General features: G+C 44.6%; 47 protein-coding genes, 1 tRNA gene and 1 pseudogene (2 of these 49 running past the window's edge). 15 read left to right on the forward strand and 34 right to left on the reverse strand.

The features are described from left to right. The 8 genes and pseudogenes from ACZ5QV_RS14335 to ACZ5QV_RS14370 form a co-directional block, all read right to left on the reverse strand. Positions 1–98: the 5' portion of a PaaI family thioesterase gene (locus ACZ5QV_RS14335; protein WP_464600448.1), read on the reverse strand. Its footprint begins 301 nt before the window's first position; only the first 98 of its 399 coding nucleotides appear in the window; its start codon is at positions 96–98; its stop codon lies off the left edge, out of view. A 565-nt stretch (positions 99–663) separates the two neighbouring features. After that, the gene (locus ACZ5QV_RS14340) at positions 664–1,995 is read right to left on the reverse strand and encodes an ATP-binding protein (protein WP_464600449.1); all 1,332 of its coding nucleotides are present in this window, start codon (positions 1,993–1,995) and stop codon (positions 664–666) included. A gap of 290 nt (positions 1,996–2,285) precedes the next feature. After that, positions 2,286–2,519, reverse strand: coding sequence for a DUF2795 domain-containing protein (locus ACZ5QV_RS14345; RefSeq protein WP_464600450.1), 234 nt, complete (start codon positions 2,517–2,519; stop codon positions 2,286–2,288). Positions 2,520–3,325: 806 nt separating this feature from the next. Further along, positions 3,326–3,598, reverse strand: coding sequence for a type II toxin-antitoxin system RelE family toxin (locus ACZ5QV_RS14350; RefSeq protein ID WP_464600451.1), 273 nt, complete (start codon positions 3,596–3,598; stop codon positions 3,326–3,328). Continuing rightward, positions 3,588–3,818 (reverse strand): hypothetical protein, encoded by a 231-nt coding sequence (locus ACZ5QV_RS14355; protein WP_464600452.1) that lies wholly within the window; start codon positions 3,816–3,818, stop codon positions 3,588–3,590. Before ACZ5QV_RS14355 ends, ACZ5QV_RS14350 begins: the two co-directional genes overlap by 11 nt. 460 nt (positions 3,819–4,278) lie before the next feature. Beyond that, positions 4,279–4,572, reverse strand: coding sequence for a hypothetical protein (locus tag ACZ5QV_RS14360; RefSeq protein ID WP_464600453.1), 294 nt, complete (start codon positions 4,570–4,572; stop codon positions 4,279–4,281). Between the two features lie 120 nt (positions 4,573–4,692). After that, a pseudogene (locus ACZ5QV_RS14365) lies at positions 4,693–4,845 on the reverse strand (IS5/IS1182 family transposase); the annotation flags it as partial. A gap of 791 nt (positions 4,846–5,636) precedes the next feature. Continuing rightward, a complete protein-coding gene (locus ACZ5QV_RS14370; RefSeq protein ID WP_464600454.1) occupies positions 5,637–5,765 on the reverse strand; it encodes a hypothetical protein in 129 nt (42 codons plus the stop codon). Between the two features lie 269 nt (positions 5,766–6,034). Between ACZ5QV_RS14370 and ACZ5QV_RS14375 the strand changes: the two genes are divergently transcribed. The 5 genes from ACZ5QV_RS14375 (at position 6,035) to tnpC (ACZ5QV_RS14395) (ending at position 12,315) form a co-directional block, all read left to right on the forward strand. Further along, positions 6,035–7,081, forward strand: coding sequence for a COG1361 S-layer family protein (locus ACZ5QV_RS14375; RefSeq protein WP_464600455.1), 1,047 nt, complete (start codon positions 6,035–6,037; stop codon positions 7,079–7,081). A gap of 113 nt (positions 7,082–7,194) precedes the next feature. Further along, positions 7,195–8,313, forward strand: a complete 1,119-nt coding sequence (locus ACZ5QV_RS14380) for a COG1361 S-layer family protein (protein WP_464600456.1) — start codon at positions 7,195–7,197, stop codon at positions 8,311–8,313. Then, complete coding sequence (locus tag ACZ5QV_RS14385) at positions 8,291–9,250, forward strand: ABC transporter ATP-binding protein (RefSeq protein ID WP_464600458.1); 960 nt, start codon at positions 8,291–8,293, stop codon at positions 9,248–9,250. The genes ACZ5QV_RS14380 and ACZ5QV_RS14385 overlap by 23 nt, the downstream gene beginning before the upstream one ends. 64 nt (positions 9,251–9,314) lie before the next feature. Then, positions 9,315–10,490, forward strand: coding sequence for an ABC transporter permease (locus ACZ5QV_RS14390; protein WP_464600459.1), 1,176 nt, complete (start codon positions 9,315–9,317; stop codon positions 10,488–10,490). Between the two features lie 262 nt (positions 10,491–10,752). Next, a complete protein-coding gene (gene tnpC, locus ACZ5QV_RS14395) occupies positions 10,753–12,315 on the forward strand; it encodes an IS66 family transposase (protein ID WP_464599444.1) in 1,563 nt (520 codons plus the stop codon). 76 nt (positions 12,316–12,391) lie between these two features. On the opposite strand, the gene ACZ5QV_RS14400 is transcribed toward tnpC (ACZ5QV_RS14395), so the two are convergent. From ACZ5QV_RS14400 to ACZ5QV_RS14415, 4 genes are all read right to left on the reverse strand, one after another. Beyond that, positions 12,392–13,063 carry a hypothetical protein gene (locus tag ACZ5QV_RS14400; RefSeq protein WP_464600460.1) on the reverse strand — a complete coding sequence of 224 codons (672 nt, stop codon included), beginning with the start codon at positions 13,061–13,063 and terminating at the stop codon, positions 12,392–12,394. A gap of 265 nt (positions 13,064–13,328) precedes the next feature. Further along, positions 13,329–14,480, reverse strand: coding sequence for an acyltransferase (locus tag ACZ5QV_RS14405; protein WP_464600461.1), 1,152 nt, complete (start codon positions 14,478–14,480; stop codon positions 13,329–13,331). 977 nt (positions 14,481–15,457) lie between these two features. Beyond that, positions 15,458–15,646 carry a hypothetical protein gene (locus ACZ5QV_RS14410; protein ID WP_464600462.1) on the reverse strand — a complete coding sequence of 63 codons (189 nt, stop codon included), beginning with the start codon at positions 15,644–15,646 and terminating at the stop codon, positions 15,458–15,460. Positions 15,647–15,814: 168 nt separating this feature from the next. Next, positions 15,815–15,973: a hypothetical protein gene (locus ACZ5QV_RS14415; RefSeq protein WP_464600463.1), complete on the reverse strand. Its 159-nt coding sequence runs from the start codon at positions 15,971–15,973 to the stop codon at positions 15,815–15,817. Positions 15,974–16,308: 335 nt separating this feature from the next. On the opposite strand from ACZ5QV_RS14415, the gene ACZ5QV_RS14420 reads away from it, so the two are divergent. After that, on the forward strand, positions 16,309–16,581 hold the full coding sequence (locus tag ACZ5QV_RS14420; protein WP_464600464.1) for a phage tail protein: 273 nt from the start codon (positions 16,309–16,311) through the stop codon (positions 16,579–16,581). Positions 16,582–16,645: 64 nt separating this feature from the next. Then, positions 16,646–17,461, forward strand: a complete 816-nt coding sequence (locus ACZ5QV_RS14425) for a S8 family serine peptidase (protein WP_464600465.1) — start codon at positions 16,646–16,648, stop codon at positions 17,459–17,461. A gap of 21 nt (positions 17,462–17,482) precedes the next feature. Here ACZ5QV_RS14425 and ACZ5QV_RS14430 read toward each other — a convergent pair whose 3' ends face one another. Beyond that, positions 17,483–19,147: an IS1634 family transposase gene (locus ACZ5QV_RS14430; protein ID WP_464599431.1), complete on the reverse strand. Its 1,665-nt coding sequence runs from the start codon at positions 19,145–19,147 to the stop codon at positions 17,483–17,485. A gap of 132 nt (positions 19,148–19,279) precedes the next feature. Between ACZ5QV_RS14430 and ACZ5QV_RS14435 the strand changes: the two genes are divergently transcribed. The 3 genes from ACZ5QV_RS14435 (at position 19,280) to ACZ5QV_RS14445 (ending at position 22,259) form a co-directional block, all read left to right on the forward strand. Beyond that, positions 19,280–19,678: a S8 family serine peptidase gene (locus tag ACZ5QV_RS14435; RefSeq protein WP_464600466.1), complete on the forward strand. Its 399-nt coding sequence runs from the start codon at positions 19,280–19,282 to the stop codon at positions 19,676–19,678. A gap of 85 nt (positions 19,679–19,763) precedes the next feature. After that, entirely contained in the window at positions 19,764–21,236 is a 1,473-nt protein-coding gene (gene tnpC, locus ACZ5QV_RS14440) for an IS66 family transposase (RefSeq protein WP_464599339.1), read from the forward strand. Between the two features lie 87 nt (positions 21,237–21,323). Continuing rightward, a complete protein-coding gene (locus ACZ5QV_RS14445; RefSeq protein ID WP_464600467.1) occupies positions 21,324–22,259 on the forward strand; it encodes a fibronectin type III domain-containing protein in 936 nt (311 codons plus the stop codon). A gap of 1,138 nt (positions 22,260–23,397) precedes the next feature. On the opposite strand, the gene ACZ5QV_RS14450 is transcribed toward ACZ5QV_RS14445, so the two are convergent. The 15 genes from ACZ5QV_RS14450 to ACZ5QV_RS14520 all read right to left on the reverse strand — a co-directional run bounded on the left by ACZ5QV_RS14450 (position 23,398) and on the right by ACZ5QV_RS14520 (position 41,640). After that, positions 23,398–24,903: a hypothetical protein gene (locus ACZ5QV_RS14450; protein ID WP_464600468.1), complete on the reverse strand. Its 1,506-nt coding sequence runs from the start codon at positions 24,901–24,903 to the stop codon at positions 23,398–23,400. 7 nt (positions 24,904–24,910) lie between these two features. Continuing rightward, positions 24,911–25,744 (reverse strand): hypothetical protein, encoded by an 834-nt coding sequence (locus tag ACZ5QV_RS14455; RefSeq protein ID WP_464600469.1) that lies wholly within the window; start codon positions 25,742–25,744, stop codon positions 24,911–24,913. Positions 25,745–26,676: 932 nt separating this feature from the next. Beyond that, complete coding sequence (locus tag ACZ5QV_RS14460; RefSeq protein WP_464600470.1) at positions 26,677–27,306, reverse strand: hypothetical protein; 630 nt, start codon at positions 27,304–27,306, stop codon at positions 26,677–26,679. A gap of 137 nt (positions 27,307–27,443) precedes the next feature. Further along, positions 27,444–27,887, reverse strand: a complete 444-nt coding sequence (locus ACZ5QV_RS14465; protein ID WP_464602116.1) for an NADH-quinone oxidoreductase subunit B family protein — start codon at positions 27,885–27,887, stop codon at positions 27,444–27,446. An 83-nt stretch (positions 27,888–27,970) separates the two neighbouring features. After that, entirely contained in the window at positions 27,971–29,101 is a 1,131-nt protein-coding gene (locus ACZ5QV_RS14470) for a hypothetical protein (protein WP_464600471.1), read from the reverse strand. Between the two features lie 653 nt (positions 29,102–29,754). Then, on the reverse strand, positions 29,755–30,267 hold the full coding sequence (locus ACZ5QV_RS14475; RefSeq protein WP_464600472.1) for an NADH-quinone oxidoreductase subunit B family protein: 513 nt from the start codon (positions 30,265–30,267) through the stop codon (positions 29,755–29,757). Positions 30,268–30,880: 613 nt separating this feature from the next. Beyond that, complete coding sequence (locus ACZ5QV_RS14480; protein ID WP_464600473.1) at positions 30,881–32,509, reverse strand: hydrogenase large subunit; 1,629 nt, start codon at positions 32,507–32,509, stop codon at positions 30,881–30,883. Between the two features lie 72 nt (positions 32,510–32,581). Beyond that, on the reverse strand, positions 32,582–34,057 hold the full coding sequence (locus ACZ5QV_RS14485) for a proton-conducting transporter transmembrane domain-containing protein (RefSeq protein WP_464600474.1): 1,476 nt from the start codon (positions 34,055–34,057) through the stop codon (positions 32,582–32,584). Beyond that, positions 34,054–34,746 carry a hydrogenase subunit gene (locus tag ACZ5QV_RS14490; protein WP_464600475.1) on the reverse strand — a complete coding sequence of 231 codons (693 nt, stop codon included), beginning with the start codon at positions 34,744–34,746 and terminating at the stop codon, positions 34,054–34,056. The genes ACZ5QV_RS14485 and ACZ5QV_RS14490 overlap by 4 nt, the downstream gene beginning before the upstream one ends. Next, positions 34,743–35,696 (reverse strand): respiratory chain complex I subunit 1 family protein, encoded by a 954-nt coding sequence (locus ACZ5QV_RS14495; RefSeq protein ID WP_464600476.1) that lies wholly within the window; start codon positions 35,694–35,696, stop codon positions 34,743–34,745. The genes ACZ5QV_RS14490 and ACZ5QV_RS14495 overlap by 4 nt, the downstream gene beginning before the upstream one ends. Beyond that, on the reverse strand, positions 35,693–37,663 hold the full coding sequence (locus ACZ5QV_RS14500) for a proton-conducting transporter transmembrane domain-containing protein (protein ID WP_464600477.1): 1,971 nt from the start codon (positions 37,661–37,663) through the stop codon (positions 35,693–35,695). Before ACZ5QV_RS14500 ends, ACZ5QV_RS14495 begins: the two co-directional genes overlap by 4 nt. 853 nt (positions 37,664–38,516) lie before the next feature. Next, positions 38,517–38,939: a type VII toxin-antitoxin system MntA family adenylyltransferase antitoxin gene (gene mntA, locus ACZ5QV_RS14505; protein ID WP_464600478.1), complete on the reverse strand. Its 423-nt coding sequence runs from the start codon at positions 38,937–38,939 to the stop codon at positions 38,517–38,519. Between the two features lie 334 nt (positions 38,940–39,273). Further along, positions 39,274–39,903: a FumA C-terminus/TtdB family hydratase beta subunit gene (locus tag ACZ5QV_RS14510; protein ID WP_464600479.1), complete on the reverse strand. Its 630-nt coding sequence runs from the start codon at positions 39,901–39,903 to the stop codon at positions 39,274–39,276. After that, entirely contained in the window at positions 39,904–40,746 is an 843-nt protein-coding gene (locus ACZ5QV_RS14515; protein ID WP_464600480.1) for a fumarate hydratase, read from the reverse strand. A gap of 174 nt (positions 40,747–40,920) precedes the next feature. Then, a complete protein-coding gene (locus ACZ5QV_RS14520) occupies positions 40,921–41,640 on the reverse strand; it encodes a flavodoxin family protein (RefSeq protein WP_464600481.1) in 720 nt (239 codons plus the stop codon). A gap of 284 nt (positions 41,641–41,924) precedes the next feature. On the opposite strand from ACZ5QV_RS14520, the gene ACZ5QV_RS14525 reads away from it, so the two are divergent. Next, positions 41,925–43,109: a hypothetical protein gene (locus ACZ5QV_RS14525; RefSeq protein ID WP_464600482.1), complete on the forward strand. Its 1,185-nt coding sequence runs from the start codon at positions 41,925–41,927 to the stop codon at positions 43,107–43,109. 72 nt (positions 43,110–43,181) lie between these two features. On the opposite strand, the gene ACZ5QV_RS14530 is transcribed toward ACZ5QV_RS14525, so the two are convergent. The 5 genes from ACZ5QV_RS14530 to ACZ5QV_RS14550 form a co-directional block, all read right to left on the reverse strand. Beyond that, positions 43,182–46,187, reverse strand: coding sequence for a type I restriction endonuclease subunit R (locus ACZ5QV_RS14530; protein WP_464600483.1), 3,006 nt, complete (start codon positions 46,185–46,187; stop codon positions 43,182–43,184). A gap of 189 nt (positions 46,188–46,376) precedes the next feature. Further along, a complete protein-coding gene (locus tag ACZ5QV_RS14535; RefSeq protein ID WP_464600484.1) occupies positions 46,377–47,717 on the reverse strand; it encodes a hypothetical protein in 1,341 nt (446 codons plus the stop codon). 13 nt (positions 47,718–47,730) lie between these two features. Further along, a complete protein-coding gene (locus tag ACZ5QV_RS14540; RefSeq protein ID WP_464600485.1) occupies positions 47,731–49,125 on the reverse strand; it encodes a restriction endonuclease subunit S in 1,395 nt (464 codons plus the stop codon). Beyond that, on the reverse strand, positions 49,122–49,391 hold the full coding sequence (locus ACZ5QV_RS14545) for a hypothetical protein (protein WP_464600486.1): 270 nt from the start codon (positions 49,389–49,391) through the stop codon (positions 49,122–49,124). Before ACZ5QV_RS14545 ends, ACZ5QV_RS14540 begins: the two co-directional genes overlap by 4 nt. After that, positions 49,388–51,532, reverse strand: coding sequence for a type I restriction-modification system subunit M (locus ACZ5QV_RS14550; protein ID WP_464600487.1), 2,145 nt, complete (start codon positions 51,530–51,532; stop codon positions 49,388–49,390). The genes ACZ5QV_RS14545 and ACZ5QV_RS14550 overlap by 4 nt, the downstream gene beginning before the upstream one ends. 174 nt (positions 51,533–51,706) lie before the next feature. Between ACZ5QV_RS14550 and ACZ5QV_RS14555 the strand changes: the two genes are divergently transcribed. Beyond that, positions 51,707–52,210 (forward strand): IS1096 element passenger TnpR family protein, encoded by a 504-nt coding sequence (locus tag ACZ5QV_RS14555; RefSeq protein WP_464600488.1) that lies wholly within the window; start codon positions 51,707–51,709, stop codon positions 52,208–52,210. Between the two features lie 59 nt (positions 52,211–52,269). On the opposite strand, the gene ACZ5QV_RS14560 is transcribed toward ACZ5QV_RS14555, so the two are convergent. After that, a tRNA-Leu gene (locus ACZ5QV_RS14560) sits at positions 52,270–52,352 on the reverse strand. 282 nt (positions 52,353–52,634) lie between these two features. Between ACZ5QV_RS14560 and iscB the strand changes: the two genes are divergently transcribed. The 3 genes from iscB to ACZ5QV_RS14575 form a co-directional block, all read left to right on the forward strand. Further along, positions 52,635–54,044, forward strand: coding sequence for an RNA-guided endonuclease IscB (iscB, locus tag ACZ5QV_RS14565; protein WP_464600489.1), 1,410 nt, complete (start codon positions 52,635–52,637; stop codon positions 54,042–54,044). 376 nt (positions 54,045–54,420) lie between these two features. Further along, positions 54,421–56,316: a site-2 protease family protein gene (locus tag ACZ5QV_RS14570; RefSeq protein WP_464600490.1), complete on the forward strand. Its 1,896-nt coding sequence runs from the start codon at positions 54,421–54,423 to the stop codon at positions 56,314–56,316. Between the two features lie 385 nt (positions 56,317–56,701). Continuing rightward, on the forward strand, positions 56,702–57,671 hold the 5' portion of the coding sequence (locus tag ACZ5QV_RS14575; RefSeq protein WP_464600491.1) for a potassium channel family protein. Its footprint extends 74 nt past the window's final position; the window shows 970 of its 1,044 coding nt (coding positions 1–970); its start codon is at positions 56,702–56,704; its stop codon lies beyond the right edge, outside the window.

The raw sequence follows: 57,671 nt of genomic DNA on the forward strand, positions 1-57,671 counted from the left end.
AGCTCGGCCTTTGCGTATCCGGGAGAGACTTCCAGCAGTTTTATTCCCGAATGTGCAGCGAAATTATCTTTTTTAAAGAATTGTTTGAGTTTTTCCATGCAGTAACTCCAGAGGTTTTAGTAAAGTTATGGTTCTTAAGCATGTCCACAGTTAAAGTTTTAGTGTCTCTATCCGGGAAGCACTTACTTATTAAATTAATATGTGAGTTCGAAAGTTGACTTATCATTCAAACTTGCGGTCAGTATCATAATGTTCTCATTGTTGTACCGGCTCAAATTTATAGGATCTACAGACGAAGACCAGGGCCGGAAACGTGGGATTTTTTTCCTTTTTTGTCTCTATTTTCCTTAATGGGGCCGGCTGAATTGGAGAGAAGAGCCAGATTCATCTCAGTAAACTTTCTTAATCACGGAAAAGCCCGAATGGGCATGTAAACAGGCATTGCGGCTGGTAAATAGCCCCGTTTCCTTTTTGTTTCTATTTTCTTAAAAGGGGCCAGGCCTGTGCCCAGGTGCTTTTTTCTCGGTCGTTTCTGTATCAGTTTTCAAATTCTCAATGGCTGACGGAGGCGGCCGGTGAGAACTCCAGTACCAAAAAAGCAATCTAAAAAAAGTACCGATTTTTCCATCTGCCAGTTATACAACCGTCACCAGCCCATTCTCTTTAACGACCACTTTTCTCCCCACCCTTCTCCTCAAGCAGCCAGTACCACAACGGCACATACCTTATCCTCTTCCCATCAACAAACTCCTCATCAAAAAGATCCGATGTGATGATTGTTCCCTCTTTCATTTTGAAGTTCTTCATTCCGGCCATTAAGCCGTTTACCTCGTGTTCTTTTGTTTCCGGATCAGACAAATTCGAGCAGACCTGTATCAGGTGGGTGGGTTTAAGCCCTTCCTTTATTACAAAATCAACCTCGAGGGCCTTCTGGTCCTGCCAGTAGTATATTTCGTTTCCGGAGCGTAAGAGCTGGATGAAGACGAGGTTCTCGTATAATCTTCCGGTATCGGAGGACAGTTTGAAGGAAACGGCATTGATCATGCCTGTGTCGATACAATATAATTTCCTGGGTTTGTTCATCTGCTGCTTCAGCGATTCATTGTAATGGCTGATGCTGAAGAGCAGGAATGCATCCTCAAGATATGCAATATAATTGATTATCGCATCCGTGCTGAGGGATGTGTAATTGGCAAACAGCCTTTTGAGAGAGTTGTATGTATGCGGTTTTGCGATGTTCGATATGCAGAACAGGGCAAGGTCCTTGAATATCAGGGGATTCCTTATTCTATGCCTTGAAATGATATCCCGGTAGATGATGTCGTCAAAGTATGACTGCAGGGTTTCCCGATGCTGCACCGACGGATTGACTATGGTCTCGGGGAATCCTCCTTTTTCCAGGTATTCGTTGAACCTGCGTTTGACAACTGACCTGTCTTCCAGGTAAGGGAGTGTTTTCATATCAAAGGTGACTGAATGATAATTCAGAAATTCCGCAAAACTGAAAGGGAACATCCTGGTGCTCAGATGCCTGCCCGTCAATAAGGTGGATATCTCCTGTGAAAGCAGGGATGCGTTCGAGCCGCTTATTACCATCTTCACATTCTGTATTCTGTCGTATCTGCCCTTTACCCACCGTTCCCATGAAGGGAAGTTCTGGATTTCATCAAGGAAAAGATACAAACGGTCTTCTTCGGAGATCTCCTGCATTTCCCTGAAAGTTTCTATCAACAACTGCAGTTCATCCCCGTTTAGCGGTTGCAAACGGTCATCATCAAGATTCAGGTACAATATATTGCTCTTCGGTATACCCCGCTCAAGCAGTTCCGATATCAGTTGATACATATAATATGTTTTACCGCATCTCCTGACACCCACGATGTCATTTACATGCGGAGCATCGATGTTCAACTCATACCTGCGCTTCTGCAATGGTGGTAATACTCTTCCCTGCCACTCGATAATAACACTTTTCAGTTTCTCCCTTGTATCCACAAAGAATAATCACGGGTTTTTTCTTTATATAGCTATCGAGTATAGTCGATAAAATTCCCTTATTTTGTCGTGTATAGATAACAGTCTTCAGGGATTATTTTTAATGCTTTATTGAATGCAAGTGGTGAGCCCTGAACAAAAACAATAAATGAAAAAAAAAGGTAGTAGGGTGAGTTACTGAAAACCATAAGCTTATGAAATTCTTCACGTTTTTTCAAACATGCTGGATGTGCTTTTTTTCAGATTTGATCAATGACTCACCCTCTGGATCAAAAAATGAATTACACTTTTTAGTTGGGGACACCAATGTATATTCTATGTAATTCTTCGGCGACATCCTCAGCGCTATTGTATTTCTTGTCTGGAAGCATGCCAAGTTCCCTCATTATGTCCTGGATTGCTCCACTCTTCTTTTCTTGCTCAATAATGCTGTCCCTTTTTGCAGGAAAATCCATATTTTTTAGGATCTTCTGAGTTTCCATAGGAAGTTCTGCAATAAATCCTCCTTTACTTTTAGTTTCCATGATATTTCCCCTTTACTTTTGTTTAGTCTTCTTTAAATTCCCTTACTTAAATTCCCTGACGACATCCACAGTGTTTGTATACTCTTTTTCCAGAGATGATTTATATTCCTTAAAATGTCGTCTCTAGCATTCTTATTCTTCGCACTTAACAAAATTTCCTTATTTGAAGGAATATCGATATTTTTTAAAATTTTTTGAAGGGCTCTGAACTTTTTTGCTAGTATGAATATCAATGACGATTTACTATTTAAATGTTAACACTTTTTTTAAAAAAATTATTAAAAATTATTATCTTTCATAAAATTAGTATTAATAAATACATTTCGACCCCCTTTCAAAAATAAGGTGATTTTTGCAACAACTCAACACATTAATTTAATATTTAGTGGACACAAGCTCAAAAAAATCAATAATTTTGGTTGAATCCCACAATTCTCCAAAAACTCCGGGTGAAATTCATAAATCTCGATTTTCCTTAATGAAAAGGCCTTCTTTAAGTTTCAATTTTTTAATATCAGTCAAGAAAAGTCTAGCCTACGGCCGTTGAGGACCCCGGTTCAAGTTTGATAATTTTTAGAAATATGGACCGGCAAAGTTTTGTATATTTTTATAAAGGGGGGCCAGTTCCACCTAAAGTCCGGCAAGTCCCGTGCGGAGGCCAGGCCTGTGAAAAAGTGCATTCTGTCTTACCACCCAGCAATTTTTGTATCAGTTATCAAATTCCGGCACTCTCAACAGCCGACGGAAAAGGCCGGCCTTTTCAAAGTTCAGCTTACAATAATCTGAAAAAAAGCAGTGGGTGTTAGTTATATACGGCCGTATTTTTTATGGGCCTGTTCGGCCGTGAGAATATCAAAAACGTAAACTTTCTTTTTGTTTTTGTTAATTCTGTAAAAAATCCGATAACTTCCTACTCTCAAGCGATATGCAGAGTCTCCGGCCCCTTTGATTTCCTTTTTATTGCCCCCTGAGCCTGGGTATGGGTTATTAAGACCTTTGATTGCCGATTTAATGTTCTCCTTTAGGTCGGTGGGAATCTCATCAAAGAGGCGCGGAAGCACCAGGACATTAAAGCTCATCTATGCTCACAAACTCTTCTTCATGTTCTTCTACTATTTTCCTGCTGTATTCAACCAGTTTATTTCTGTTGTGTTCCCGGATCAGTTTCTCTATGACGGAGTTATAATCATCCCCCATTGAGCCAATGGAGCGTAATTCGTCTCTTGTCGTTGATTTTACCTGTATGGTTGTGGTTGTCATGTTTTTTGCTATATTGGCTATAATATTTATAGCTTTCATAGCCCAAGTTCCGCTTCGGGATCACAGGAAATCAAAGATTTTTTGGGAGTTGCGATGAAATCGCAACAGCACGGTGTCCGTTCTTGTTCAGCACAAGACAAACATTTGTAATTACTCCTAATTGAATAGGGTTATGCGTATCCGGAATTGTGGAGCCAATCCTGGAATTCGTCTTCCTCTCGATAAGATATAGAAAGGTTTGATGATGCAAGCACTGTCCCTCCCTCTCAGGACTGTTTAACCGGCATCCTTAGAGCCTGAAACCGAGGCGGCATTTCAGGGTAACTAAATTCTTTCCTATCGCTTAACCAATCTTGCAAAGCTCCTAATCGGTGATCTGGTCAACCAGGGACTTGCCTAAACAAGCCCCTTACTCTAAAATCTTAGCCTGAGGGCGAAGGTTTTAGGGAGGGGTAGTTGACTGTTGTGACTACAAAACAGAGCTTGAAACTCTATTGGTTTATTCAACTTCTATTTTCAGACCACCAATGAATCCGGCTGCTACGTTATATATAAAGGCTGTAATTATACCTCCAATGAAACCTAAAATTCCATAGAATATTGGTAATGCTATGATAGCTCCTGTCCCAAACAGCAGACCTGCTAACGCTCCCTCGTCTCCCATTATGGATCCCATTCCCATGGACATGAGGGTCATTATAGCTCCGAATATAAGGCCCATTATTGCGTAAATCAATCCAAAGATCTTTCCAAGTGATAATACACCAATTTTAGTAATACATCTGGTTGCCACAGTATCAATCTCCTTGTACAGTACTATATAAAATATCATGAAAGTATAATAAATTATTCCATATGTTTTTGTTGTCAGGTTTTTTTGCGATTTCTCAGAGGCAATCTAAATATTCATTTTTCAGTTGTTTAAAGGTTTGATCTTAGCCAGTCGTTTGCTCATTAGATGGATCATAGCAGCATAGATAAAGGTTTGACTGGACTCTGTTGATCCTTCATAATCTTTACTCAAACGCCGATAGCGACCCAACCATTCAAATGTACGTTCTACCACCCGTCCATTGGTCATCGGTTAAGGAATTTTCTTGCCTATATGCTATCGATTTTAGAACCGAAATTAATTTCTAATTTGGACTCCAAACCTAAAATCGATACCTTGTTCCACCATCGCATCAACGTATATTATATTACCTTGTTGCAACGATGGAGGCAATTTATCACGATTTCTCACTTAACCGAAGACGCATGACCACCCGTCTACGAGGTACTTGAAAACCTTTGACGTCATCTTTAAGCCTTATGATTTCCAAGACCCAATCACACGTTAACTTGACCCAATCAAGCAGACTGAAATCGTAATTTTAAAACTTGTTTTTTGTGGTTCCGTCCAGCTTCTTGCCCCGAGTTGCACTTCCCGAGTTCCGCTTCGGGATCACAGGAAATCATAGATTTCCTGGGAGTTGCGATGAAATCGCAACAGCACGGTGTCCGTTTCACTCGCTACGCTCACTCAAGCAGACTGAAATCGTAATTTTAAAACTCATTTTTTATTTTTTTTCGGTTTCGGCCAGCTTCTTGCACTTTTCCGTGGCTTTTTTTGTTCTGGAGTTTCTGAAAAGAGGCGGGCCTGTTTTCCTTTTTTGTCTCGCCCGAGTTCCGCTTCGGGATCACAGGAAATCGAAGATTTCCTGGGAGTTGCGATGCAATCGCAACAGCACGGTGTCCGTTTCGCTCGCTACGCTCACTCAAGCAGACTTTAATCGTAGTTTTAAAACTTATTTTTTATTTTTTATCAGTTCCTGCCAGCTTCTTGCACTTTTCCGTGGCTTTTTTTGTTCTGGAGTTTTAGGAAAAGAGGCGAGCCGAAGGCCTTTCAGGAACTCGAACTTTTTTTATTGCGGGCCTGTTCTCCTTTTTTGTCTCGACTTTTTCATAAAGGGGGGCCAGTTCCACCAAAAGTCCGGCAAGTTCCATGCGGAGGCCAGGCCTGTGAAAAAGTGCTTTCGACTCTACCGCCCAGCCGTTTTTGTATTATTTTTCAGATTCCGGCACTCTCAACGGCCGATGCAGGCGGCCGGGGTTTTCTTGAAAAGCCTGAATTAATGAAAAAAGTAAGAAGGTTAATTTAACAAACAGGTGGGATGAAAGGGCACCCTAATTGCCATATATCATGCGTTACGCATAACATATTACATATAACATTTGCATATCACACATATGTCTGAGGGTTAACCTGGATGAGGATGCGGAAAACAATATTCCTGTATGTTGCACTTTCACTCCTGCTTGCAATTCCTGCTTGCTGTGGAGAAAGTATTCCACCCAACATAGGCAAACTTATAAATGATTATTATGACGTAGGAGGCAGTCCCAAGCTTTCTGCCTCTATCCTGGGAAAGTCCGAATTTGAAAGCGGGGACACATCCATCCTCTTTATACAGCTGACAAATAAAGGGACCCAGGAAGGGTTTGAAACGGATGAAGTCCCCCAGGATGCCGGGGAATTTGCGGACGCAGGAAAGGAGCTGGAGCTGGAAGCTGACGTGACAACGGCAGTGGGCATCCTCGGAACCCTGGAAAACAGGCAGGGAGGATCCCCCCATGTAAGGGTCTTGAGCGGGGTCCGTGAGGGAGGATATCTCCGGGAAGGAGAGACTTCACAACCGGTGGAGTTTGAGATCGAGGTCTACAAAAATGCTCCGGCGGGCCGCTATGAACTCACCCTGAACCTCAGCTACCAGTACCAGAAGGAAGTGCAGGTAACAGGACACCCTGAGCCGGAGTATAACTACTGGTATGCTGAAAAGATGCAGGAACTTCCTGTTTATATCACAATAAAACCGGAAGTAGACTTCGAGGTTCTAAGTACCAGGGCCCATCCGGCAGCCGGGGGGAAGTGCATGTTTTACATAACGTACAGAAACACCGGAAATGAACTTGCCGAACATGCGGTAGCTAGGATCATAGAAGAAGATCCTTTCACCTTCAAAGATGCCGAGGCTTTCCTGGGCACTCTCAATCCCGGGGCTTCTTACGAAGCGAAATACATAATCGAGGTAGACGAAACCGCTCTCCCGAAGGTCTACGGGATCGAGACTGAAGTGGAATATCAGGACAGCCGGGGAGAGCAAAAAGTCTCCGAGCCCCTGAAAGCCCCTTTCAGGATGGACGAATTTCTGTATGAGACGGAAGAGGGAAGACCTGGAGCAGTCGGGTACTATGCCTTAATTGCCGGAATACTGGCTGCGGCCGGTTATTATGTTTACAGGAAACAGCAGGGGAAGAAATGAAGATAATTCTTTCAATAAAGTCGGTACTTCCGATAAAATCGATACTTTCAGTACTGCCAATACTGCCGACACTGTCAATCCTGTTGATTCTACTGATACAGCTGCTGCTTTCCATGTCCCTATTTTTAACGGTTCCCGGGGTGCAGGCCCAGGGGGTAAATATCCCTCCCAATAAATGGACCTTCAATGAGGATTATTTTACCATCTACGGCAGTCCCGAAATGGTTGTGAGTCTCACAGGAAGCGCCGAGTATAAGAGAGACGACTCGTCCACAGTCCTGCTTCAGGTCATGAACCAGGGAAAGGTCCTGGGGTTCGAGTCCGAGCATGACCCCAAAAACGCCAATGAAATCGAGCTCTCAAAGCTTGAACGTGAAATGGAATACGGCATCACCACAGCTCTGGGGGTCACGGCGGCCCTTTCTGCGGAAAATGCCCCTCTGAACATAAAGACTCCGGCCCAGAGTGCGGGAAGCCTCACATCAGGTCAGGTCTCAGATCCCCTCCAGTTTGAAATCGAGGTCTGGAAAAATGCGGGCGCAGGCAGCTATCCTCTCGAAGTGGAACTTTCCTACCAGTTCCAGAAAGACGTCTACCTTGAAGGCAATGTAAGTGAGAACCGGATTGACTTAAGTTTCCTCTACGAAGACGTCAACGAAACACATGAAATCTTCATTCTTATCAAAGAAGAAGCCAATTTTGAAGTCACGGACGTGGAAAGTTCCCTCTATCCGGGAAGTACCGGACCTATCAGCATGACTTTTAAAAACACAGGGGAAGAAAATGCATCAAAAGCCATGGCACGCCTGAGGCTCTCGGACCCCCTGAGCAGCACGGATTATACGGCTTTTCTGGAAGACCTGGAGCCCGGAGAGGAAGTCCGGGCCGTTTTTAATATCGAGGTGGACTCCGATGCCGCAGCCAAGGCTTATCCGATCAAGGCCGAGGTCGAATATGAAGACTCCGAAGGCGAGACCCGGGTTTCGGATATCATCTACGTGCCTGCGGAGGTAAATAAAGAAAAAGCCAGGGAAGATATTCTAAAAAACCCCCTGCTGATTTCCGGGGTTTTGCTGCTGCTCGCAGGACTTGCTTATTATTACCTGAAAAAGCGAAAAGCCGGAGAAGAAAGAACCGGAGAAGAAAAAACCGGAGAAGAAAGAGCCGGAGAAGAAAGAACCGGAGAAGAAAGAACCGGAGAAGAAAGGGATGGAGAGGACTGGAGTGAATAAAGAAGCCATAATCAGGGTGGAGCATCTTGTAAAGAAGTTCGGTGTGGTTGCTGCAGTCAATGATATTTCCTTTGAGATCAGGAGGGGTGAGATCTTTGGGCTGCTCGGGCCCAACGGGGCTGGAAAGTCCACTCTCATCTCCATGCTGTGTTGCCTCTTGCAGCCCACTTCCGGCAGGGTAACAATAGGCGGGTTTGACCTTGAGAAGGACAGCCTTGAGGTTAAAAAGATCATCGGAGTCGTGCCCCAGGAGATCAGCCTTTACCATACCCTGACAGCTAGGGAAAACCTGGAGTTCTATGCGAAGATCTACGGGCTTCCGGGCCCGATGATGAAGAAACGAATTAAAAACCTGCTGGAAATGGTAGGGCTTGCTGAGCGGGCGGACGATCTTCTGGAAAACTATTCAGGAGGTATGAAGCGGAGGATAAACATTGCAGTTGCCCTGCTACACAATCCAGAGATCCTCTTCCTTGACGAACCGACTGCCGGGGTTGATCCACAGAGCCGAAAAAGGATCTATGACACGATCCAGGCCCTGAACAGACAGGGAATGACCGTGCTCCTGACTACGCACCAGATGGAGGACGCCGAGAAACTCTGTCACAGGATTGCCATAGTGGACAACGGGGAATTAATCGCTCTGGACACGTTAGAAGGGCTGATGGACCTGGTCGGGGAAAGTGATGTGGTCCGGGTGGAAGCCGGGGAAATCACACAAAAAGCCGCGGATTCTCTTAAAAATATTGCCGGGGTCCAGAAACTCTCCGTGGACGGAGGTCTTATGACGATCCAGCTGCTGCGGGGCAGGGAAATGCTGGCAGAAATCGTCAATTCCCTGACCTCCTCCGGCACAAAGGTTGATTCCATCCAGATAAAAGAACCGGACCTGGAGACCCTGTTTCTCCACCTGACAGGGACCCGGCTGAGACGGTAACGGGAGACAAAATCAGAAAAGGGGAAGCATGAAATAAGTACAAAATGGGGGAAGGGGGATAAATGTGAAGTTCCATATCATTGCCGAAAAGGACCTGAAGATCATTTTGCGGGATCGAAATTCCCTTTTCATAATGCTCCTTTTGCCCATGATCATAATTACAGTTGCAGGGCTGGCCCTGGATTTTGGAGATGATATCAACATCGATGTGCTGGTTGTAGACCTGGATAACGGAGATGCCTCGAAGGGATTTGTGGAGTTTCTGGAAGATGTGGACGTCCTGAATGTGGACATGGAATCCAATGAGTTTGCTGCCAGGGATAAGGTCAGAAGCGAGGAAATAACCCTGGTTATTATTCCCCGGGGTTTTACTGATTCCGTGCTGAGGGGAGAAGACAGTGAACTCCAGATGGTCCTTGATCCCACCCGGGATGACCAGAACACGGTGGTGGAAAAAATAGTGGAAAGCTACACCAGCAGGTTATCAACCGATGTGGTTGTGGTCAAGACCGTAGCTGAATACGGAGTCCCTGTCCGGGATGAAAAGAATATCTTTGAGATTGTAGAAGTGGCGGGTCGTTTTGCCGATCCGCCCCCCGTCAGGGTGGTAAAGGAAAGCATAGCAGCCGAAGCTCTTGGAGAATACACTCCCTTCACTCAGTATGTCCCGGGCTTTGCGGTTATGTTCCTCCTGTTCACGACTGTCCAGGCAGGGGCTATCAGCCTGTTACTAGAGCAGAAGTCCGGGACCCTTAGAAGGCTTATAACTGCTCCGATCAGCAAAGCTGATATCATTGGGGGAAAAATCGTAAGCAACTTTTTAAAAGGATTTGTGCAGCTTGTCGTCCTCATGGGCTTCGGCAAACTGGCCTTTGGACTGGACCTGGGAAGCGACATCCTGGCTCTCATTATACTTATGGTTGCAATTACCCTGGCAAGCACAGGCCTGGGCTTGCTTGTAGCGGTACTGGTAAAAACCGAAGACCAGGCAAATTCTGTTTCAGAGCTGATAGTCCTGACAAGTTCAGCAATCGGAGGTTCCTGGTGGCCCCTCTTCCTCGAGCCCCAGTTCATGCAGGATCTGGCCCATTTTACAATAACGGCCTGGGCAATGGATGGCTTTTATGACCTCCTCTATTTTGACCTGGGCCTTGCCGGTATATTAAAGGAAGTTGCGGTGCTGCTGTTTATGGCTTTTCTCTTTTTCGGAACTGCGATTTCCAGGTTCAGGTTTGAGTGAGAGAGGTGCAGAGTAAATACTGGGGGTGTTCGTGCCCTTCAAATAATGACACCTCCTCTACCCGAACAGCAAGAAATAGTCTGGCGTGTTATCTCATTTTGTGCTTGCATTTTCCAGGGAGTTTAGCTTTGCGGCAGCTTCTGTAAAGAAATAGTGTATCTATTCAGCTACCTCTGTTTCTAACTTATATTTCGTATAAACTCAACAATTACTTTTTTCATATAGATTAATATAAAAATCATCGGATTTTGGAATGAGGTTTATGAAATGTGAAGAGATTCTTACTCAATGCCGTTCAGACCCTGAATCCATTGTTTCATATATTGAGGATCTTGAGTCTCGGTATGAAGATCTTGGATCTCGGTATGAAGATCTTGGATCTCGACACGAAGAGCTTGAATCTCGGTATGAAGATCTTGGATCTCGACACGAAGAGCTTGAATCTCGATATGAAAATCTTGAATCCGAAAACACCGAACTTCGAGAAAGACTTAATGAGTTAGAATCTCGCCTAAAAAAGAATAACCAAAACCAAAAAAGAAATCGACTTCCCTCTACTAACAATTCTACTGATAAAATACCTCAATCAAAAGGTTCACAAAAAGGAAGTTTTAGACGTCCTGGCGGCCAAAAAGGGCATCCTGGTTCTACATTAAGGATGATTAAAAATCCTGATAAAACAATCATTTATAAGCTACATAAATGTGAACATTGTGGTTGTAACATTGAGAAGATTGAAGTTATAAATTACGAGAAGAGACAAGAATTTGAAATAATTGTAAGGCGTAAAGTGACCGAACATCGTGCTGAGATCAAAAAATGTCCTTATTGTAACCGCAAAAACAAAGCTGCTTTTCCGAAATCAATTACAAAACCTGTCCAATATGGCAATATGGTTTTAACAATTGCAATTTACCTCCGAAACTACCAATTGATTCCCTATGACCGAATCAAGAAATTATTTAAAGATGCCTTTGGATTTGATATAAGCGTTGGTACAATAATTAGGGCAGAAAATAAGTTATTTCACAAGTTGAAAGGTGCTACAAACCACATCAAGAAGCAACTGATAAAAGAAAATGTCATCCATGGTGATGAAACTGGAATCGACGTTGGTGGTCAAGGGGAATACTGCCATTTAATCTCTACAAAAAAATATACATACTATTTCCATAATAGGAGTCGAGGATCAAAAGCAATGAATAAAATGGGAGTGTTGCCTAAATATAGAGGAATTATAGTCCACGATTTCTGGAAACCCTATTTTAAATACAAATGTGAACATGCGGCATGTAATGTCCACATTCAAAGAGAACTTAAAGACATTTATAACATATTCAAGCAAGTGTGGGCTGAGGAGATGTCTGATCTCCTATATGAAATTAAAAAATGCGCAGACTTTGCCAGAAAACAGGGCATACAAATAGATGAAGATACGCTCAAGACCTTTAAAGAAAAGTATCAGTCAATACTAATGAAAGGATTTGAGGACAATCCTCCACCTGAAATCTCGAAAGACAATGGGGTTAAAAGAGGAAGAAAAGCGCAGAGCGATGCAAAAAATCTCCTTGATAGACTTTCAAAGTATGAAAAAGAAATCTTGAGGTTTGCTACGGATCTAAGAGTTCCTTTCAGTAACAACCAAGCAGAAAGAGATCTCAGAATGATAACAGTTCAGCAAAAAATATCGGGAGATTTTAGGAAACCCCATGGAGCAGATGTTTTCTTTAGAATTAGGGGATACATATCTACACTAATAAAGAATAATATACCTACTATAAGTTCACTTCATGCGGCGATTGAAAATGTGCCACCCTTACCCTGAATAGATACGTTTTCTTTAGAATTAGGGGATACATATCTACACTAATAAAGAATAATATACCTACTATAAGTTCACTTCATGCGGCGATTGAAAATGTGCCACCCTTACCCTGAATAGATACGAAATAGTTTCCAAAATCATTCACTTTCCACATGGGAGCGTGGATATCCACCATGACGAAATATTTATCTTTAGCGCATTCCCCGTGGAGGCACATGAGTTCGTCACTTGAACGGGAAATATAATAAGTACCGCGGCGGTCGATGGGAAGGAAAGCTCCGTTACTGCTGTTGTCCCAGTAGATTTCCATGTTAACTGGTCTGCGGGCGTTTTCTTTATAGCCTTCCCAGAGCCAGAATGTAATGTTTCCTATTTGCATCGGTACTGTATTCCACTTTTTCTCAGTGGTATAATAAGCCAGAACCTGACTGGCTGCTTCGGGACTTTCCATTTCGTATACGGAGTACTCTATCTCATAATCTGTCTGGACTGAATCGTTAATATAAAGTACGTTAGCCTGATCCACCACTTTAGATGCAAATTTTCCTTCGGTTTCCACGTTCATAGGGTCCATCAGGAGGTTCACACGCCTCGTTCCCGGGACGTTATCAAGAAACAGAGCGGCAAATTCGGGCTTAAGGTCAGGCTCGGGGATCTCGCCGGAGTACAACACCGGCTCAATGTAGACGTCCCCCTCAAGATTGGGATTTGATGAAGAATCCGGGCTGAATACTCCGCTTGAGAGCAAGTATACAATTACCAGTAAGAATGAGGCAAAAAGAATCAAATATGGAATATAATTTTTAGGTGTTTTACCCGGTTTTGCTCCCTTGCCACGTTCATCATTTAGGGAATTTGCGGAAGTTTCTTTTGTTATCTCATTTTCGGCCAAGTTGATCACTATTTTAGAGATATTTGCTGGTTAGAGATTTGCTGATTAAGGGATGTTTATTGACGAATTACTTGCACATTACCAGGCAGATCTATTATCTAAAAATGTAATTGTTATGTCATTATATACTTTTCCTATTACCAGCGCCCCCGAAAACTAATTCACTGAAAGGTAAATTAGACATCAGGCTGACACTTAATAAACTTAAAAGAGTTGTTCCCACGAAAAGAATCGGATAAAATGCCCAATTGTCACTGTAAATGTTAAAATGCTCTAACTGGATTATTATCAGAGTTATGAAGAAAAAGTGGACTAAATATATTCCAAACGAATACCTGCCCAGAGAATAAAATATTGATGTCAGCAGATTTTCTCTTTTCATGAGTTTTCTTGATGCCTCGAAGAGAAAGAAGAATATAAGCGGATAATATAAAACTTCGAGGATTATCGGGATAGCAAAATATAGGGTGGACATGGAATAAAAGGAATCAAAACCTTTTACATAATACCCGAAACCAACTATCCAGAAAAATGAGATAATTATTGTGATGAGGGCTAAAATCAAAAATGATATGACTTTATATTTATTTATTGATTCCATGTAAGCATATACAATATGAAAATTTTTACTAACATAGATTCCTAAAACGAAGTAAAAAAGATATGGAATAAAGATCCTTTTTGCCAGATATATGAATAATGGCTCGTATCCACCGGTTTCAATAATTAGTACCGATATGGACCACGCTACCTGGATAAGTAATGAGAGTGCCAGAAAAGTAAAGAGGTTCTCCCGCTCATCAAAATAACTATAAATATATAAAATAACCGGATAAAATATATAAAAGCCCATAATGGTTAAAAAAAACCACATATGAATGGCACTATTTGCCGTAATTATTTTCAAAAAAATTTCCGAAAACGACGGAAGGTTATTGGATAAAACCGCAAAGAATAAAATATATAGAATTGAAAATATAATATATTGTGGGAGAATTGATATTACTCTTTTTTTATAGAATTCCTTTACCGAAAAGGGTCCGTAATATTTATTCGACAATACAAACCCTGATATGAAAATGAACAGAGGAACACCATACTGGGAAAAAACATCAATTAGCAGGTTAAATATTACCAGGGGATTTAAATTAAATATTTTTGAAAAGTTTGTAGACGTATGAATTGCTATTACTGCCAGGATTGCAAAGGCTCTTAAAAAATCAATTTCCCCTACCCGGGAGTTATGGAATGAACTGTTAGCATGATTTTTCATAATTTCCTTCCATATGCCCGTCATACTACAGTTATTATTTAAAACTTATTTAAAAAAGACTTATAGAAAATATCTGCATTATTTTGTAAGTGACGTAACTATAGGCACTATTCACAAGAAACTAATATTCTAATCTGCTTTTAGGAACTAACATATTATAAATAATTTTCGGCAAGTTGTGTTTATAAAATTACAATCATAAATGAGGATTTGCGATGTAGATATTTAGCAGCTTTCCTGGCAAACATATGCTTATTTATTATACTGTAAATATGTATTATTATAATAAGTAGAGAAGCAATTACTCTTTAATATATTCAAATTAAATATATAGTGAGGATCGCTTTTAAACACGTGTGTAGATTGCCCTCTAAGTAGGAATTCAAGAATACTAATGAGGACTTAGCAGGAATTCACTGTAAATTCAGAAAGGAATTCCATTAACTCCTAAAAAATAATATTCGAGATTGGCTTACAGCAAAATATGACACAATGTTCATTTTTTTTGCGATTTTTCTTTGCTATGTACTAAAAATAAAAGGGTGAAGGAATAATGAGAACTTATAAAGGAAAAATTTTAGCTTTACTTGTAGTTTTTATAATGATATCTTCGATCCCTGGTCTGGCTTTAGCGGACCAGGCTCAAGGACAGGGCGGCGAAGGTACAAATATACAATCAGGACTTGGGAACGGGTGGTTGGGGTTTCTGGGTTTACAGACGAAGATAAGTATTCTGGAGGGGCAGATTGCTGATCAGCAAGAGCAAATTGACAACTTAGATCTAATTCTCAGTTCAGAGAACCCGGCAGATCCAGCAGGTTCACAGGGCGAACAGGGGCCAATAGGGCCGCAATTGAGAAGTTCCCTTCGCCTCGTGGGAAATGGTTCACAGGGCGAACAGGGGCCAATGGGGCCGCAAGGCGAACAGGGACCAGCGGGACCGACAGGGCCACAGGGCGAGCAAGGTGAACAGGGGCTTAAGGGTTCAGGTAGTCGAGGTAGTGAAGGGCCGGCGGGACCTCAAGGAGAACAGGGTGAGCAGGGATCAGTAGGACCACAAGGAGAACAGGGATCTGCAGGACCAAAGGGTGAACAGGGATCAGTAGGACCACAGGGCGAAACGGGTCCAGCAGGACCTCAAGGAGAACAGGGATCAGTAGGACCACAAGGAGAACAGGGTGAGCAGGGACTCACAGGGTCACAGGGTGAAACGGGTCCAGCAGGACCTCAAGGAGAACAGGGATCAGTAGGACCACAGGGCGAAACGGGTCCAGCAGGACCTCAAGGAGAACAGGGACCCGTAGGATCTCAAGGAGAACAGGGTGAGCAGGGACTCACAGGGTCACAGGGTGAAACGGGTTCAACAGGACCTCAAGGAGAACAGGGTGAGCAGGGACCCACAGGGCCACAGGGTGACACAGGATCAACCGGACCAGAAGGGCCACAGGGCGAAACGGGACCATCAGGAGCTGATGGTGCGGACGGCATTTCATGCTGGGACCTGAATGAAAACGGTATCGCCGATCTGGAGGAGGACATTAACGGAGACGGTGAAGTAAATGTTTCTGATGCCCAGGGACCGAGAGGATTTTCATGCTGGGACCTGAATGAAAACGGGATAGCTGATCCAGAAGAGGACATTAACGGAGACGGTGAAGTAAACGTCTTTGATGCCCGGGATAACAACACACATAGGTTATATACAGAATATACTGGAAGCTCCCAGGCTTTCAATAATAAGCAACCCTATTTAGGAGTTAATTACATCATTGCACTTGTTGGGGTATACCCAAGCCGAAATTCAGAGCCTTTTATAGGTGAAATAAAAATGTTTGCTGGAAACTTTGCCCCTCGAGGTTATGCTTTCTGTGATGGACAGATTCTCCCTATAAATCAAAACACGGCTCTCTTCTCTATCCTGGGTACGACCTACGGTGGAGACGGTCGAACCACCTTCGGATTGCCTGATCTTCGCGGTCGTGTGCCGGTACATGCCGGGTCAGGACCAAATGTCAGATTGGGTGAAAAAGGCGGAGCAGAAACTGTAACTCTGACTGTCGCAAATATGCCAAGTCATAACCACACCATTGCTCAGGTGTAAATAGGTTCCTCCCCGCAGGAACCTTTTTTCCATTTCTATTTTTACATACAATTACTCGGGTAACATGAAGTTAATAGCCTTAATATTCATAATAATTTTCTTAATAACCGGAACGGCGATACTTCAGGGTATATCGGGTAACGGCAATTTAGAGAATACCATTGATGAAACTAAAATAAATCTGAATGATGAAATTGGCAGGGATTTGAACGATGAAGTTAGTAGCGATTTGAACGTTGAAAATTCGGCACCCTATCACATAGTTAATCTTGCTCGAATCCCGGATGACCCTTACTTTAACAGGTCCTGGGGCTTAGATAATACGGGACAGACGGGGGGGATCCCTGATGCTGACATCGATGCTCCGGAAGCCTGGGAATTGCAAACAGGAAGCAATGATGCAGTAATAATTGCAGTTATTGATACCGGAGTCGACTATACCCATCCGGACCTGGCTGCCAGTATCTGGACAAATCCCGGGGAAATTCCTGACAATGGGATAGATGATGACCTGAACGGTTTTGTTGACGATGTCCATGGCTGGGACTTTGCAAACAATGACAATGATCCTTATGACGATGACTACACAGGACATGGAACACACTGTGCGGGAATAATAGGAGCTTCAGGCAACGATAGCGCCGGTATAGCAGGCGTCAACTGGAATGTAAAAATAATGCCGCTCAAATTTTTCGATAGTAATGGGTTTGGTACAACAGATGATGCCATAAGTTGCATAAAGTACGCGACCATGATGGGCGCACACATAATAAGCAACAGCTGGGGGGAGATCGAATATAACCAGGACTTAAACTTTACTTTCAAAGATGCATGTTTTTCCGTTATCAAGCGGCTTTGTTTGTGTGGGCCTAAGGAATGAATAATCCTACTGATGACGTTTTTATTGGGGTGGCAGGTAATTACCCAGGTTCAAGAAAGAAAATAATGATGCTTGCTTTGTACTCATCTCTTCCAGAATAATATTACACTTATTTGATTCTTTATCCTGGATAACTGCCAGCCTAATTTCGGACAAATTTTCAATTAGTCTTCTCATAGAAAGACCATATCTCTTTGTCTCCCAGGCTAAATATCTGTAGAAAAGTAAGCCAATTATAGACAGAAATACGTGAACTTTGATATTTTCATCTTTGTGGTGGTACACCGGTCCCACAGGGACAAGCAGGTGATCATTCAATAGCTTAAAATCATCCTCTATAGCGCCTTTATTGTTGTATGTTTGCACAATTTTTTTAGTGTGCCAACGGTGCTTATCTGTAAATAGTATATTTTTTCCTAATGAATTTTCGCGCTTATTTTTATTCTCTTCGTCAATCCAGAACTTTAACTGAGGTTTTTTCTTACCTTCAGGAGCATCAGTAATTTCATATTTCACCATACTTCTGTATTTTTTGATAATAATGTCTGCAACCTCTTTTTCTACACTGCTCCTGTTTCTTGCTTTTCCTCTGTTGCTTTCCAGTCTCCTCTGTAGGTCTTCCAGATTCTCAGTTATTTTTGACATATTTGACTCACAAGTTCTTTTTTGAAGTTTGTGAGTTCCTTCATTGAAAGTAATTACTGTTGTAAATTCTGTCCCGTAAAACTGATGCTTTGTCCGATAGCCATAAATTTTGTGGCCTTCTGAGCTTTCATATAAAAATTGATATTTAGATAATGGCACTTCAAGAAGATCATCTGCCTGATTTGCTTTTACAGCCCCTACAAAATTCATCTTTGAAGTTGCTTTTTCAATGTTGTCCTTTGAATTGTTTCCCTTATCAAAAACAAGAACAAGGTCTTCCGAACAAATATTCAATTCGGTTAGACGGTTTACTATTTTGTCAACCAGACCTGAAAATTCCTCTGAATCATGCACATTTCCTGGATATGTCTCGTGAATAAAAGGTAAGTTGTAATCATTAGCAGCCAGCGCTACAGATACCTGATTTTTGTCTTTACGATGCTTTTTGTTATACCCTTTATGAAGCAATTCACTTTTTTCATCATAATTGGTAGCATAAGTGAACCAGTTTGATTCATCCACAAACAGTACTGAAGGGGTTAGTCCTTTTTCGATGAGAACTCGGCACAAATCGTCTTCAATATTTTTCATTGTGTCGGAATCAATGTAATTCATATGATTCAAAAAATTCTGACAATTTAATTTATGAGGGAATTTCCACTTAAAAGATAAGGCCGATTTTTTGAACCATTCCCCAATACCGTTTTCACTTAAAACTCCATGAGATTTCCCCACTATATCAAGTAAAAGATACTCTCCGACACTTAAACCATCGATTGATTTTTTCATAGTGTGCTTGTTCACTATGTCAACGAATCCAAGCTCTTCATTCACATGAAGAAGTGCGGCAAGTTTGCCGTACTCAAAAGATTTCAGTTTCATGTAGGGCAATGATTCACTCTGTTTTTTCATTTCAAATATTTTTTCGGCATTGCCTAAATATATCTGAAATATAGTTTTCACTTTTCCATCAATTCTGCCAGTTTTAATAATATACCAGTATTTTTTACCGTTGATTATTTTCTGTTTTAAAAAAACCATGATATAAATTTAGGTTCTACGTATATAAAGATATTTCTTCAAAAAACAGATACAATAGGCTTTTTAAATGTAATTTAGAACTTAGGCCTTACAAATATTTTTTTTAACGGATCTTCCTTGCCACTGATTTTTGTGGCAAATCAAGGCAAAAATAGCTCTTCTTTGAAAGCTGAGTTAAAAGATGCCATATCAGTTGCCGGTGATTCAGGAATATTATTTGTTACAGCTGCAGGTGATTACCGGCTTGATACCGATCTTTCACCATATTACCCTGCAAGCTATGACGTTCCCAGCATAGTTTCAGTTGCTGCAACGGACCATAATGACCAGTTGTCTTTTTTATCCAATTACGGGGCATCGTCAGTAGATTTAGGCGCCCCAGGAGTTGAAATATATTCAACTGTTCCCGGAAATTCCTATGCATATAATAGCGGCTCCTCTATGGCAGTTCCGCATGTGGTAGGCGTGGCAGGTCTGATCAAAGCCCGGGATCCGGAACTCACCGGTGAAGAATTAAAAGAAAAGTTGTAACTATTCAGCCATACTTTGAACAAAGGCAATTTTTCCTCGTTTCGAGGAAAAATTGCATATAAAATAACTCTATCTCTTCAGTATCATGCTTACACGTGAAGAGATTCTTGAAATCTATGAAGAAGGCCCTGAAGCAGTCGTTGCTGTAATTCAGAGACTTGAGACTATCATAGAGAAACAGGCTTCTCAAATTGCTGAACTTGAGGAACGTGTAAGGGTTTTAGAGGCTCGTCTAAATCAAAACAGCCAAAACAGCAGTAAACCTCCTTCTACTGACGTTTTTGTGAATGAAAAACCTAAACCTAAGAGTAGCCGCACAAGAAGTGGGAAAAAACCTGGTGGTCAAAAAGGTCATTCTGGAAGTACTTTCGAAATGGTTGGGGATCCTGACCATATAATATTTCATTCCCCTCACTGCTGTGAAAATTGTGGTCATGATCTTGAAGATACTGAAGTTCGGGACTGTGAACGCAGGCAAGAAGCTGATATTCCTCCTGTGAACATCATATTTACCGAACATCGTGCTGAGTCCAAGAAATGCCCTCACTGTGGGAAAATAAACAAAGGTACTTTTCCAGACTCTATAAAATTCCCTATTCAATATGGACCTCGCCTTTTATCCTCTCTTGTATATTTAAGGAACTTTCAATTGATTCCTTATAAACGGATTTGTGATTTGTCAGAGGACTTTTATGGAATACGTATCAGCCCTGCTACCATAAAAAGAGCTGAAAAGGAATTATTCCAGAAATTGGAACCTTTCGAAAAAGCTGTTTTCGAACATCTACGGGTAGCCTATTCTGTACATTGTGATGAAACAGGAATGAGGGTTTTAGGGACAAAATGGTGGCTCCATGTTGTTTCAAACAGTCTGTGGACATACTATTTTGTACATCCAAAAAGAGGATCAGAGGCAATGAATGCTTTGGGTTTTCTTCCAGAATACAAGGGGGTAGTAGTTCATGATGGTTGGGCATCATACAACAAATATGGATGTGAACATGCTCTCTGCAATGCTCATCTTAAGAGGGACCTCACTGGAGTTGAAGAGAATTTTGAGCAGCAATGGGCTAAAAAAGTAAATGAACTTCTGAGTGAAGTAAAAAAATATACCGACGAATGCAGAGAAATGGAAATTCCAATAGATCCAATAAAAGTCAGGGCATTCGAGGAAATATACGATAAAATAATTAAAGAGGGAATTGAAGAAAATCCACCTCCTGACCTCTCAAAACAGGTTAAAAAAAGAGGAAGACCAGCACAAACAAAAGCAAAGAATCTCCTTGATAGGTTCATAAAATACAAGGATAGGATTCTGAAATTCCTCAATGACCTGAGAGTTCCATTTGATAATAATCAAGCAGAGCGAGACATCAGAATGATGAAGCTACAACAGAAGATTTCGGGAACTTTCCGAAGCATCGAAGGAGCGGTAGCTTTCTGCAGAATTCGGGGATACATATCCACTATTAGAAAGAATAGCTTGAATGTCATGGATGCTATTCGAGCGGCGCTCAATGGAGCGCCGCTATTATCCGATAGTTGCAACATTAGCTGAAACTATGCTTTTTTTATCAGTAGGCTGAATAGTTACGAAAAGTTATTAGCAGCAGTAGACCCTGTCCCGGCCCTTGAAGGAAAAACAGTGACCGGAGGAAGACTAAATGCCTATAATTGCCTGGAAGCCGATTCTGTTCCTCCTTCTGGAGCCGCCGATCTTACTGTCAGTAACAGGACATTTTATTCCGTTACTCTGTCCTGGAAGGCTACCGGAGATGATGGAAACACCGGAATTGCAAAATTATATGATATCAGGTATTCTACATCTCCCCTCACCGATCTAAACTGGGATTCGGCAATAAAAGCCTCAGGTGAACCAAAACCACAAAGATCAGGCTCTTTAGAGACATTTAAAGTTACAGGACTGTTGAACAGTACCACCTATTACTTCGGCATGAAAGTGATCGACAATGTCGGCAATCCGTCAGGGTTATTGGAAGTATCCGAAACAACAACAACAACTCCTGTAATAGTATTCCAGGATACCATGGAAAACGGGCCTGGAGCTTGGACACATTCGGGAACCGGGGACAACTGGCAGCACGGCAGTCCGGCATCAGGCCCCGGATGCGCCTATTCGGGCTCAAACGTGTGGGCAACCAACCTTTCCGGGGACTATGGGACAGAGTCCATGAACGCTTCGCTGGTATCACCTCTTATCAACCTGGGTGGAATCAGGTCAACGCAGTTAACATTCCAGCATTTTTACAACACAGAAACCGGCTATGATGGGGCGATTGTTGAAATATCCAGTGATGACGGCAGTTCCTGGATACAAATAACGCCATCCTGCGGATACCCGGCGATTATAGATGACAGCAATGGCAATCCACTTGGGCCGGTTCCTGCCTATGGCAGTTATGTTGGCGCCAGATGGCATGAAGCAGTTTTTGATATTTCAGCATTTGACGAAAAATATGTAATCATACGGTTCAGGTTCGGAACTGACAGAGTTATCAGCAGTTTTTCCGGCTGGTATATCGATGATGTATTTGTAAAAGGGGAGATCCCTCCGGAATAAATAAATAAAAGACCGATCCTAGGTAACAGCCCGTACCCCCACAAATTCATCACCATCAATGCCAAAAACCGTCCGCTTCGGGAGCATTGTGTCCGTCCCGAGTTCCGCTTCGGGAGCACTGTGTCCGTCCCGAGTTCCGCTTCGGGATCGCAGTAAATCGAAGATTTACTGGGAGTTGCACTGCAAGTGCAACAGCACGAGGTCCGTTTCGCTCGCTTTGCTCACTCAAGCAGACTGAAATCGTAGTTTTAGGACTTATGTTTTATATTTTTGCAGTGCCGGCCAGCTTCATGCACTTTTCCGTGGCTATTTTTGTTTTGGAGTTTCAGGAAAAAGGCGGGCAGAAGGACTTTCACGAACTCTAACTTTTTCGATTCCGGGCCTGTTTTCCTTTTATGTCTCGCCCGAGTTCCGCTTCGGGAGCACGGGGTCCGTTTCGCTGCGCTCAAGCGGACGGAAATCGTAGTTTTAATACTTATTCTTTATTTTTTTACGGTCCCGGCCAGCTTCGTGCACTTTTCCGTGGCTCTTTTTGTTCCGGAGTTTCTGGAAAAGAGGCGGGCCGAAGGCCTTTCAGGAACTCGAACTTTTTTACTTCCGACCTTCTTTTCTCTTTTGGCTCGATATACAAAAAAAGGCCAAGCCCGGAACTGTGGAAAAAATGATTTCAAAAGAGGTGGACGACTTCTTTGAGTTCCAATTTCTTATTATCAATCACTAAAAGCCCTGCCTTACGGCCGTTGAGAACCCCTTTTCCTGTGTGGCAATCCTCGGAAAAGTAAACTGGCAGATTTTTGTAGATATTCATAAAGGGGGGCCATGTTGTGGGTGACAGCTCCGGTTAATATTACAAATATTGGGGACCTTAATATTAATTTTATAACCCTAATTTGACAGAAGCATACATTTTTAAATGTATAGATGGGCTTCATGCTTCTGTTTTTGCCATACAATTACATTTATTTATTGTAGTTTATATATATTGAGAATTATTGCAGATTTAAATGAACATTATGCCTATACAATGCGTTTTTTGTGACAAAATACTCTATTAATTAAAGAGATCTGTCAAACTTGGGTTATAATATTCATGGTCCCCACTGCCTTGTAAATGGTTGAAAAACCAGAGATTTCAAGATTAAGACACTACTCTAACTGTTGCCTGAGATTTCAATGGGCAAGGCAGAGTTGGATCAAAGGTAATTTGCAAACCACTTGCAACAACGAATCCACCTATCTGTTTAGCAGCGATTTGTGGGAGCATTTCAGGTTTTGCATTATTCACGTCTTGTGCGAAGACGTACAAATGCCATAATCCTTCGAGTTTTAAATTGTGCTTCAAAAGGGTCTTATAAATTTTCTCCATGTGTATTGAGCCGGTGTAGATACCATCATTGGGTTTCTCATCATGTTCAATACCGTCATCTGAAAGATTGACTATAAAGTACACATCATCCGGAGATCGGAGCAGCGAGAATGCGTAAAGATCTTCACCGGCGAATAGCTTACCGTTCTCACGTTTGAACCTCGTTTTGATAATCAATGGCTTTGCGAAGGCGTTATGTACATCCGGCACTTCTACCTCTACACCTTCGTTAATATGACTATTCTTTTGTGTTTCTTCAACAGAATGTGTGTACGTATTCCCTGTTGTGATGCGCTGATAATCCCATTTGACATGAACCTGGTAAGGCACACCAGCATTGGGAGCGCCATCAGGATAATCAAACTCAACATTGACTGTTTCAGCAATCGTTAGTTCATCCCTGACTGGTGGTGTGGCTTCCTGACCACGCCACCAGGGATCAGCATCGTCGGAAAGACCCACGGCCACAGCTCCTGTAGCAATTGCGGATGCAACTCCAGCAACAGTCGTACCAGCACCAGGCCCACCTCCCGGAGCTGGATCACAGCAATTGATGTCGCCCGTTGTCTCGTCGAAGTTTCCACCAACAGCAGTGCCCGCTGTGCCTTTACCCGCGGCCGCCGCAATGATGGCCACAATAGCAGCAACAGCTGCTACAATCCAGCCAAGGATCTTCCACCAGGGATCGCTAAAAGGTAAATCACCATGAATGCCTGTGTAAGGTGGATTTGGGTAAAAGGTCATTGACATCTTGGCTGGTACCCAAGGTCCCTGTGTTGGCCGGCAATCCATTAATCTTTCACTACAGGGCTGCCATTTATTTTTGGGTCCTATGACCTCAAAGTTTGAGACCTTGAAAATGCCTTCTTCAACGATACAGGTATATTCACCAGTCGTGACATCACGTGTTGTCTTCGAGACGAAGATATGCTTGAGTGTTCTTACGGGCGACATCCCCTGCGCCTGTGCGATAAAGCTTACGAGTTTTTTCCCCGGTGAACCATTTTCAAAATCAGCAAACCACGACACACGAACAGACGCTCCCGGTTTAATCTCTTGGAAGAAATAACTTTGAGCAACAGGCAAGATTCCGGGGTCTCCAACTCCTTCAAGATATATTGTTACTTTATTAAGTGTCACCCCTGATGTGTTCGTGCAAAAACATGTAATCCGCTGTTTCTTAATGGCTGTGTCAAAAATGCCATCAGGTAACATAATGTTAGTGAATGGTTCTACTGAAAAAGGACGTGTCTGTATGTCCATTGGTGTAATGGCCATTTAATATTCACCTCTGTTCAGAATTAATCACTATATATGTCATTCCGCCCTCTATTTTTTCCTCGTCCCGAGATATGACATGAAGCAGCACATAGGTCTCTGGCCTCAGTTCTTCTTGTGGCCAAACATTAAAGTAAATGGCTTTTGACGTGCCAGGTTTGATGGATATTTTGATCTCCTTTTCTAATCGTTCCCTACTCAAATCACCACAACCGGATTCGAGAGAAAGTCCAATCTTCAAAGAATCATACCCCACAGGCTGAAAATTCTTCAACCCCAGTTGAATAAGGCTTTGTTTGTCCAGTTCACCCCCAATTTCGGTTTTTATGTGTAATAGCTTCTTTTTTCTAATGGGGGCAGTTAACTGTATTGCCATTACCATTGCATTTTTTTTCATAGCCAAAACAGTAAGGTTTTTCTGAGCGATCTGGTTGTAATTGAATGGATCAAACTCGTTTGGCAACGGGGAAGGCAGTGGGTCACCAGGATGGATAACTTCAGCGATTAGACACTCATGCCCATCATTCACAATTTCAGGAATCCATGGAATTACACATAGGACATCCTTTGTATCTCTTGGATTTAGATCAACGAATGCCGAACCTACCAGGGTTGAATTACTTCGCAATATCCCTGTTGCCGGGTTGGACCAATAGAAGTTTACACGTGTGCCTGATGCAGTATTATCTCCTTTATTATGGACTCTCCCCCACAGAAAAGCCGGTTCACCTGCAATGGGTTGACCTGGAGAACCATTTGGATCATTTCCTGGAACGACCCAAATATCAGGGCTGTTCCACCAATAAGGGTCACCATCTTTCATTTCTAAAATGGCTGGCATACTATCTATCCCTCCGTTTCCGAATTTTCACATTAAATTGCTCAATAACCTCTATTTTATGAATAATTTCAAAAATACATTCAACAATCTGTCTTAAAAACAGTTTAAATTTCACAATTGACTTTGGCAGTGCGTCAATTTTTCTATGAAATCGAAAGCATTACTTGTTTTTCAAACAATGATAAGAAATTCGAATTCAAATTTATAGAAAACGAACATGATATTTTTCGAATAACAGGCACAAAGAATGAAACTATGGCGTCATTATGGGGTTGGAAATATTGAGTTTGGAGAGCCAATTTTCAATTGAGTATTCGTCTTCAAGCTATCGTTTTTGTTACGCCGAGTAGTTTTTGTATATAAATCATGTTGTTGTACGATGGTTCCACTACAATATATCTACCATTCTGCAGTAAAAAACGCCATATTAGGCACGTAGAGGTAAAACGGGCCGCTATGGTGGGATTTTTGTGAGCCAAAAATCCAACCTCTTTTTGACCCCATAGGAATGAAAGTACACATTGCACTTTTGTGTTAATTCATGACACTGTCGTTTAGCTCCAACATCAACACTAACCCATCACGCAGTCAACTTAGCCCCCTCTACATTTTATTTGATATGTATTATAAATAATGTCTTATTATAAGCTAGTGTGCTTTTTATATATATTTTTTTTGATGATTTTTATGAAAAAGTAATGTTCAACCCAATTCCAAATTTTAGCACTCTCGTATCATTTTACTGCACAAAAATGATAATTTGTTGAAATAGTCTTAACTTAACATTCTAGGTCGTGGTGGTGAGTCATTGATCAAACCTGAAAAAAAGAGCACATTCTCCGTGTTTTGGAAAACTGTAGTGGGTTCTTATGCTTGTGGTTTTCAGTAACTCGCCCCCACTACCATAATTCATAAGGGGAATAAAAAATCTTTCATTTTGCAATTGTTTCTCTTTGCGTTATAAATTCATCCCCAACATCTGTAACATTAACATACTTTGAAAGATCCTCACCTTCTTGAGGAATTTTTGAAATAGAACCTTGACTTTCGGATGTAACCTTAATATAACCAATATATCTCAGATGATACAACTCTCTTTTAAGCCCATTTGTCATAAAATATTTGCCAAATGGAGGGTTAACTAATTTCTTTAAATTGTGGTACATTGGGCCTGACATTGTTGATAAAAACATTTTTTCTACTTTATCTTTTGTTTCATCCACTTTAGTGTTTGTTTCTTTTACTTTATCTTTAGTTTCTTCGACTTGTCTATTTGTTTCGTTAAGTTTACTCTGGAATTCAGCTTTAAAGTTACCCCCAAACAAATCAAATGATTTGAGGTCAGAAATTTTAATAAGTAGCACCATCAAAATGGCTGTTCCGAAAATAAGGAAATAAAGTGAATCTGGCCCATTAATAAATAATTTCAAAACAAAAAGTACCTCAATTAGAAGAAGGATTATGAATGTAATCATCTTTAGTTTTTTATCTGAGTTATCCTTATCTGAGTTATCCTTATCTGAGTTATCCTTATCTGAGTTATCCTTATCTGAGTTATCCATAAGTATCCCTTACATTTTCCGTATAGGATAATATTACACACATTATATATATAATAATAATTATATCTTCTGAATAATGATATCCTCAAAGTCACAGGTAATATTATCTGAATCTTTTCCCCACTCCCGTTCTTTTCTTACTTCAAACCCTGCCTCATAAAAGCCAGTAACCCTTTCAAAATCTCCTTAGGACTCGGAGGGTTCCCCGGAATTTTCATATCCACAGGCAGAATCTTATCGACGCCTCCCAGCACTGCATAAGAATCCTTGAAAATCCCGCCGGTGCAGGCGTCGTCGCCGACGGCTATTACGTATTTGGGGGAGGGCATGGCCTCATAGGTTTTTAGGACGGCCGGGGCCATGTTATTTGTGACGGCTCCGGTTACTATCAGGGCATCGGCGTGGCGGGGGGAGGCTGTAAAGGATATGCCGAAACGGGCGATATCGTAGTGGGGGGCCGAAAGGTTGTTAAGTTCGATTTCGGTGGAATTGTCGCTGCCGACTTCCTTTTGAGCCCCTGCTTTTCTTTCCTGTTTTTTTTCGATTTTCCATACGGAGGCGGCCGGGCTTTTTTTGAAAATTCTGAAAAATCAGATGCGTAAAATAAGTAAAATTAGATAAATATTGATGTAATTTATGAACGGAGCCAATTTCCATAAAAATTTTAATTATTTTTTTCATTTATATAATACTTATTATCATTTTCTTCAAATTTGTTGTTATATTTCGGAGATCTCTTTGAATTTATTTCTAAATTGATTTTTTTTGTTTTTTGGATTACAGTTGTTGTAAATATAGAATACAATGTCAAAAAATATAATGCTGATGTTGGTATAAACAGTTGAAATAAAATGCTTACTAAATAGTCATTACCTATAAGAAAAATAATGCCTCCGATGTAAAACGCAGCAATAAAATAAGATAATGTTCTGTATAAAACAAAATTCTCTCTAATATTAATATAATCGAAAGGTTTTATATGATATCTAAGCTCATTCAAAGCTCTATAAAAGTTATCACTTTGTTTAAGGTCTAAATTCAATATTTTATTCTTTAAATACCATTCATTGTAAAACTCTTTTGTTTTATGCATTTTTGATTCAAGTATTCTAAATTGCTTGCAGTAGTGATCAGCGAACGAAAATATTACTGTTCCACCAATTGCGTATGTAAATAAAATACTTGAAAACGATATTTGATTTGAATATTTTTTACCATATGAATCGAAAGAATCGAAAGAATCGAACGATATAGTAAGATATGTAGCTATCCATTGCTTCATTGATTCAAACATTGTGATTATTTCTTGATTTTGTTGAATAGTTATTTTGTTATATAGTATATAACATATGATAAAACCTATTAAAGTCCCCATCAGTATAAAATAAACAGTGTAAACAATTTTAAATTTTGATATGAGCATAATAGAATTATATCTCATTGTATTTTCTTTCTTTGTTCTTATCAATACGAATATTTCAGGTATTGATAATAATATAAGTGTCAAAAATAAAGTCAATAGGTACGTATAATTGTTTATATATTCAAAATGATTAGCAATAATTCCCGATATAACAATTATAAATATTATAATAAAGTAACTATATGTATTATATAATAATGCACCATGTTTGTAATTATATATTAAAAACTCTTCTTGCGAACAGTTGAGTAAGTATTTATATAACTTTTTAATAACTTTTTTTTCATTATTTTTTAATTTATTTCTGTTATTTTTTGTTTTGTCTCTACAAATAATTCCATAAATTTCTTTGAATGATTTTTTTGCTTCCAATTTTATGAAAATTATATAAGAAAAAAAGATCCATAAAAATAAACAGAAGTAAATTACTACATACTTCATATATTTTTTGTCACCCCAATACTAGAGTTCACCTTTTTGTTAATATAAACTTAAAATCCTCATCATTAAGTCTAATAACTCAATATTTGTATTATAATCGTAATGATGAGGCATTATATAAAAACAGTAAATTTTAGTACACTCGTCTTCGGTTAATTGAGGAATCGTAATAAATGCCTTCGTTTTCGCAACAATTTCCTATAACCTTGATCTTGAAAATCAATATGTTCAATTGATTATGCATAGATTATTCAATGAAAAATTCTAAGCCGTTGCTGTATGTTCCTGAGTAGCCGCAAAATCGAAGCAATGTAATTTAAAGGTATCGTTCCATGTTTCATATAAAGCGGATTTGAATGCTCTCAGCATTTGCGTTATTATTTTCTGTTTGACAGTCAATGACACCCAGCACAATGCCCAAAATCAAGTCTTTAAAACCTTTGACTTACATATTAAACAAGTTTTTTGATTAGTAAAAATATAAACGTTTTTGTTATTGGTGACATCCAGGAACAACTTCGCTAACTTGTATAAACAAACGACCCCCCAATAATAGATAAAATAACCCCACTCTCTTTATTTTCTTACTTTAAACCTTGTTTCATAAAAGCCAGCAACCCTTTCAGAATCTCCTTTGGACTCGGAGGGTTCCCCGGAATTTTCATATCCACAGGTAAAATCTTATCGACGCCTCCCAGCACTGCATAAGAATCCCTGAAAATCCCACCGGTGCAAGCGTCGTCGCCGACAGCTATTACGTATTTGGGGGAGGGCATGGCCTCGTAGGTTTTGAGGACGGCCGGGGCCATGTTATTTGTCACGGCTCCGGTGACTATCAGGGCATCGGCGTGGCGGGGGGAGGCTGCAAAGGATATGCCGAAACGGGCGATATCGTAATGGGGGGCCGAGAGGTTGTTCAATTCGATTTCAGTGGAATTGTCGCTGCCGGTGTCGAGTGCGCGGAGGGTGAGACTCCGGCCCAGGGTATGGTGAACTTCTTTTTTCAGGGCGGAGCCGATTTCTTCAAGTTCGGAATCGGCGAAATCGAACTTTTCAGTAACTTTAGGGCGGAATACGTAGGTCAGAGGGTTTACCATTTTCTTTCCTCACATTTTTAACCACGGATTGACGCAGAACCCGAGTTTCGTTTCGGCACCCGAGTTCCGTTTCGGCACCCGAGTTTCGCTTCGGCACCCGAGTTTCGTTTCGGCACCCGAGTTTCGTTTCGGCACCCGAGTTCCGTTTCGGGAGCACGGGGTCCTTTTCGGGAGCTATGCTCCCTCAAGAGGACGAAAAAACGCCAGAGCAACCGTAAATGTCATCTATCCGGCATTCTTTTTCCGTGCTTTTCCGCGTCTTCCGTGGTTTTTTTCTGTTAATACATCTTAACCACAAAAAAAACGCCAGAACAACCGTAAATGTCATCTTTCCGGCATTCTTTTTCCGTGCTTTTCCGTTTCTTCCGTGGTTTTTTTCTGTTAATACATCTTAACCACAAAAAAAACGCCAGAACAACCGTAATTATCGTCTTCCGGCATTCTTTTTTCCGTGTGTTCCGTGTGTTCCGTGTGTTCCGTGGTTTTTTTTCTGTTAATACATCTTAAACTACAAAAAAAACGCCAGAACAACCGTAAATGTCATCTCCCAGACATTCTGTATTTTTCCGTGGCTTTTTCTCTAATACTGGAATCTATACACTAATATTATACTTCAGAGGTCAGTGCCCGCATAGGACATGTTCAGGCTCTTGTTAATCACTGGAAAGTCCGGCACGATGTTATCTATCACAGCGTGTTCAATGGCCTTCCAGTTGCAAAATGAAGCCGTACGGACCTTATAACGTTCAACCAGCCCATTTTTCACCCAGACCCAGTGCAGCGTCTGCCCCCTCGGGGCTTCCACCATCGAAAGAGCAAAACCATCCGAAATACCGGAAACCGGAGGCGAGCAGAGCACCGCCCCTTCCGGAATATCCGAAACCAGTTTTCGTATAAGGGTTCCCGAGGCCCGGATCTCGGCGGCTTTGACCTTGAAGCGGGAAAGTACATCTCCCGTGGAAAGCACCTTCCTTTCAGGAGGCATTTTCCCGTAAACGCTGTAGGGCTGGGTCGTCCTGACATCGTAGGCAGCCCCGGAGGCTCTGGCAATCGGGCCGGTCAGGTTCAAAGGAGCTATAAGGTTCTTCTTGATCACCCCGGTTGTCGAGAACCTGTCTATAAGAGAGGAAGAGCTCATGGCCGTCTTGAAGGCTTTTTCAAAGTGACCCTCAAAGCTTTCCAGGTAGGAGGCCAGCTTCTCAAGCAATTTGCCGGAAATGTCCTGCTTCATGCCCCCGATATCCATAGCCCCTTTCAAAAAGCGGGAACCTGTAAGGATATCGTTCTGCCTGAAGAGCTCTTCTCTAAGGATCAGGAAAGGCGAGGTTATCCTGGGAAACCCGACGTCCGTTGCCATTCCCCCAAGGTCCCCGAGGTGGGAGTTGATTCTCTCAAGCTCAAGCAGGACAGCCCGCAGGTACTCGGCCCGCTCCGGGACCCGCATTCCGGCCAGCTTTTCTACGGCCATGCAGAAGGCAACAGCGTTTGCGGCTGACTCGTCTCCGCTAATGGCCTCGGCAATCGGAAGACAGGCCTGCGGAGTCTTTCCCTCGGCCAGTTTCTCAACTCCCCGGTGCTTGTAAAACATCCGGATTTCCAGGTTGAAAATGGGTTCCCCGATTACGCTGAACCTGAAATGGCCGGGCTCGATAATCCCGGCGTGGACGGGGCCGACAGGGATCTGGTAAACGCCTTCGCCTTCCAGCTGCTTGAAGGGATAATTTTCCTGCGGGGATTCAATTGTCCGGATTTTTCCGTTTTTAAAGGACTTGAGGAGGGGGTGGAAGCCCTCAGGGTAGGCCTCATGCAAAAAGAGCCTGCGCTTATCAAAAGCATCCGGGAAGTCCAGCCCGAAGCCGTCTCTTATTTCCCGCTCGTACCAGCAGGCCGAGGGGAAGGGTTTGGCAATCGAAGACGCTTCCTTTTCCACGGGACGGAGGAAAATGAAGATTTCCGAATAGCCTCTTTTCCGGAAAGCGTAAAAGAGAGTGAAGGCCGGAGCTTCTCCTTTATCTTTATCTCCTTTATCTCCATTTTTCCCTTCAAAACCCTGGACGCAAAAGAGGTTTAGCAGGATAAAATTCTCTTTGATAAAGACCGGTAAGCTTTCCTGAAACTCCTTTTCCGGGAGAGGGATATAGAATTCCCCGTTTTTGCCGTTCCTTATCTGTAACTCTTTCGAAATATTCCTTAAAAGGTCTGTAATGTATTCCGAGGCATTCATTCTCGTTTTTTCTTTCATTCTTTGCATCCCCTCTTCATTCCTTTCAGACTCTGCTCTCTTTCGGTGTTTATTTTCATCTAAGGCCTCCGTTCAGATATATCCGAGTTCCTGCACGATTCCGTTCAGGAGGTTTTCCAGGAAAGGAGGGCAATAGACCCCGAGTACAAGGACCAGGCAGAGCATGATGACTATCGGGACTTTCATTCCCAACCTGATGTGATAGGGCTTAAGCTGCTCTTCTGAAACAGATCCCGAACTTCTCGTAAAAGCTTCGAGCAAAAACCTCGCAAAAGCCGCCGAGGCCAGCACCAGGAAGAGGAGGACAGAAAAGACCAGTATACCTCCATGCGGGAGCCGGGCAGCTTCCAGAAGAATGGATAATTTAGCCGAAAAGATCGGGAATGGGGGAAGGCCCACGATTGCAACGCTTCCCACAATAAAACCCCAGCCCGCAAGAGGCTGGAGCTGGAACACGTCCCGCATATCTCCGGCCAGGTTACTCTCGTACTGCCTGTGCAGGATGCCTGCCGAAAAGAAGAGCGAGGCCTTGGTAAGGGAATGGGCCAGGACATAATAGAGTGTCCAGAAAAGGGCAAGGGGGCTACCTGCACCGATTCCCAGCAGGATTATTCCCATGTGTTCCACGCTTGAAAAAGCAATTAACATCTTCATGTTTTTCTGCCTGAGCATGTTCAGGACAGCAACCGCAACCGTCAGCAGGCCAAAAGCAATAAGGAAATTTGAGACCAGAGGCCCGGCCCCGGTCTGTCGGGCCAGGACGTACATTCTGAGAATCCCGTAGGTCCCGAGGTTCAAAAGGACGCCTGAAAGGATGGCGCTAACAGCCGACGGGGCTTTGGAGTGAGCATCCGGGAGCCAGGTATGGAAAGGTACTATGCCTGCCTTGGCCGCAAAACCGATGAAGATGAAGACAAAACTTGCGGTCAGCATTTTTGGAGAAAGGGAGCCCGCGTTTGCCATAAGCACGGTCCAGTTCAGGGTTCCTCCTCCGCAGCCGGGAACTTCCTCAGAGAGTGTGAAGAGGAAAATCAGCCCGATAAAGGCAAAGAGCATGGCCCCTGAGGCTATGAAAATGTACTTGAGGGCGGCATCGATATTTTCCCGGGCCGAGAGGATGGCCACAAGGACCGCTGAAAAGACCGTCGTCAGTTCGGCAAAGATCCAGAAGAGGGCCAGGGAATCGGAAAAGAAGGCCAGGGTCGTGACCGTAAGCAGGAGGCTGAACGCCATATAAAATATTTTCAGGTTCTTGCGGTTCAGTTCCTGGGCTTCCATAAGGCTTTCCACGTAGCCGTTAGCGTAGACCGAGGCAAAGCAGAAGAGCAGGGCCGCAACCAGAGCTTCGTAGAGGCCCAGACTATCCAGGTAAAAATAGCTGTTTTCGGCTGTCAGTCCGTGGGTTCCGTTAGCAAGGGCAAAAGCGCCTATTGCAAGGTATGCGAGTGAGTGCAGGACTGTAAAAGCGTTCATCGCCCTGTGGGATTTCGAAAGTAAAACCAGGGCAAAAGCCAGAGCCCCGACTATAAGGTAATTGTAGATAATCACAGGTATTCCCTCCTGGACCAAATTTTAAGTTTCATGAGCCGCTGGTGGTATTCCTCGATCGTGGAATCAATTCCTACGGCCAGGATGGTTGTCAGAAGGACCAGGATGATCAGGTCAATAATAATCAGCACCTCGATGATGAAGGGCAGTTCTGTCACAAAGATCCCGAACAGGAGCACCCCGTTTTCCATGCTAAGGTAGCCGAGGACTTTTGTAATCACCTTCCTGCGGCTGAACATAACGAGCATACCCATAAGAGTCAGGGAAAGCCCGATTACGGCCCCGAAGAAGAACAGTTTATCCAGGGCGAAAAAGCCCGAGAGGAAAACGTAAACCAGCAGGATCAGGCCAATGCTGACCAGAATGGAAGACGTAGGTTCCAGGTAGTTGAATTTCATGTCCCTGCTGATTTTAACTTTATCCTCAACCCTGTTTATGAAGAAAGGAATAAGCAAAACCTTGCTGACAAACGTCAGGACCGCAATCGATAGCAGCATAGGACTTCCCTCTATCAGATAGAGGAGGCCTGCAATAAGGGCCAGGAGCAGGGACTGGACAGTATAGGTGGTCAGAAGCGAGGCGAGGTTTCTTGAGGAAATGACAAGCGCCGCTGTGACCAGCACGAAGACGAAGAGGATCCTGATCGCCCCTTCGAGAAATACGGGGTCTGTAAGGAATGGGAAAATCATGCGAATACCTCCATGAGGATGGTAAGGGCCGAGAAGAAAAAGGCCATCATGTAGAAAGCAGGCAGCCTGAAGAGCCTCATCTTTGAAAGCGAGGACTCGAAAAGCCCGATTACTACTGCCAGAAGGCCAGCCTTTACGAGGAAAGCCAGAACCGAGACTGCAAGGCCTGAGCCCGAAAGCCCGCTAGAAAGCCCGACCGGGACAAGGATGTTTATCAGGACCGCCATCAAAAGGGTCTGTTTAACCGAATGGGTCAGTTCTATGAGGGCCAGGTTTTTTCCGGACTGTTCCAGGACCATGGCCTCGTTTATCATGGTAAGTTCGAGGTGGGTTGCCGGGTTATCCACGGGGAGCCTGCCGGTTTCCACTATGATGATTATGAAAAGGGAGATGGAGACCAGAACAAGGGTCGAGCTCACCGGGATTACGGAAGCCGAAGTAATGGCGAACATCTCGTGCAGGTCCACGGTCTTTAAAACGTATGCGAGAGCCGCGAATGATATAACCATAGTGGGCTCGATCACGGCCGAAAGGCTCATTGCCCGCGAACTTCCCATGCCTCCGAAGGCGCTGCCCGCGTCAAGCCCGCAGAGCGCTGTGAAAAAGCGCTCGATTGCGAGCAGGTAGATGAAAACTATGATGTTTCCTATCCCTGCCGGAGCGTTTGGGATAAAGACGACCGGGACAAAGAGGGAGGCCAGCAGGAGGACTGCCAGGTTCAGATAGGGGGTTACCCTCATGATCCCGGAAGAGGTCGGGGAGTAGACCACTTCCCTGTGCAGGAGTTTTCTTAAGTCGTAATAATTTTGCAGAAGCCTCGGGCCTTTTCTTCCCTGGGCTGCGGCCTTGACCTTTTTGATCAGGCTCATGTAGAGGGGGGAGACCAGGAGCACGAACCCTGTGTTCAACAGGCAGAAGAGGATGAAAGATAGGTTTGAGTCCGAAATCATGCGAACCACCTCGTAAAGATCATAAGCACAAGCACCGTGAGGAAGACGTAAAGTATATAGGTGTCCAGCCTCCCGTTTTGCAGCTTCGATACCTGTTGTGAGACTCTATCAACTGCCTGGGCCACGGGCAGGTAGAGGTATTCCTCGAAGAACTTCATAAGCCGGATTTCAGCGGTCCCATGCTCGAATATGCATTCCCGGCTATCGGCAAAGGTCCTGCTGCTCAAAAGCTGGGTTCTGTATATCTTTTTGAAGATTAGCACGAGAGGTTCGGAAAAGCCGGCCGAGCTGTATTCCATTATCGGGTGCTGGGCCAGGATCCCGCAGCCCCAGGTTTCTTTACTGACCCTCGGGCCTGAGGAAGGTCCGAAGTTCCGGACGGAAAGCCAGACCAGCAGGTAGGTGACAATCAAAATCCCGCCGACAAAAAGCATGTCCGGAACCTCGGCCGGAAGCCCGGCCTCGACCCCAACCGAAAGCCCGAAGAAGGCAAAGAGCCGGGAGGAAAAGAGGCCTGTTACGATACAGAGGACAGCAGGGACAGCCTGTCCGAGCAACATGATTTTTGGAACTTCCCTTGCTCGTTCCGCCTTTTCCGTCCTGGGATGAGCCAAAAATGTTGTTCCGAAGACTTTTACAAAAAGGGACGCAGCAAGGGCGCTTGTAAGGGCAAAAGCTGAGAGGCTGATAATGAGGAGCACTTTCAGGAAAGGGGCTTCTGCTCCCGCAAGGGCTGAGGACGAGAAAAAGGCCTGGAAGAGCATAAGCTCGCTCACAAACCCGTTTGTGGGAGGGAGAGCCGCAATCGAAACCGATCCGACCAGGAAGAGGAGAGCGGTATGAGGCATGTGTTTTACAAGTCCTCCCATTTCCTCCAGGTTCCGGGTTCCGGTCTCGTGCACGATTGAGCCCGCGGCCATGAAAAGCAGGCTCTTGAACATAGCGTGGTTCAGGCAATGGAAACCCGCGGCTGCAAGGCTGAGCCCCGCAAGTCCTGCAAGTCCGCTGACCCTGAAGATGAGGTAGAGCCCGATTCCTATCAGGATAAGCCCCACGTTTTCAATGCTGCTGTAGGCGAGCATCCTTTTGATATCGTTTTCTTTCAGGGCGTAAACGACTCCCAGAAGAGCCGAGACACTGCCGAAGACAAGGACCAGGACCCCCCACCAGAGTTCAGGCTCGACTGCAAGCAGGAAACGCAGCAGCCCGTAGATTGCAACCTTGAGCATGACCCCGGACATGAGGGCCGAGATGTTTGAGGGGCTGGCCGGGTGGGCATAGGGCAACCATTTATGGAAAGGCACGATTCCGGCCTTTATCCCGAAACCGAAAAAGAGGGCAGGGAACATCCAGGAAAGTGTTTTTGGGTCCAGGAGTCCGAAGCCCCGGAAGTCAAAGGAGCCTGTTTTGGAATAGAGGCCAATAAAGGCTGAGAAGAGAAAGACCGTGCTCAGGCTGGTCATGATAAAGTAAAACAGGGCCGCTTTTCCGCTTTCCGGCTTTTCGTATTCGTAGATTACCAGGAAAAGGGAAGAGATGGACATGAGTTCCCAGAAGAGCAGGAAGGAAAAGCCGTTTGCCGAGAGCACGACGAGTAGCATTGAGAAGATGAAGAGGTTCATCAGGGCTACATGCAGGCTTTTTCGCCCTTCGCTTTTCTCGTCCTCAACATATTTTATGGAGTAAAGCGAGACTCCCAGGGACACAAGGGCTATCAGGAGCACAAAGCCCGCCGAGAGCTGGTCTATGAGGAAGGTGAACTCCAGGGGAGAAAGGAAGCTGTAGCTTTCTATCAGCACTTCCCGCCCCTCATAGAGCACTCCGGCCGCAAAGCCCGAAAGCAGGCCCGAGGACAGAAAGGTCAGCCCCAGGGAGATTGTCCGGCAATTTTTACTGCGATACAATAAGGAAAGGACCGTCCCGAGAAGCAGGAAGGCCAGACCACTGGCTAGCAAGAGTTCTGACATCTAAGGATCACCGAAGAGGCGGATGAACTTTAAAAAGGATTTGAATCTCAGAAAGGGGCTTGCTGCAAGGAGTCAGGCCGGAGATTTTCGGGTCCGGGTTTATTAAATTGTAAATTCCACCATTAGTCGTCTAACATTCCACCATATTGTTATATGAATGGATGCCGGACAAAATTATAGAATTATATACGTTTGCAGTATAAATATTTGAATATTTTATTAAATATTATTTAAATAGAAACCCGGTTCCTCTGGTCATGGAGAATAAACAACATCATCTGACAGTATAACCCGGGATCAGGGCAACAGACAGGAGCCTAAAATAAGAAAAACTGGCTTTTCCGGATGATAACGATTTTTCATGAAAGTCCGGGGCCTTTATGTAAACTTATGAGAAACTCCGCGTCCCGGTCCCGAAAAACGGTTGGATTTATTATTTGGGAAGGAGGGTTGGGGCAGGTTACGGGAGTTGAATCCGATTATTTTAAAGGACCGGCGTACTCACCGGCCGCAGGCCGGCCTTTTCGTGACAGATATGAAAAAAAATTGATCTCAAAAGCACAGACTGGTTTTTTGAAGAATTTTATATGTTCGAACCCGCGGTTTTTAGGTGGGGTCAAATTTTCAGCAAAAAGGCCTAAATCCTCTAAAAAATTTGGTTTTTCATGGAAGCACACGGAAAAAATGACGGTGGAAAGATACCATTTATGGTTTTCATTTACGGTTTTCAGTCCGCTTGAGTGAGCGGAGCGAGCGAAACGGACCCCGTGCTGTTGCACTTGCAGTGCAACTCCCAGGAAATCTTCGATTTCCTGTGATCCCGAAGCGGAACTCGGGAAGTTGATTTCTTCTATCATCGAAATCCGCTCTCTGCTATTCTTCTAAGGCTTTCTCTTGCATGCCTTTTGATGTGATATTGTTCATCTAGATATCTGGACATGAGTTTTGTTTCAAATTTAACTCTTACAGGTTCATTGGATTTCAAAATTATCCCGTCACGTATAACATTGTATGTCAGAAGGAGGGGGGAATCATTGAGTACCACAAGGTCTACATTGTTTGTTTTAAGAAGGCCTGTCAGTTCACTGATCAACTTTAAATGAAGCTTGAATGCCTCTTTTTTTTCCAGAACATTATCAAAAAGTACAGCAATATCAATATCACTTAAAATATTAGCTTCTCCCCGAACGATTGAACCGAAAAGATAGACTACTGTAACATTGTCCACTTTGGAGAAGAATTCACTCAGCTTTTGTTCCAGCTGATCAAGACTCAATTGTGTAATATCGGACTGCATATCATCAATCGCTTATGACTTTGTACGCTCCTCCGTTTATAATTTGTGTAAATTTTGCAGTTTTCCAGCCATCAGGCCGGGCTTTTCGTGACAGATATGAAATATATTTGAAATCAGAATCACATGCTGGTTTTTTGAACAATGTAATATCAGGCCAAAAAAAGGAATGAGGTCTATTGATGTGTTTTCTTTTTTTCGGACTCGTGTTTTTTAGCCTGTGTTTTGTCTTTATTTCGAACAGCCCGGCCTCCTGCGTCGGTCGTTGAGGGGGCCGGTATTTGAAATCGATTCAACAAAAAGAGCTCCGAAAAGGTTATCCCTGCTCTCCTGCAAACACTTTTCGTGCCTTTTCCCTGACCTCTTCGAAAATGTCCCGGCCTTTCGCGTCGATCCCCACAATAAGAGGCCCAAACTTTTCGACCTCCAGCACCCAGACAGCCTCAGGCATCCCCAGGTCCAGCCAGTGGACGGTTTTAACTTCTTTGATCAGCTCGGCCGCAAGGGCCGCACAGCCCCCGGTATAGGCAAGGTAAACGCAGCTATCCCTGAGGGCCTCCGTAACGTCTTTCATGCCTCCTTTTCCGATTACCGCCCGCACGGAATGGGCTTTGAGGAGAGGCGGAGTCATTTTCGACATCCTGCCGCTGGTCGTGGGGCCTGCAGATACCACTTTCCAGGCCTCTTTTTTCTTTTCCCCTTTCCCTTCTTTCTTTCCTTCTCCACCCAGCTCTCCTTCAATCTTTTTCATGAGGGGGCCACAGTGGTAGACCGCTGCTCCTTCCAGAGAAAAGGGCAGTTCTTCCCCTTTTTCCGTTATTTCGAGGATGCGGGCATGGGCCTCGTCCCGGGCGGTCAGGATTTCTCCGGTGAGGTAAACGACGTCTCCAGCCTTTAGTTTCAGGACGTCTTCCGGGCTCAGGGGAGTTTTCAGATAGTACTCCATTTATTCTTCACCTCCGAGCACGAGAGTAGCGTGCCGGTTCGCCCAGCACTGGATGTTTATGGCTACGGGAAGAGAGGCGGTGTGGCAGTGAGCTTTTTCTATGTGAACCGAGAGAGCCGTGGTGCTTCCCCCGAGGCCCATACTCCCGATTCCGAGAGCATTTACGGCCTCCAGGATTTCCTGCTCGAAGGCGTCCATGGGAGTATCAAGGTCCCGGAGCAGGGCTTTTTTGGCAAGCCGGGCAGATTTGTCAAAGGAGCCTCCGATTCCGATTCCCAGGGTAATTGGAGGACAGGGCATTCCTCCTGCGTTTATTACTGTTTCGAGTACAAAGGCTTTGATTCCCTGAACTTCGGTCGGGTTGAGCATTTTGAGAGCGCTCATGTTTTCCGAGCCTGCTCCTTTTGGGGCCACAGTGATTTTCAGGGTTTTGCCGGGCACAAAACTGTAATTGATGTCCGGGATTCCGTTTCCTGTGTTGTCCCCGTCGTTTTTGCGGGTCAGAGGGTCAACGGCGTTCGGGCGGAGCGGGATTTCTTCCGTTGCCTTCCGCACGGCGGTTTCGAGGGCGGCTTCGAGGTCGAAGTCAAGCTGGAGTTCCCTTCCAATCTCCACAAAAAAAATGATAATGCCTGTGTCCTGGCACATGGGGACGCTGTGCTTTTTCGCGATATCTATATTTTTAAGGATTGCCTGGAGCTGGGCCTTTGCAACGGGGCTTTCCTCTTTTTCGAGGGCCTTTTTCAGCTCATTTATGACATCTTCCGGAAGTTCGGTTTCCGCTTTTCTGAGGAGGTCCACAACGGACTCAATAAGGAATTCACGTTCTATCTTTGAGGACAAAAAACCACCAAAATGGATCATATAATAGAAAATCGATTTGAAAGAAGGGATTCGAATCCCTGAACGCCTGCGCAAGTAGATCTTGATTTATTGAATTTTCTAAGGTTTGCACAGGTAGACAACACTTTATCTCCGGCAGCATTCAACCAGGGACTGTTGAAACAAGCCCCCTCCTCAAAAATCTGAGTCCTCAGACGAAGGGTTTAGGGGGGTAATTGACTGCTCTTCTTCGATCCAGCCCTTTTCCATCCAGTAATTGAAATTGTGCGTCCACTCGTCTTTATTTGCAAGGATGACATACTTGAACTGTTCTCTCCAGGCTTCGTGTGCAGCATCCTGTTCCGGATATTGTCTCTTCTCTTTTATCGCTGCAACGAGGTCTTTGCCCATTTCATGTGATTTATCAATGGCTTCTTTCATTGCTGAGGGGCCTTCTGCCATTGCGCAGCCCACTCCTCCGAGGGTGTTAGCTCCGCAGTGTGCCATGTAATTATTCATGATATCAAGGACAAAATATATTTCCCCGCTGCCTGCGGTTGTCAGGGAAAAGCCGTACTTTCCTTCAAAGAGCTGTTCATGAATGACAAGAGGGCTTCTATCGAAGAAGGTTTTGAGCTGGGCTGTTACATTCGTTATGTAATTGGGACTGCTCAGGATTATACCGTCCGCATCCAGAAGTTTTTCCAGTACGAGCTGATAGTCGTCTTTTATTGAGCAGACTCCTTTTTCCTGACAGGAATTGCAGGCCTTACAGTATTTGATTTTTAATTTTGTAACATTGATTGTCTCAACTTTGGCTCCTGCTTTTGTGGCTCCGTTCAGGGCTGCATCCAGTAATTTTAATGTATTGCTTTTTTTGCCTCTAGGGCTTGACTGTATTCCGATTATCTTCATGATTTTACCTCTTTTTATTCATATAAACTTTCAAAAAAATATCTACAATACTCTATATGATAATAGCTTAAAAACCTGATCTCCCTTTTTATAAATAATAGTGAGCTAATTGATAAATAAACTGTTCAACTCATCATTTATTGTAAGTTTTATTGGCTACCTTGGTCTTGAAAATCAATATGTTTAATTGAAATTATGCCCGGGTTATTCGGTGACGATTTTTAAGGGGGCAATTGTTTATGAAGGTGAATAAATAATGTGATGTTAGGCTAAAGGAGTGAAATATGTCTCTAAGTAACAAGATATTGGATTTATTCGACAGAAATGCCCGGAAATATATGTATACTCCGATCGATTTTGACCATGTAAAAGATGCCACTTACAGTTCAGAACCACTGGAGGGAGGCAAGAATTACTTCAGGTTATGGCTCAGTGAAATGTGTCTTGCTAAAGATCGTGAATGGTTTAAGTGCTGGTATCCGGTAGTTCACTCACTAATTAGCATCCGGTTTGGAACTCAGGAGGTAAATCTTCCCTACGTTGCAGGCTCTTTAAACCTCTCGGATGTGAATTCCCGTAACCTGGATCGAGTTATTCAACTAAACTACCCCATGACCTCACTGATGCCTTTTAATGGAGGAGTCGTTGAAGTGACCGCCGGAATACTGGCAATGCAGGGGGACGATTATCTTAACCGATTTATCAAAGTAATGGGGGATTTTGCAAGTATACTGGTTGTGCCACAGTTATCCGTTGCCCTTAATGTTGCCGGACCCATTGCGACAGGAGTTGAAGAGCTTCTCGGTGCGAGTAATGGAGACCTGCATCTGGGTTTGCATCAGGCATATGTTGGAAAAGGCGGAGGCAGTACAAACACCCTGAAAGCCGGGTATATGGCAGCGATACTGGCAGAGGAAAATGAACTGGATTCAAATAAGCTATGGGTTGTGAATGACAGGCTCCGCTATGGGACCAGTGCTGATAACAGCAAGCCGTTAACCGGACGCACTTATATGCTGTTCCGGATTGAGAGTCGTGAGGAGAGAGATGACATGGACGGACTCACGAACATCAGTAAACCCTTCAATGAAGCCATAAGCGCACAGCTATTTGGTGAAGAAGAGCGGGCAAAAACTCTATTGAGGACGTCCATTGTGGCTGCTATGACCTCACCTGATCTCACCAGGGCGGATAGAAGAAGAGTAGCTCAGGCCATGAAGGACAGTTTTGATAGTGATCTAAATTTTATGACAGGAACAATCAAACGCGAAGGCCCAGCGTTTCCACTTTCGGAGCCTTTATTTTCGCTTTCACTAAGAACACTCGAATGCGGGGAACCAAAATGGGAAGGAGTCAAAGTAATTGCTGAAATCTCTAATTTAAATAGGGCAATGCAACGAGCAATGCCTGTAGAAAAAGCCCTTGCTCTCGGTGAACCAAGCTTTGAGGAGATATTTGGTAAACCCTGAGCTATAATCAGATTAAGCAAAAACAAAAAAGAATGATAAGTTGGTGCAGGATCAGGACAAATTGCACGACCTTCACGAATAAGTCATCGTAAACAACATGTCGAGTACGGTCCTGCGAAAAGCCTCATTATCAAAAAACTGTTTGAAGAATTCGGTTTCATCGTTCATACGGGATATTGCGGCCCGTCGAACAGCGTTGTCGTGCTCGATTCTGGCGTTTTGCCTGTCCGAGTTTTGCCGGGCGTTTTTGTAGGCCGGATCTTCAAGGACTGCGGTCGGCAGCTCGTCCGTGAGCAGGCGAACAATCCGGTCAGGATCCTTAAAGAGGGCCCCGAACTGGTCGTTGAAATTCCTGATGATATTGCTGAGCCGGTCGAGTTCGGGCTCTGACCTGAAGCCGCCTGAGCTTGTCGGGACCGGTTCGATCTCGGCATCCGAGTCCGGCAACTGGATTTTTACGACGGCCTGTTTTTCAACCCGGTAGCTGTCCATGTCGATGGCTTCGAGGATGCCTTTTGAAAGGTCCTCTTCCCGCGGGGCCGGAAGTTTTGGAATCAGGAAGTTGAGGAAGATCGAGAGTTTTTCCCAGTCGGTGTTTGTGTAAGGCAAAACCGAGGCCAGGAAGCTGTAGGTCCGGTTGAAAGTCTTTCCCTTGCCTTTGAAGTCAACCTGTCCGTCTTCGTCGAGCTGGTCTTTGTAGGTGGCGACGCAGGTATCGAGGAACGGGTCGAGTTTTTCCCGCTCGGCTCCTGCCAGGTAAAGTTCTACGAACTGTTCTATCTGCACCGGAGAATAGACCTGATAGCCGTCGAGGTCGGCCCTCAGGTCGTGCAGTTTGTTCGGGTCGGTTTCGTCACTGAGGGCCGTTGTGCGGTAGTAATCTGAAAAAGCGGCCTGGATAGTGTCGGTGTCGTTCATGAAGTCAAGCACAAAAACGTCGTGCTTTTTTGGGTGGGCCCTGTTCAGCCGGGAGAGGGTCTGCACCGCCTTTATGCCGGACAGGACCTTGTCCACGTACATCGTGTGCAGGAGCGGTTCGTCGTAGCCTGTCTGGAACTTGTCGGCGCAGATCAGGAAGCGGTAAGGGTCTTCTTTGATCTTTTCAGGGATCAGGTTTGAAGAAAAGCCGTTGAGGGAGGCTTCGGTAACCTTCGCCCCGCCGTAGTCGTGTTCGCCCGAGAAGGCGACAATTGCCTGGTAGGGGCTCTTCCTCTCGATAAGGTAGCTGCGGATTGCGTGATAGTACTGGATGGCACGCTTGATTCCCCCTGTCACCACCATGGCCCGGGCCTGCCCGCCGACTTTCTGGAGGTTGATAACCTGCTCGTGGAAGTGGTCTACCATAATCTCGGCTTTTAGCCGGATGGCGTAGTCGTGGCTTTCGACGTACATTCGAAGCTTCTTTTTCGCTTTTTTGGCATCGAATTCAGGGTCGTCTTCCACGGTTTTGATTAACCTGTAGTAGCTGTTAACGGGCGTGTAGTATGCCAGCACGTCCAGGATGAAGCCTTCCTGGATTGCCTGTTTCATGGTGTAGGTGTGGAAGGGCCGGTGTTTTACTTTTCCTTCTTCCTCGTAGGCCCAGCCGAAGAGTTCGAGGGTCTTGTTTTTCGGGGTTGCGGTAAAGGCGAAGTAGCTTGCGTTTGTAAGCATTTTCCGGGATTCCATCCGTTTCCGGAGGGCGTCGTTGATGATGTCTTCGGGGTCATTTCCTGAGTCATCTTTGGGTTTATCTTTGGGGTCATAAAGGGCCTCGTTCATGGCAGCCGCGGTGTTTCCCCCTTGGCTAGAGTGTGCTTCGTCTATGATGATTGCGAATTTTCGGCCCCGGTTCTCGTTTCCTATTTCGTCGAGGATGAAGGGGAATTTCTGCACGGTGGAGATGATTATCTTTTTTCCGCCTTCTATGAACTTTCGCAGGTCTCCCGAGTGTTCGGCGTGTCCGACGGTTGAGCCTACCTGGGCGAACTGCTTGATGGTGTCGCGGATCTGCTTATCGAGGATGCGTCTGTCAGTGATTACGATTATGGAGTCAAAGATCTCTTTGTTGTCTTTCTTGAGGCTGATTAGCTGGTGGGCAAGCCAGGCTATGGAGTTGCTTTTTCCGCTTCCCGCCGAGTGCTGGATCAGGTAGCGGACGCCTGCGCCGTGCTGTCCTGCGTGGGCGAGGAGCTTTCGCACGACGTCTAACTGCTGGTAACGAGGGAAGATCTGTATTTTCTTTTTCCGGGTTGTTTTCCGGTTTTTCTCCTCGACGACCTGAGCGTAATTTTCAAGGATGTCGGTGAGTCCTTCCGGGGTGAGGATTTTCTTCCAGAGGTAGTCGGTTTTGAGGCCGGTGGGGTTTGGAGGGTTTCCGGCTCCGTCGTTGTGGCCCCGGTTGAAGGGCAGGAACCAGGATTCTTTTCCTTTCAGCTGAGTGCAGAATTTTACTTCCTGATCGTCCACCGCGAAGTGGGCCATGCAGCGCCCGAATTTGAAGAGGAGTTCGTTCTGGTCCCGGTCGTTTTGATATTGCTGCACGGCATCGGTCACGGTCTGTTTTGTGAGGCTGTTCTTTAGCTCGAAGGTGGCTATGGGCAGGCCGTTGATAAAGAGGCAGAGGTCAAGGGCAAGCTGCTTTTCGTCCCGGCTGTACCTGAGCTGCCGGGTGACGCTGAAGCGGTTTAGGGCGTTTTGTTCTTCGGCTTTTGTGTTTCCGGGCGTGGGGGTTCCGTAAAAAAGGTCAAGTTCGTGGGGGCCGTTTTTTACTCCAGTTCGCAGCACGTCGATTATTCCGCGTTTGCTTATTTCCCCCTGGAGGCGGGCCAGAAACTTCTGCCGGGTGGGGCTGGCGTTTTCGAGGTCAAGGGCTCCGGTCAGTTTTGGCTGCGTGGTTTTGAGGAAAGCCGAAAGCTGCACCAGGTCCACGGCATATTCCCGGTCGTAGTCCTGCCAGCGGCCGAGTATCCAGCCGGTGCCGCCGTAGAGGGCGCTGGCTTCTCTGTATTTGTCGGGTTGCTTGGGGTTGGGTCTTGTTCCTGTCATCGCTTCGACGATCAGGGTTTCAAGGCCGTTTTCACTGGTGTCGGTTGTCATTTTTTCCTCAGAACTTTTTTAATGGGCAGGTATGCAGTGTTTTTTATGAATTTATTTCAAGGTCTCTTAACCACGGAAAAGCACGGAAGGACACGGAAACCGGCCTGATGGCCGGTAGATTGCCGGGTCTTTAAAATAATCATATTCAAAAATCATTCTGAGTAACTTTACACCTTCAAGAGCTTAATATTATTTGTTCTGTTCAGTAGCAACTTCAATGAATTTTAAAGTGTTAGCATATTTACCTGCAATTTCAGGTACTAGTGGACCAAGGCGACAGAATTTTGTCTTAATGCCCTCGATCTTTTTCTCTCTGTCATCCCAATCTTTTGTCCAGTTTACGCAATAGAGATTTAAGCCTTGTATAGCTTTTATTGGAGGTTGATATTGAACCCAGCAGGTATCATCAGTCTGGTTTTTGAAAATATACTCTGCAGATGGAGTAAGATTTACGCCAATCCAATCGGCCAACTCGTGCCACGTAGCTGCTTCATCAATCGCTTTGCCAACATATATATTATCTTCAGGATCATATTCAAATTCCCCAAAAGCTGTTGCACCACGAACTGGAATTTCCAAGTTAATCGAGCGGGGAATTATCCACTTACACAGCTTGCCATGAATATCAATAGCTATTGAGGCATCACTTTCTAAGCAAGGAGTGATTAATATAATTGTATCGGAGATGCTCCTTACCTCTACAACCTTTTCGTTATATTTTACCCTGCCACGCTGGACATTTGCCTGAATGTGGATTTCTTCTATGAATTTCTTCAGAGTGGCAATTGCATCTGTTTTCCTAACATAGACACCTTTCCATCCAAGTACATCTAAGAAAGTAATAACTCCAGTTTTGATTGACTTCTCTGTTTTACAGTAATTTTCCCATACTTTACTTGAAGGTGCATTTTTTTCAGTGATGCTTATCCAATCCGCAAGCTCCTGTAATGCGATTTGTACTTCATCTTTGGATAGACCTTTAGAAGCCGCTTGTTCCCAGAGCCACTCTAGCCAGTTATTTAGACCAATAGGGTAGTGAATTAAATCCTGTCTGAGATTTTTAAAAAGATGTGGGTCACCACCTTTGTCGCAAGAACCCCCGATGGGAGGTGAGTTCACATCCCATCCATCTTTCGTCCGCATGAAATGGTAGATATCATCATGTCCCCAGCGTCGCGAATAAACTCTGAAATCAAACATCTCCCCAATTGTTTGGTCTTGAGGATCTTTATTCGCATTTTCATCCTCAATATACGCTAGCAAATCTTCAACCGGATGTACATGCATGTAGAACTCCAGTTTTTCTGGTGGGAAACCCCGGTTCTTGATCATGTATTCGTGATGTTGTGGCGTGTGGCCGTTTGTATCGAGGGACATATGAAGTTCATGGGCATCTTTTCCCATCTCTTCAATCAGCTTCTGAACGTCATCATCCAGGCGATAGTCGGCCAACAACTTCTGAACCTTCCCCATCCGCTCCACGATTGCTTTTTGGAGATTTTTTTCTTTTTCATTCAGTTCGATTTTCATAGTTCACCTTCCTTCAGTCGTTATCCTCGATGATGTCTTCTTCCAGTTCTTCTTCTGTTGTTTCTTCCTTAAAATCTTCCTCAATCTGTATCTCTTCGGATTCTTCCGGAAGATTTGCAGCAGCCTCTCTTACGTCCAGTTTGCCGGTTACAACGTCAGCTATCAGGCGGGTGCGGTATTCTTTGAGGAGGAAAATTTCTTTTTGAGCCAGTTCTATTGGTTTATTTAGCGTCGAAAGTCTGGCATCGAGAGCAGAGACAATTGCATCCTGTTCATTGCGCGGAGGGACAGCAATCAAGAGTGATTTTATCTCACTGACATTAATTCTATTGAATGTAGATCCGACGAGCACAAGTGACAACTGCTGCTGCATTGTAGGGCTGTGCATAAAGTAGTTCAGGAAACGCCCATTCTCAGACTCAGATCGAATCAAGCACACATCTTGGCCCATGGCGAACCTCTCATCATTCGCGACGAGTGAGCATGCTCCGACGCTAACATTCCTGCAATATATAAGGTCACCTTTTTTAGGCCGCCGACCACCACCGATCAGGTGAGCGTACCATTCTTCAGTTGTTCGCTTTGATGTAGAAAGATCGAGGTCGAAGCTCTGTACTTCGCGAACACTGGCAAGAGGAATCCCCTCATCCACGAAAGGAACTGTAACATGTTTACAGTCAACAACTTCCCAGTAGCGGCGAAGTGCACCTACATCCCAACTCTCCGGTATTTCCCCCAACCATTCAACCCCTGAGTCTTTAAGCTTTACATCAGGATCGAGCCCACGGGTGACGGCGCGGTGGATTATAGCCTGCTTCTCTTCCTCCAGCAGCTTGATAAGTTTCTGTTTGGCGTGGATGTAGCGCCGGATGCGTTTGTCGATGTAGTCAAGGTAGTGGACGATGGCGGATTGTTCGCCTTCTGGAGGAATCCCAAGTTGAATTCGTTCTACCTGACTCGAAGCCAAATGTTTGACTGTTGTTGACCATGTGACGTCATTTATCAACTTGAGTGGAATTGGAAGTAAATAGAGCAAAAAACGAGTTGTGATTGGTGAGTGCCCGCGAACACAGCACATTCTTTGGTTTAGTAACCCATTATCAGATCCACGCCATCTGCCTACATTAAAATCTCCATCCATTCCGATGAGTACTTCACCGGGTTTAACACAAGCAGTTTCTACAAATGGTCCATCAAATAGAAAAGTTGTCTGTGATTTGTTCAAGTCACGTATACGGATTAATGGGTAGCCCTTAGAGATGGAAAAGCGGCTTGAATCAAATGGATAGCCATTGATGATGAGGGCCACATCTCGGATCTTGCCAAAATTCCAGTGTTCCGGCATTTCTCCCAGCCATTCCACGCCTGAGTCCTTATATGCCGAATAGGGCCTGAGATCATGAATCATGATTCAATCCCTCCCGCACCGTACTTATGTAATTTTTCAGTAATACGCAGGCCGGTAATTTGTGGGTTGAATTGTCGCCTCAATGCGGCGACAATTTTTTTATTAAATTTTTGCAATACTCGTAATGTATTTTTCGTTCCAGATTGTCTCCGCAGTGCGTAGACAATTTCTTCTTTAATATAATTTAATATTTGCAATGTTTTTTTCATTCCAGATTGTCGTGACAGTGTCACGACAATTCCCTTTCCACCACCTGCAAGCTTCATTTTTCCCTTCTCCCAATAATTTCATCCAGCAGGCCCCCGGTTTCTTTTTCCAGCGCAAAAATATCTTCACGGATTTCCTCAAGGGTACGCATCGGTTTTGCTTTGTAGAAATAGCGAGTGAAACTGATCTCGTAGCCGGTTTTTACGCTGGCTTCGTCAATCCAGGCGTCTGGGGCGTGGGGGAGCACTTCACGGCGGATAAAGGCCTCGATTCCTCCGGCTTCGAGCAGGGGAACCTGTTCGGTATCCCGGAGTTCAGTGTCAGGCTCGTACTCTACAACGCAGAGTTTTCCATCTACCGTGGCCTCGAAAAGGCCCCTCAGAGGATCGGCTTCGGCTTTGCCGGCTTTGTGGATTTTCTTGATAAGCGGGACGGCGGTTTCGGCTTTTCGGGCCAGTTTGTCCTTTAGGAATTTGAGCCGTTTGGCGCTGAGCTTGACCCCGGCTTTCCCGGCCAGGGTTTTAAAGGAGGCGAGGAAGGCATTGAAATCGCTGTGTGGGCCGGCCCCGAGTTTTTCGGCGGCTTTTTCCACAAGGGCTGCAAGCTGCTCTTCCCCGGCTTCCGAACAGGTCTCGCGGAAAGCGGCGCAGGCAGCGGGGTTCAGGTCCACGGAAAGGCGAACCGGTCTCTCAACGGTCACCTTCCGGTAGCCGAAAGCGGCATTCGGGAAGACCTTTGATTGCTCGGACTCCTCAAAGGCCAGGAAAGTCTCGCAGATCTTTTGGATATCTTCTTCGGACAGTTCGCAGTTCTTCTTGCCCAGGTTCTTGCGAAGTGGCCTGTACCACTGTGTGGCGTCTATTAACTGCACTTTTCCCTGGCGGTGCTCGGGTTTGCGGTTGGAAAGTACCCAGATGTAGGTCGCAATGCCCGTATTGTAAAACATGTTCAGGGGAAGGGCCACGATGGCTTCCAGCCAGTCGTTTTCAATGATCCAGCGGCGGATATTGCTTTCTCCCTGGCCCGCGTCTCCTGTGAAAAGGGAAGAGCCATTGTGGACCTCAGCAATCCGGCTGCCGAGTTTTGTCTCGTGCTTCATTTTCGAAAGCATGTTGGCCAGGAAGAGCATCTGGCCGTCGCTTGAACGGGTAAGCAGCGAGTACTCGGAGTCTCCTGCGTGCTCCACCACGAAACGGGGGTCTTTGATCCCGTCTTTTCCGCCCATGCGTTCAAGGTCGCTCTTCCAGCTCTTCCCGTAAGGCGGATTCGAGAGCATGAAATCAAACTCATGCGCCGGGAAAGCGTCATTTGAAAGAGTCGAATACTCCGGGCCGCCCACAAGGTTGTCGGCTTCGTCTCCTTCCCCTTTGAGGAGGAGGTCGGCTTTTGCTATGGCGTAGGTCTCGGCGTTGATTTCCTGGCCGTAGAGGTGGGTTGCAACCTGTTTTCCGCGTTTCTCCGAAAGCTCTCTCAGTTCTTCTTCGGCCACTGTCAGCATCCCGCCGGTCCCGCAGGCCCCGTCGTAGAGCAGGTAGGAGCTTGATTCGATCCGGTCGGCGATGGGCAGGAAAATTAGCCGGGCCATGAGTTTCACGGCGTCTCTGGGGGTCCAGTGCTCGCCCGCTTCCTCGTTGTTATCTTCATTAAAACGTCTAACAAGCTCCTCAAAAATCGTGCCCATGGCGTGATTATCGAGGCCTGGTTGCTTCACCGAGTCGTCGCCGTTCATCACCGGCTTCGGGCTCAGGTTGATTGAGGGGTCAAGTAACTTTTCGATAAGTTTGCCCAGAGCGTCGGCTTTTGAAAGGCGGGGGATCTGGTTTCGGAACTCAAAATTTTCGAGGATCTCCTGGACGTTTGGAGAAAAACCGTCAAGGTAGGCTTCAAAGTCGGCCTTTAACTGTTGCTGGCTTGCGCGGGAACGGAGGTCTCGCAGGGTGAACTTCGAGGTGTTGTAAAAAGCCTGTTCTGCGGCCTGGCGCAGGGGCTGGTCCTGATTTGTGATGCCATTATTGTCGAGCCTGGCCTTCATTTCGAGAACGGCCTCTTTGGTTGGCTCAAGAACCGCATCCAGGCGCCGCAGGACGGTCATTGGCAGGATTACATCCCGGTACTTGCCACGGACGTAGAGGTCTCGCAGCACGTCGTCCGCAATACCCCAGATGAAATTGGAAATCCAGTTAACGTTATTTTCACTCATTTTGTAACCCTGAGACGTTTTCTTAATCATCTACATTGATTATTATTCTTAGAAGATTTTCTGTTCAAGTATCTCGGTGAGTCTTTTTAACTCTTGCTCTTCTTTTACAACTTTCTATATTTAAAATCGGTTTCTCGAAAAGAATATCTAAACGCGCCACCAATATCAAAGAATATGTCCTCTGAAAAGAAGAACAATGAAGGTGCCAGAGACAGGATCCTGAAGCTGTACACTCTGGAAGTCTATCTGATCGAAGGCCCGTTTATTGAAGAGGTCGATGGGGTGACTATTTCCCACATCATCCAGATCCGGGGAGATCAGAACCTGGTGAGTCTCCACAGTATCATCTACAGGGCCTTCGATCGCTACGACGAACATCTCTATGAGTTTTTATTGGGGGAAGGGCCGGATGACAGGTCTGCCATTTATTCTCTGCCCATGGATTCGCCGATTCCGGGGTTTGAGGAGAAGATGGCGGGGGACGTCCGCAGCACAACCCTCGATTCCCTGGGCCTTGAACCTGGCCGGGCTTTTGGATATGAATTCGATTTCGGGGCCGGCTGGCTGCATCAGATAGACGTAATAGCCATTGAGGATTCTCCGGGAAAAGGAACGTTTCCGAAAATTATAGAAAATGTGGGCAAAAACCCACCACAGTACCCGGATGATGAGGATTAATAAACAGGTTCAATTGGAATCAAAAGAGTGAGTGAACGTAAAAAAGAATAATAAGTTAGTGCGAGGGAAGGGAGTCGAACCCTTGAACCCCTGCGGGAATGGATCTTGAGCCCATCGCCTTTAACCACTCGGCAACCCTCGCAAGATGTCGGTTTTTATTTTCAATATAAACTTGTTTACTCCCGCTCTGAGAGCCAACAATTAACTAACAGCAGAACTAGCATATAAAACTAATCCTGTCAATAACCCTCTACCTGTCAACTACCCCACGCTGAAGCAGTGGGGCTTGTATAAGCCCTGGTTGACCAGCCTAAGTCTTAATTGACTACGTTAGAAATGTCATGATACCTGCAAATGCTTCCTCAGTTTGCAGCTCTATCGTGTAGTATTAAAAGTCCTGGGAGGTAGGGACGGTGTACTACGCATGACAAGCATTTCCAACATTGGCGAGGGGAGACAATTTAAAAAATTGCGTTACCTGCTGAGGAAATTCGTTTCCAATGCAGAGAGGAGAAATCCAAACATGGTCTTTGTACTGAACAAAAACAAAGAGCCTTTAAGCCCCTGTCATGAAGCAGTTGCAAGAAAACTGCTTAAAGCGGGAAAAGCGGTTATTCACAAAAAATATCCCTTTACAATCCGACTCAAAGAGCTGAAAGAGTTTAAGGACAATTCAGAATTTCGGCTCAAAATAGATTACGCAAGCCGTCATACTGGCCTTGCTATCCTGAATGGTTCAACGGTAGTCTGGACGGCCCAACTGCATCACAAGACAGGAATTAAAACGAAACTTGATGACAGAAGAGCAATGAGAAAAACCCGAAGAAACCGCAAAACCAGATACAGAAAACCGAGGTTCATGAACCGTAAAAGAAGGGAAGGCTGGCTGCCTCCATCCCTGCAAAGCCGTGTAGATAACATAGAAAATTGGGCCAATAGGCTCAGAAAACTCTGCCCACTGACACATATTTCCTATGAAAACTGTAAGTTTGATACTCAACTCATGCAAAACCCTGAGATAAGTGGAATTGAGTATCAGCAGGGAGAGCTGCAAGGTTATGAGGTCCGGGAATACCTGCTTGAAAAATTTGGTAGAAAATGTGTGTACTGTGGAGCTGAAAACGTTCCTTTGCAAATTGAGCATATTATTCCTAAAAGTAGAGACGGCTCAAGCAGGATTTCGAACCTAACTTTAGCTTGCAGAGAATGCAACCAGAAGAAAGGAAGTAAAACAGCAGAAGAATTTGGACATCCTGAAGTGCATAACCTGGTCAAAAAGCCGCTTAAAGATGTTGCAATCGTAACTGCTACCAGATGGAAGGTTTTTGAAGTTTTGAATAAAACGGGCCTTCCTGTAGAATGCGGTACAGGTGCAAGAACGAAAATGAACAGGATCAGGGCCGGAATGCCAAAAGATCATCATATTGATGCTGTTTTTGTAGGAAAATCCACACCGGAAACAATCAGGTTTGCAACAAACAGAGTACTGCATATCAGAGCAAAGGGAAGAGGACAGTACAAAAGAACAAATCTCGATAAGTACGGCTTTCCACGCTCATATCTGCCCCGGCAAAAAATCTTTTTCGGATTTCAAACTGGCGATACAGCCAAAGCTGTTGTACCCAGAGGTAAGTATAAAGGAATCTGGTTTGGCTCCGTTGCTTGTAGGAAATCTGGCAGTTTTGACATTAAGAACAAGGAAGGAAAAAGAATTGCACAAGGAATTAACCAAAAATACTTCAAAGTGGTACAGAGAGGAGATGGCTACGAATATTCGGCAGAGGAGTACGGCATTCCTCCCGGCGCTAAAGCAACCGGGCTTCCTGCCTGTTGATCCGTGACGAAAGCTCTTATTTTCAGAACTCCCAGTAATATATATGGTAATTAACAATTAAATTAAATAATTATAATCTATAATTATCATTAATATCTATTATAAATATGGGTGCTGTTTATAAAACAGAATCTATCCACCTGAAAGATTGAAGTGTGTATATATATTCATGTTAATATAACATATCGTTTATAATTAGTGTTTCCGTTGCACCAGTATTTTAGCACATAAGGTTGTTGGTTTATAAGTAAATAATAACTATAAGTTTAATAAATCAATAACTACATGACCCCTGAAAGTTAAAAACTATTTATAGCAAATAGTATTATCCATAGCAAACACTCATTATTTATCCCAAAACTTCCGGAGAATTTCTTTGAGTCTCACAAGTATTATCTCTTCGAACGGTTCGAACATCACACTGGTAGTCATTCTGCTCTACTGGGGCCTCGTTTCCATTCTTGATAAAAAAGGCATCCTCGAAAAGTACAATATCAGCACCTGGGGCCCGCTTCCCATCCTGATGATCAGGACCACGAGAGGGCTCAAACTACTTGATGTCCTGGCCCGGCCGAAAAAGTACTGGCGGTACTTTGCAAACCTGGGCATCCTGCTTATGTTTGTGGGAATGATCGCGATGTTTCTGGTAATCGTACTCTCGGACATTGCGATGTACACATCCTTTCAGAACAACGCTGTTCCGGAACCCGGCAAATACAACGCCGCCCGAAACATCCTTTTGATCCCCGGCGTCAACGAATTCATCCCCTTTACCTGGGGAGTTATCGCTCTGATCGTGACCCTCGTGGTGCATGAATTTTCTCATGCGATCCTCTGCAGGGTCGAGGGCATCCGGGTTAAGTCCATGGGCATATTGCTTGCCCTTGTTCCCATAGGCGGCTTTGCGGAACCGGATGAAGAAGAGCTTTTCGGGAAAAAGGAAGAACCTGAAAGGAAGCTGGAAGAACCGGGCTTAACCGCCACAATCGACGAAATTAAAGCCTGGGAAAAGCAAAAGCAGGAACTGGAAAAAGAGGTGCAGGAAGGGCCACAGGAATTGGAACAGGAAAGGCCGCAGGAAAGGCCGCAGGAAAAGGAAACAGAGTCTAAAACCGGAGCCGGCGACGAAGATAAACCCAAAAAATCCGCCACCCGCACTCAGCGGTCCCGCATCCTGGCCGCAGGGGTAATGGCCAACTTCTTCGTGGCCTTCATAGCTTTCGCCCTTTTCTTTGGGCCCGTACTCGGAGGAATCGCTCCCCTCAGTGACGCCATGATCGTCAATGTCACTGAAGGATCTCCGGCCGACCTTGTGGGGCTTGATGCAAATATGGTCATCACCCGCATAGATGATACCGATATAAGCAACGCAAGAGAACTGCTCCTCTACCTCGACGGAGTCAAGCCGGGCGATCCTGTAAAGCTCCAGGCCGCAAAGGAAGGGCAGGTTTCGACCTACGAATTTGAGGCTATCACCCCTCCCGAAGACCTCCTGAGCGGCTTGACTGTAAGAGTGGTACCTGACGGCCCCTCGGATCTCGCAGGCATTGAAGACGGTATGATGATGTTCCGGATCGATGACGCGAAAATCCGGAGTGAGGCAGACTTCGTGGCTTTCATGGACACAACGGAAGCCAACCAGACTATCCGGGTCGAACTTTATCCTCAGGAAGGCTACAGCGGAGAACTTACGGAAAACGGGACCGTCGTGTTCGATGTGTTTCTGACTCCGCACCCACAATCCGAAGGCAGGGGCTTCCTTGGCATCTACCTCGGGACCACAGGTGGCATCCAGTGCCCTGTGCTCGGGATAGCAATCGGAGAGTACCCCGCAGAACTCTATCTTGAAACTCTCAAAAAAATCCCCTCCATGCTGAACGGGCCCACGGGCTGGCTGATCCTTTTCGGGCTTCCCATCATGGGCCTGACAGGCGAAGGCTTCCGGGGTTTTTCCGGCATGATCCTCCAGTTTTACCAGCCCGCAGGCTGGGCCGAACCCTTTGGGATCTGGGTCTTCTGGATTGCAAACACCCTGCTCTGGATTGGCTGGCTGAACTTCTACGTGGGCCTTTTCAACTGCCTCCCCGCAATCCCGCTGGATGGAGGACATGTGTTCAGGGACTACACCTATTCCCTTATATACAGGATTACCGGGAATGAACAAACCTCGAGCAGAGTCTCCAATTCCATTGCCGCAAGCTTTACGCTCCTGATAATGATCTCGTTTGTCTTCATGATGCTCGGGCCATTTGTTGGGCAGTGGCTGCAATAAGCCGGCTAATTAATTTTTGCTGTGGGATAAATCTTTTGGGAGATAAGGGGCCGGAGGATCCATTTCTCCGGGGAATCCTTTTTTGGGCCTGAAGCCAGGTTTCCAGCTCAAATTATCTTTTTCCCGGTTCCGGTTCACGGAGGGGGTCGAAATACGAGTTTTTCAGCGATACTTCCTTAAATATCTAAGTCAATAATGGGGAGTATTCATTTTAATGCTTTAATCTGTCCCGGGATAATTGAGATAAGATTTTTAACATAATGGGGTTTCAGACATGCTTCCTTCCCGAAAAAAAAGGGCTTCCAGCTCGAAAAAAATCAGGAAACTGGTACATAAAAAACCGGGATAATTGAGATAAGATTTTTAACATAATGGGGTTTCAGACATGCTTCCTTCCCGAAAAAAAAGGGCTTCCAGCTCGAAAAAAATCAGGAAACTGGTACATAAAAAAGATTATTGGACGTACAGGATTCTTGCTCTTTTACTGCTGATACTTTACATAATTTCTTTCGAATACCTGATGCTCCTGGAACACAAGCCTGAACATGCAAACCCCATCACGGCCATCTACTGGGCCACCTCCACCATTGCGACCGTGGGCTACGGGGACGTGGTTTTCAACTCTCTGAGAGGCCAGTTCTTTTCGATTATCGTGCAGGTCGTGGGCATCATCCTTATCTCGGGTTTTCTTGTTACATACATCATAATGCCCCGGCTTGACCAGGCTCTCCTTTTCAGGCTTCCCCGAAAGGTCCCTTCGGGCATGAAAGATCACATCATCATCTGCGGGTACAACCAGCTTGTGGAAACCCTTATCGATGAACTGACCGAACAGGAAATCCTCTTCGTAATAGTCGATGATGACTCCGAGCTTATCAAGGAGCTTAAATACAAGGGTATTCCATGTGTTTTCGGGGTCCCGAGTGACAGGCAGACTCTGGTCAACTCTAACATCGAAAAAGCTAGGGTGCTTGTTGCAAACGAGTCCGATGAAAGAAACGCAAATATAGCGTTGACAGCCAACGAGTTTGACAATATAAAGATAATTGCGATTGTCGAGGACCGGGGCAATTCCAAATACCTCAAATACGCAGGTGCGGACACCGTTGTTTCTCCCAAGTCCATGTTCGGGCAGCATATAGGAAAGAAAGCGGTGGACAGGCTTGTCAGCCGGGTAACCGGGGCCACGGAGGTTTTTGAAGGGATCCATATCACGGAGTTTCCCATCTACCTGAAAAGCCCCCTCATCGGAAAGACCCTGAAGGATGTCTCCGGCCAGAGCTTAACGGAGGCCCGTATCGTGGGGATCTGGAAAAGCGGGGCCCTTTCCTTTGACCCGAAAGAAGATGACGTTA

The organism is Methanosarcina baltica, assembly GCF_055394095.1.

Coding starts and splice junctions, on each gene's coding strand:
- ACZ5QV_RS14375 (WP_464600455.1), top strand. CDS start 6,035: ATGCGGAAAACAATATTCCTGTATGTTGCACTTTCACTCCTGCTTGCA.
- ACZ5QV_RS14460 (WP_464600470.1), bottom strand. CDS start 27,306: ATGGATAACTCAGATAAGGATAACTCAGATAAGGATAACTCAGATAAG.
- ACZ5QV_RS14520 (WP_464600481.1), bottom strand. CDS start 41,640: ATGAAGATAATCGGAATACAGTCAAGCCCTAGAGGCAAAAAAAGCAAT.
- ACZ5QV_RS14350 (WP_464600451.1), bottom strand. CDS start 3,598: ATGAGCTTTAATGTCCTGGTGCTTCCGCGCCTCTTTGATGAGATTCCC.
- ACZ5QV_RS14450 (WP_464600468.1), bottom strand. CDS start 24,903: ATGGCCATTACACCAATGGACATACAGACACGTCCTTTTTCAGTAGAA.
- ACZ5QV_RS14455 (WP_464600469.1), bottom strand. CDS start 25,744: ATGCCAGCCATTTTAGAAATGAAAGATGGTGACCCTTATTGGTGGAAC.
- ACZ5QV_RS14425 (WP_464600465.1), top strand. CDS start 16,646: ATGAAGTTAATAGCCTTAATATTCATAATAATTTTCTTAATAACCGGA.
- ACZ5QV_RS14535 (WP_464600484.1), bottom strand. CDS start 47,717: ATGAAAATCGAACTGAATGAAAAAGAAAAAAATCTCCAAAAAGCAATC.
- ACZ5QV_RS14385 (WP_464600458.1), top strand. CDS start 8,291: ATGGAGAGGACTGGAGTGAATAAAGAAGCCATAATCAGGGTGGAGCAT.
- ACZ5QV_RS14380 (WP_464600456.1), top strand. CDS start 7,195: ATGTCCCTATTTTTAACGGTTCCCGGGGTGCAGGCCCAGGGGGTAAAT.
- ACZ5QV_RS14490 (WP_464600475.1), bottom strand. CDS start 34,746: ATGATTTTCCCATTCCTTACAGACCCCGTATTTCTCGAAGGGGCGATC.
- ACZ5QV_RS14480 (WP_464600473.1), bottom strand. CDS start 32,509: ATGAAAGAAAAAACGAGAATGAATGCCTCGGAATACATTACAGACCTT.
- ACZ5QV_RS14540 (WP_464600485.1), bottom strand. CDS start 49,125: ATGATTCATGATCTCAGGCCCTATTCGGCATATAAGGACTCAGGCGTG.
- iscB (WP_464600489.1), top strand. CDS start 52,635: ATGACAAGCATTTCCAACATTGGCGAGGGGAGACAATTTAAAAAATTG.
- ACZ5QV_RS14495 (WP_464600476.1), bottom strand. CDS start 35,696: ATGATTTCGGACTCAAACCTATCTTTCATCCTCTTCTGCCTGTTGAAC.
- tnpC (WP_464599339.1), top strand. CDS start 19,764: ATGCTTACACGTGAAGAGATTCTTGAAATCTATGAAGAAGGCCCTGAA.
- ACZ5QV_RS14510 (WP_464600479.1), bottom strand. CDS start 39,903: ATGGAGTACTATCTGAAAACTCCCCTGAGCCCGGAAGACGTCCTGAAA.
- ACZ5QV_RS14355 (WP_464600452.1), bottom strand. CDS start 3,818: ATGAAAGCTATAAATATTATAGCCAATATAGCAAAAAACATGACAACC.
- ACZ5QV_RS14530 (WP_464600483.1), bottom strand. CDS start 46,187: ATGACAACCGACACCAGTGAAAACGGCCTTGAAACCCTGATCGTCGAA.
- ACZ5QV_RS14430 (WP_464599431.1), bottom strand. CDS start 19,147: ATGGTTTTTTTAAAACAGAAAATAATCAACGGTAAAAAATACTGGTAT.
- ACZ5QV_RS14550 (WP_464600487.1), bottom strand. CDS start 51,532: ATGAGTGAAAATAACGTTAACTGGATTTCCAATTTCATCTGGGGTATT.
- ACZ5QV_RS14405 (WP_464600461.1), bottom strand. CDS start 14,480: ATGAAAAATCATGCTAACAGTTCATTCCATAACTCCCGGGTAGGGGAA.
- ACZ5QV_RS14525 (WP_464600482.1), top strand. CDS start 41,925: ATGTCTCTAAGTAACAAGATATTGGATTTATTCGACAGAAATGCCCGG.
- ACZ5QV_RS14500 (WP_464600477.1), bottom strand. CDS start 37,663: ATGTCAGAACTCTTGCTAGCCAGTGGTCTGGCCTTCCTGCTTCTCGGG.
- ACZ5QV_RS14420 (WP_464600464.1), top strand. CDS start 16,309: ATGTTTGCTGGAAACTTTGCCCCTCGAGGTTATGCTTTCTGTGATGGA.
- ACZ5QV_RS14475 (WP_464600472.1), bottom strand. CDS start 30,267: ATGGTAAACCCTCTGACCTACGTATTCCGCCCTAAAGTTACTGAAAAG.
- ACZ5QV_RS14555 (WP_464600488.1), top strand. CDS start 51,707: ATGTCCTCTGAAAAGAAGAACAATGAAGGTGCCAGAGACAGGATCCTG.
- tnpC (WP_464599444.1), top strand. CDS start 10,753: ATGAAATGTGAAGAGATTCTTACTCAATGCCGTTCAGACCCTGAATCC.
- ACZ5QV_RS14545 (WP_464600486.1), bottom strand. CDS start 49,391: ATGAAGCTTGCAGGTGGTGGAAAGGGAATTGTCGTGACACTGTCACGA.
- ACZ5QV_RS14415 (WP_464600463.1), bottom strand. CDS start 15,973: ATGAAATGCCGTCCGCACCATCAGCTCCTGATGGTCCCGTTTCGCCCT.
- ACZ5QV_RS14345 (WP_464600450.1), bottom strand. CDS start 2,519: ATGGAAACTAAAAGTAAAGGAGGATTTATTGCAGAACTTCCTATGGAA.
- ACZ5QV_RS14370 (WP_464600454.1), bottom strand. CDS start 5,765: ATGGAACTTGCCGGACTTTTGGTGGAACTGGCCCCCCTTTATGAAAAA.